Source organism: uncultured Hyphomicrobium sp. (genome assembly GCF_902826555.1).
Taxonomy (GTDB): Bacteria; Pseudomonadota; Alphaproteobacteria; order Rhizobiales; family Hyphomicrobiaceae; genus Hyphomicrobium_C.
Map to the genome: position 1 here is coordinate 1 of NZ_CADEFI010000011.1, position 57,671 is coordinate 57,671.

Here is a 57,671-nt window from a genome sequence, read left to right on the forward strand (position 1 = left end):
ACCGTCGCCAAGGAGATCGAACTCGAGGACAAGCTCGAGAACATGGGCGCACAGATGGTCCGTGAAGCGGCCCAGAAGACCAACGACCTGGCCGGCGACGGGACGACGACCGCATGCGTGCTGACGCAAGCCATCGTGCGCGAAGGCCTCAAGGCCGTCGCCGCCGGCATGAACCCGATGGACCTCAGACGGGGCATCGACCAAGCCGTCGCAGAGGTGGTGGCCGAGATCGGCAAGAAGGCGAAGAAGGTCAAAAACTCGTCGGAGATTGCCCAGGTGGGCACCATCTCCGCCAACGGCGAAAGCGCGATCGGCGCCATGATCGCGGAAGCCATGCAGAAAGTCGGCAACGAGGGCGTCATCTCCGTCGAGGAGGCCAAGAGCCTCGACTCGGAGCTTACCGTCGTCGAGGGCATGCAGTTCGACCGCGGCTATCTCTCGCCCTACTTCATCACCAACGCCGAGAAGATGATCGCCGAGCTCGACGAGCCCTACATCCTCATTCACGAAAAGAAGCTCTCGGGCCTGCAACCCCTGTTGCCGGTGCTGGAAGCCGTCGCTCAGACGGGCAAGCCGCTGCTCATCATCGCCGAGGAGGTCGAGGGTGAGGCTCTGGCTACACTCGTCGTCAACAAGCTGCGCGGCGGACTCAAGATCGCGGCCGTCAAGGCCCCGGGCTTCGGCGATCGCCGCAAGGCCATGCTCGAGGACATCGCGGTGCTCACGCGCGGGCAAACCATCAGCGAAGATCTGGGCATCAAGCTCGAGAACGTGACGGTCGACATGCTCGGGCGCGCCAAGCGCGTCACCATCAGCAAGGAAGACACGGTGATCGTCGACGGCGCCGGCAAGAAGAAGGAAATCGAAGGCCGCGTCAGCCAGATCAAGGCGCAGATCGAGGAGACGACCTCGGACTACGACCGCGAGAAGCTGCAGGAGCGTCTGGCGAAGCTTGCCGGCGGCGTGGCCCTGATCAAAGTCGGCGGCGCCACCGAAGTGGAGGTCAAGGAGCGCAAAGACCGCGTCGACGACGCTCTCAATGCCACCCGCGCGGCCGTCGAGGAGGGCGTGGTGCCGGGCGGCGGCGTGGCGCTGCTCAAAGCCACCAACGCCATAACGTCGAAGGGTGACAACGACGACCAGACGGCCGGCATCGCGATCGTACGCAAGGCGTTGCAGGCGCCGATCCGGCAGATCGCCGAGAACGCCGGCACCGAAGGCTCGATCGTCGTCGGCCGCGTGCTGGAGAGCAAGGGTGCCAACTTCGGCTACGATGCGCAGGCTGGCGAATACGGCGACCTGATCGAGAAGGGCATCATCGATCCGGCCAAGGTCGTACGCACGGCGCTGCAGGATGCCGCGTCCATCGCCGGACTTCTGATCACGACGGAGGCCGCAATTGCGGAGGCGCCGAAGAAGGACGCCGATCACAGCGCCGGCGGCATGGACATGTAGTCAGCAGATCTCGCATTTTCGGACACTTTCGGCGCCCGTGGAGACAGCTCTCCGCGGGCGCTTTACTGCCTGCGCTCCAGGATATCCGGTTGGGCTCGATCCATAAGAGTTTCCTATCGAGTCGATATACCAAATATATTTGCTCTTATGACCTCGGCCCTTTAATTGTCTGGAACCCCTCTAAACAATGGGCGGCCTGCTCCTGTTTCGGATCAGCAGTCACCGCCCGGAGGCGCCGCATACCAATGACCTTTCGCTTCGGGCCGGTACGCGTCGAACGACGCCAGCACGTGCGCAGTCTCATGCTCGCACCCAACGCAAACGACAGACGATAATTCCGGAACACCTCGACAGACGTACAAGACACGATCGGAGAGCACGATGGACGCAAAGACCGACGACAAAGGCCCGGGCAAGTGCCCGGTTTCTCATGGCACCGGCGGAACGCAGAACCGCGATTGGTGGCCGAACCAGCTGCGCGTCGACCTGCTCAACCAACACTCATCCAAATCCGATCCACTGGGACAGACGTTCAACTACCGCGAGGAGTTCAAGAAGCTCGATTACGAGGCGCTGAAGAACGATCTGCGCCAGCTCATGACCGAATCGCAGGATTGGTGGCCCGCCGACTTCGGCCACTATGGTCCGCAGTTCATTCGCATGGCTTGGCATAGCGCCGGCACCTACCGCACGGGAGACGGCCGCGGCGGCGGCGGCCGCGGCCAACAGCGTTTTTCTCCGCTCAACAGCTGGCCGGACAATGTCAATATTGACAAGTCGCGCCGCCTGCTTTGGCCGATCAAGAAGAAGTACGGACAGCAGATTTCCTGGGCGGATCTCTTCATCCTCACCGGCAATGTGGCGCTCGAGACGATGGGCTTCCGCACCTTCGGGTTCGCGGGCGGACGAGAGGACACCTGGGAACCGGATCAGGATGTCTATTGGGGGCGGGAGACCACCTGGCTCGCACTCAGCAACAATCCCCACAGCCGCTATTCGGGCGAGCGCGATCTCGAAAATCCGCTCGCGGCTGTTCAGATGGGCCTGATTTACGTCAATCCGGAAGGCCCGGACGGCAATCCCGATCCGGTGGCGGCCGCGAAGGACATCCGGGAAACGTTCAAGCGCATGGCCATGAACGACGAGGAAACCGTCGCGCTCATCGCCGGCGGGCATACGTTCGGCAAGACGCACGGCGCAGCTGCCGAATCCTATAAGGGCGCGGACCCCGAGGCCGGGGATCTCGAAGCGCAGGGCTTCGGGTGGACCAGCAATTTCGGCACCGGTCACGGCGCCGATGCCATCGGCAGTGGTCTCGAGGTCACCTGGACGCAGACGCCCGCTCAGTGGAGCAACTTCTTTTTCGAGAACCTGTTCAAGTTCGAATGGGAGCTGGAGAAGTCTCCCGCCGGGGCCCATCAGTGGGTGGCCAAGGACGCCGGGGACGTCATCCCCGAGGCGCACGATCCGTCTAAGAAGCGCAGGCCGAAGATGCTGACGACCGATCTGTCGCTGCGCTTCGATCCGGCCTACGAGAAAATCTCGCGGCGTTTTCTGCAAAATCCGCAGGCGTTTGCCGAAGCTTTCGCGCGCGCATGGTTCAAGCTGACACATCGCGATCTCGGACCGCGTTCGCGCTATCTGGGTCCGGAAGTGCCGAAGGAAGAGCTAATCTGGCAGGATCCGGTTCCCGCCGTCGATCATCCGCTGATCGACGCCGCAGACGCCGCCGCGCTCAAGGCCAAGGTGCTGGCTTCGGGCCTCACCGTCTCCGAACTGGTCGGTACCGCCTGGGCCTCGGCCTCCACCTTCCGCGGCGGCGACAAGAGGGGCGGCGCCAACGGTGCGCGCATTCGCCTTGCACCGCAGAAGGAGTGGGCCGCCAACCAGCCCGAGCAGCTCGCGAAGGTGCTCAAGGTCCTGGAACGCATCCAGCTCGAGTTCAATCTCGACCAGAGCGGCGGCAAGAAGATCTCGCTCGCCGACCTGATCGTGCTGGCAGGCAACGCCGGCGTCGAACAGGCTGCGAAGGCGGCCGGCCATAGCGTCTCGGTGCCGTTTACACCGGGCCGTACGGATGCTTCGCAGGCGCAGACCGATACCGAATCCTTTGCGTATCTCGAGCCGGTCGCGGATGGCTTCCGCAATTACCAGAAGGCCCGCTACGCCGTACCGGCCGAGGCGCTTCTCATCGACAAGGCACAGCTATTGACGCTCACCGCGCCCGAGCTGACGGTGCTGATCGGTGGTCTGCGCGCGATCAACATCAACGCTGGCGGTTCGACTCACGGCGTTCTGACCGAGCGGCCCGGCACCCTGACCAACGACTTCTTCGTCAATCTCCTGGATATGGGAACACAGTGGAAGGCGGTTTCCGAGACCAAGGAGGTGTTCGAGGGTGTTGACCGCAAAAGCGGCGCCAGGAAATGGACCGGCACCCGCGTCGATCTGGTGTTCGGCTCGAACTCGGTGCTGCGCGCTTTAGCCGAGGTCTATGCCAGCGCGGACGCACAGGACAAGTTCGTCCGCGACTTCGTCGCGGCCTGGACCAAGGTCATGAACGCCGACCGCTTCGATCTCGCCGCCTGATCGCGGGGCGACCTCTTAAAAACAATCAGGGCGGCGTTCCCGGAACGCCGCCCTTCGCTTTATCGCACCGGAATTTTACCCCGCATGTCAGACAAACATCCCGACATGCTTGGAAACGCGTCCGTATGCTTTGCAGATTGATCCGTGCGCACGCCATTTCTCGATGATTGCAGGCGTTCGTTGCGCTTACGCAACAACAAACATTACTAAATTTGTCGACATTCATCGCCCCTTCGGATTAGTTGATATTAATAGTCATCTTTTCTGGGGGTAGACGTGGGCACCGTTAAACTGACGATTTCTACACTGGCGTTGGCGGTTGCAGCCGGCTGGACACAGCAAGCTATCGCCCAAGAAGCCGCGGCCACACCGCCGGCCGCAGCGGCAACGGAAGAGATCACCGAGCTGCCGGGGCTGGTCGTCGAGGCGCCAGCCAAGCGCAACATCAAGAAAGAGAAGCTGCGCAAGAGCGCGCCGCAGCAGACCGGGCTGGCGGCAGTCCCGGCAGGCGCGGCTCTCGAGCAGCAGGTTGTCGAAGGCGAGAAGATCGTCCGCACGGTTCGCGACACGACGACGAGCGTCGGCGTCGTCACGGGCGAGGAGATCGAAGAACGGCAGATCCGCGATCTCGATGCGGCGATCGAGCAGACCGCCAACGTGATCACTTCGGAGGATCCGAATACCGGATTCGTGATCCGCGGTTTGAATTCGGAAGGTCAGACGGGGCTGCAACATATCTCCGCTGTGCCGCTGATCGGCGTCGTTGTCGATGGCGTGACCCAGAACCCGGACGCGGTGCGCCGCGGTGCGCGCGGTCTCTGGGATGTGGAGCAGGTGGAAGTGCTGCGCGGCCCGCAGTCGACGCTGCAGGGGCGCAACGCGCTCGGCGGAACCGTCATCGTCAAGACCAACGACCCAACTTACAAACTCGGCGGTGTTGTCGAGGGTACGATCGGCACCAATGACCTCTATGGTGCAGGCTTCGTCCTCAACGCTCCGATCGTTTCCGGTCAATCGGCATTTCGCATTTCCGGATACAAGACGGAGCATGACCGGGGCATCAGCTATTCGGATCCCTACAATGAACAGTTGGGCCTCGATGCCTACGACACGCTGCGCGGCAAGCTCCTGATCGAGCCGGACAGCCTGCCGGGGTTCAGCGCACTGTTCACAATTGCACGCACCAATGACGAGCCTGGCAGCGCCCAGGTATCCGGCCCGAACTTCGGTCGCCGGCTTGATGCGAGCTCTGACTTTACCGATTTTCGTGAAGGGTCCGCCGACAACTATGCGGCCGACATCTCCTACGAGTTCATGCCCGGCCTTACAATTCGGAGTGTGACTGCATTTGCAGACACGGAGAACACGATCAAGACTGCGCCCGGCGCGGCCTTCAGCCGTTACGGTGACAATACCGATGCTACGGACTTCACCCAGGATCTCAGGCTCGAGATCGACAACAGCGGCAACGGGATCTCCGGCGTCGTCGGTCTTTCATACGGCCACCTGAAGCGAGACAACTTCGGGCATTCAACTGCCAACCTGGACTATTTCTACACTGGCTATGGGTTTCCCAACCATCCGGTTCTGTTTGGCACCGGAACGTACGGGTCCGAGACGACCAATCTCGCGGCGTACGCCGATCTTCGCTATCGCTGGGATCGATGGTCGTTTAACGCGGGTGGACGCCTGCTGCGCGACACCATCGAGACTTCAGAAGACAGCAACAATTTGAGCACGACCGACGCAGACTTGTTCCAATTCATCGTGACAGGAATTCCGGTCTACGATCCGTACAATGCCAAGACAAAGGCGACGTTCGAAGAATTTCTGCCGAAGGTGGGAGTCACCTACGATCTGACTTCAAATCAGACGGTTGGCGCGACCTATAACAAGGGTTATCGAAGCGGATACGAGCAAGTCATTCGGACATTAAAAACGACCATCGTCTCGACTGTCGATCCAGAATTTGTCGACACCTATGAGCTGTCTTACCGGTCGAATTGGCTAGGAAAGACGCTGGATTTCAACGCCAACGTTTTCTACAACGAGTATGCGGATCAGCAGGTCGCGGTGCTTACTGACACTTACGCCGTTCAGGCGATCTTCAACGCAGCCAGCTCGCATTCTTACGGTGCCGAGTTGGAAGCTCGTTGGAGGCCGATTCCCGCGTTGCAAATCTTCGGCTCGATCGGACTTCTAAAAACAAAGTTCGACGACATCGTGCTCGGTCCGGACCTCGACGACGATTATTCGGGCAACGAGTATCCGGAAGCCCCGGCTTTCACCTTCTCCGCCGGCGCCATGTATCATTCGCCAACCGGCTGGTTCGCCGGCGCCAACGTGCGCCATGTCGACGGCTATTACAGCTCGGGCAATGTCGCCAACTTCGACACGGGTTACGTCGACGCCTACACAGTCGTAGACGCCGAGTTGGGCTGGGAGTGGGAGAGCTACACGCTCACGCTCTTCGCCAAGAACCTGTTCGACGAGCAGTACCTCACAAGCGTGAACGAGGTGGATGGCGGACGTATTTCGCCAGCCTATGGCTTCATCGGTGACGAGCGCCAAGTCGGGTTGACACTGAGAGCGGAGTACTAAGGCGCAAGCACTGCCGAGTTGAAGAAGTCCCGGCTCCCTGATGCGTGATTAAATCCATCGAGCAATCATGCATCAGGAAGCCGGGACTTCTCATTCCGCCGCGTCCTCGGTGAGGAAGCCGCCGGACTGGCGGGCCCAGAGGCTGGCGTAGAGGCCGCCTTTGCGCAGAAGCTCGATGTGCGTGCCCTGCTCAACGATGCGGCCCTGATCCATGATGATCAGGCGATCCATGGCGGCGATGGTCGACAGCCGGTGGGCGATGGCGATGACCGTCTTGCCCGCCATTAGCTCGGACAGGCTTTCCTGGATGGCGGCCTCCACCTCGCTGTCGAGTGCGCTGGTCGCTTCATCGAGCACGAGGATTGGCGCGTTTTTTAACAGAACGCGGGCGATGGCGATGCGCTGGCGCTGGCCGCCGGACAGCTTGACGCCGCGCTCGCCGACGTGGGCCTCGTAGCCGCGCCGGTTGCTCATATCCTCGAGCCCCTGAATGAACTCGTGGGCGTGCGCGCGCTTGGCCGCGGCGATGGCCTGCTGCTCGCCCGCCTCGGGACGGCCATAGAGGATGTTGTCCATGACCGAGCGGTGGAGCAGCGACGTATCCTGCGTCACGAGGCCGATGGAGGCGCGCAGGCTCTCCTGCGTGACGTGCGAGATGTCCTGGCCGTCGATCAGGATGCGTCCGCCTTCCACGTCATAGAAGCGCAGGAGCAGGTTGACGAGCGTCGACTTGCCGGCTCCCGAGCGGCCGACAATGCCCACTTTCTCGCCCGGCTTAATGGTCAGCGAGACCTCATCCAACACGCTTTTCACCTTGCCGTAGTGGAAGCGGACGGTGTCAAAGCGGATCTCGCCCTTCGGCACCTCGAGTGCGCGCGCATCGGGCCGATCGATGACCTCGTAGTCGCGCGAGATGGTCTGCATGCCCTCGTGCACGACGCCGATATTCTCGAAGATGCCGGCGACCGTGAACAGGATCCATCCCGACATGGCGATGATGCGGATGGAAAGCGTCATGGCAACGGTGATGGCGCCCATCGACACCGCGTCGCGGCTCCAGAGCCAGAGTGCGAGCCCGGCGACGGACACCAAGAGAGCGCCGTTCAGCGCGTAGAGCACGAACTCCATGACGGTGAGGTTGCGGTTTGCGGCCTGATGGCGCTCCAAATGGCCTTGCATCGCCTCCTTGGCGTAGGCCTCCTCGCGCTCCGCGTGGGCGAAGAGCTTGACAGTCAGGATGTTGGTGAAGCTGTCGACCACGCGGCCCGTGAGCCAGGAGCGCGCCTCGGAGGCTTCCGTCGAAAGTTTCTGGATGCGCGGCACGAAATGCCAGAGCACAACGGCATAAAGGGCGATCCAGCTCACGAGCGGCAGCACGAGGCGGGCATCGGCCTCCCAGAAGATGACAAGCGCACCGATGACGTGCACGGCCATGTACCAGATGGCATCCACGCCCTGGACGACAGAATCGCGCAGCGACGCGCCGGTCTGCATGATGCGCGTCGAGATGCGGCCCGCGAAATCGTTCTGGAAGAAGGCCAGCGACTGGCGCAGCACATAGGTGTGCGTCTGCCAGCGGATGCGCGTCGTGACCGACGGGGTGATCATCTGGTTCTTGACCAGATCGTGGGCGGCGGAGAATCCGGGCCGCGCGACAAGCGCCACGAACGCCATGACCAACAGCACCGTCGCATTCTCTGCAAAAAAAGTCTGCGGAGAGCTCGCGGCGCGCATCATGTCGACGAGGTTGCCGACGAAGGCCATCAGGATGACCTCGATCAGAGATCCGAAGAATCCGATGACGAGCAGGACGGCAAAGGGACGCCAGACCGGCTTGATGTAATGCCAGTAGAACGCCGCAATGCTCGCTGGCGGACGCTCCTTCGGGGCCGGCGCGAACGGGTCAACTCGGGTTTCAAACCAGCGGAACATCAGGCTCTTTCTAGGTGCGGTAACGTGCGTGGCGAGCCCGCGGCCGACGGGTCAGACAATGATTCACGCTTCGGAGCTTTCCCGCGCCGTCGATGCATCCCTCACCTGTCAGACAGCGCGGCGATCCGAGCGACCAGGGTCCGAAACGATCACGGTCTTTGGCGCAAACCCCTTCTCGTTTCTCCTGGGACAGGCTATGCGCTACCGATCCATCGTGCCCAAACGATGGCCCGGAACCCCACAGATGGGCAACTCGCGAGGAAATGGCAAGCATGGCCGAGACGGCAGCCGACATCGAATCCAGAAAAACTGCTGCCGAGGCGTGGTTTCAGACGTTGCGGGACGAAATCTGCGCCAGCTTCGAAAGGCTCGAGGCGGATCTTCCTGCGACGGCGCAGCTCGGCGGCGAGGCGCCGGGCCGCTTCGTGCAGACGCCCTGGCAGCGCACCGACCATACGGGGGCGCCGGGCGGCGGCGGCAAAATGAGCGTGATGAAGGGGCGCGTGTTCGAGAAAGTCGGCGTGCACACGTCAACCGTGTTCGGCGAGTTTGCCCCGGAGTTTCGCAAGCAAATCCCGGGCACCGAGGAGAACCCGCAGTTCTGGGCTTCCGGCATCTCGCTCATCGCGCATCCCCAGAACCCCAACGTGCCGGCCGTGCATATGAACACGCGCATGGTGGTCACCAGCAAATGGTGGTTCGGGGGTGGGGCGGATCTCACTCCCGTTCTCGACCGGCGGCGCAAGGAGGAGGATACGGACAGCCTCGCCTTTCACGCGTCGATGTACAGCGCGTGTGCGGCCCATGAAAAAATCGCCGACTACGCCAAGCTGCGCAAATGGTGCGACGACTACTTCTACCTGCCGCACCGCAAGGAAGCGCGCGGCGTCGGCGGCATCTTTTACGACTACCTGACGCCGACCGAGGAAGACGGCGGCTGGGATGCGGCCTTGGCATTCACACAGGACGTGGGTCGCGCGTTCCAACGCGTCTATCCGATGCTGGTGCGCGGCAACTATTCGATGCCGTGGACGGAGGCGGACCGCGAGGAGCAGCTGGTGCGGCGCGGTCGATATGTGGAGTACAATCTGCTCTACGACCGCGGCACGGTGTTCGGCCTCAAGACCGGCGGCAACGTGGACAGCATCCTGTCGTCGCTGCCGCCGGTAGTGAAGTGGCCATGAGGCGCGAAGCTCAGGTTCATCTAGCCTCGGCGAGCCCGCGATCGCTCTTGCGCTGAGTTGGGCGGGCGTTGTTCGGAAACAGGAGCGCGAACCGTCTGATCTGCTCCCGTGAGACCTCGATCGGATCCTGGAAGACCGTCCACACGAGGCCCTCGGAACAGGGCGGGGTCGTCAACGACCCGGTGTAACGGAACCCTGTCCGGGACTTTGGCAGAAGCACGGCCGGATCGAACCGCTCGACAGCCAGAACCTCGCCCCCCGCATTCAGCGGCATACAGTTGAAAACGGCATCGAGAGCGCTGTTGTGGCTTCCCTCCTTCATGAAGACGCCCACCACTGCAAGGCCACCCGCGCCTGATTTGTGAACCAGGTGCAGCTCCATGTCGAAGGCGACGCCGTCGAGCGTGTGTTCGCTCGGATGGTGAAAATGAAACTGTGCGAGATCGTATCCGGTGCCATCGATCGATACCGCGCCGCCGTCGGCTGCGGCGGCCTGGATGGTATGACCGTTGTTCGCGAGGCGGAGCGGAAGCGGGCGATAGTCGATCTCGATGCTCACCTCGGCCTTTTGCGCGTTCAAAAGATCGATGGGTGTCTGCTGGCTGCCGATCCGGCAAGCCGTGAAGTCGGGCGACAGATCGGCCCAATGATCGGGCCCCGTGTTGCCCTCGTAGGACCACCCCGGAACCCGGCGTGATCGTCCGCAATCGCCAGTCCCGGCACCGTGCAGCACGCGCAGCCCGCGACCGCATATTTCAGAAACGCGCGCCGCCCGATCGACATAGCATTCTCCTCCAGGCAGACGCGACTGTCCGCCTGCCTGCTGACGTCCCGGGACGTACAGTGTGCGCATGAAAGTAAAGACGCGATGAACCGGCGCCGTGGTGGCTGTGCCGTCAGCGGCCGGAGGCCACGTCGGCGTTGGCCTCGCGGAAGACCTCCGCAAACTCGATGGCGCCGGTGTTCGTGAGGTTGTCGTCCATGCGCTTGTCGAGGGCGACGAGAAGCTCGGCGCTCGACTTTTCGCGGACGATCGTGTTGCGGAAATAGGCGTCGCGGGCGAAGAAATTCGTCGTCGCCGCGTTCTTTGCCGCGGGGCGCATCATCTCGAGACCCGTACCGGGACCAGCGAGGTTCATGAGCTCGATTTCGGCACCGGTCAGCGCCTTCATGCCGGCGTTGTCGGCCATCTCTTTCAGCCCATACAGCTTTATGACCTGCAGCCAGGGCCCGATGTCGCCATCGAGATTGATGGCGTGAATGCCCATGCCACGGCGCGTGCGCGCGAAGGCGACGTGCTGGTCCCAGCGGTGGGGCACGGAGCGGGCCGCCTTGATCATGGCGGCGAGCTTTTCGTGCTTGTCAGCAAGCGCGCGCCGCCGGTCGGGACCGAGGCTGCGATCGGCGGACATCGCCTTCAGACGCGCGAGAAACTTGGCGCCGTGCTTTGCGAGTTCGTCGGTCGTGTTGGCGACGAGGAGCTGGGCGTAGCCAATCGCCGTCGAGATCGGCGTTCCCGTCTTCTTGATCGGGTGAATGCCCGATACCATGTCGGCGGTGCCGAGGCCGCTCGTCTCGAGCGCATAGACGCGTACGACCTGATCGCCGGTCAGTCCCAGAGAAAGGGCCTCGCGCGCATAGCGCAGCTTGAACTCGCGCTCCGGGACGCGCTCCGGCTCGAAGTCGTACTCGGCTTTGGCGTAGGACAGGAACTCGGTGATGCCGGGCTTCGGCTTCGGCGGCTCCTTCGTCTTGTCCTTCTCATCCTCGGCCTGATAGGCGTCCCAGCGCTTGGCCAGGGCCGCGGGAAGCTCGGGGCCTGCATATTTCGGCGGGAACGTGGTGACGTAGTCGGCGGCGATGACGGTCTCGCTACGGCCGCGCTTGCCGCGCCGCAATGCCTTCTTGTCGGAGACCTCACGCCAATAGGCATCGCTCTTGAACTCGTGCGTCGCCTTCGCCGACAAATAGTCCTCGAAGACCTTGCGCTCGGCGGGAGCCAGCGTCTTGGCAAACTTCTCGGAGCTACGAGCCGCGGCCGAGGCGGAACCCGTCAGCCCCGCGAGACAGAGCACCGCGCAGGCAAGTCCGGCCAGGATCGCGCGCATGGTCGGGGCTCCAGTCGGGGCGGCTGTCATGCAGGGTTCCTTCGCTCGATTCGCGCCTTGTCATGGCAGCAGAATAGGGCGTTTCCAGGGGAAACGCCCGTCACCTCCGTCGCGTTCACCAGACGAAGCGTTTGTGGCCATTCCCAACGGCGGCAAGGTGGCTTAGGACTGCCTGATGATCCCGTCATCGCTCTCCGATCAGCACGCTTTCAGCCCCGCCGGGTTCCGGGCGCTGGTGGAACGTTCGCTTTCGCGCCGGCAAGGGGACGGGGTCGAGCCCAGCGATTTCGATCTCAATCCGGAGATGGCGCCGTCGCATCTCGACCCCGATACGCTCGCGGCCGCGCGCCCGGCGGCGGTGCTGATCCCGGCCATCGCGCGCGAAACCGTCACGCTGCTTTTCACGCAGCGTACGGCACATCTTGCGGCGCACGCGGGCCAGATCGCCTTTCCCGGTGGAAAAACCGAGCCGCACGATCCGGATGCGCTTGCGACGGCGCTCAGGGAGGCGCGCGAAGAGATCGGCCTCGATGCCGGACTTGTAACGCCACTCGGAACGCTCGACCGCTATCTTACGGGCACCGGATTTCGCATCACGCCCGTAATAGGGCTCGTGGATCCCGATTTCAAACTCACCCTCGACGCCAATGAGGTTGCAGACGCCTTCGAAGTTCCGCTGCCGTTCCTCATGGATCCGGACAACTACCAACGTCATAGCCGCACCATCGGCGGGCATGAGCGACATTTCTATGCCGTGCCCTTCGGCAACCGCTTCATATGGGGCGCGACGGCGGGTATCCTCCGCAATATGCGCCAGAGGCTTTTCACATCATGATCCGAACGGTTATCGAGAACCTGCTGCTGTTCCTGCTACCAACCCTTCTCTATGTCGCCTGGGTGATGATCCGGCGCTACAGGGAAGCGCCGCAGGACGAGGAAGGCGCCAGCTCGCGCGCCGCCACTCGCGTGCTGGACGACGCGCCCCTCCTCTGGCTCTTCGCAAGCGGAGCCCTGCTCGTCATCATCACGCTCGCAGCGTTCGGAAGCTCGTCCGGGGGCAAGCCGGGGCAGCACTACGCGCCTTCCATCCTGAAAGACGGCAAGATCCAACCGAGCCAAATCGAGTAGGGCCGAGACCAATGCGCGAGGACGGTGATCAGCGGCCGCCCAGCCTCGCCGGCGCACCGTGGCTTACAAGCGCCGCCACGCTCGCCGTGCTCGAGGCTATTGCGAAGGGCGGGTTCGAAGCGCGTATCGTCGGCGGGGCCGTACGCAATGCCCTGCTCGGCGCGCCGGTCAAGGACATCGATATCGCGACCACGGCCGTGCCGCAGGATGTCATCCGGCTTGCGGCTGCGGCGGGTTTGGGTGCGGTCCCAACGGGTGTCGCGCATGGGACCGTGACCGTCATCGCGCACCACCAGCCCATCGAGGTCACGACGCTCAGGCGGGACATCGAGACCTTCGGCCGACAAGCGCGAGTGGCGTTCACCACCGACTGGGCGGAGGATGCCGCCCGGCGCGATTTCACGCTCAATGCGCTCTATTGCGACGCCGACGGAACCGTTCACGATCCGATGCAGGGATACCCGGATCTGCTGGCCCGGCGGGTGCGCTTTATCGGCCGCCCCGAAGAGCGCATTCACGAGGACTACCTCAGGATTCTGCGTTTCTTCCGCTTCACGGCGATCTATGCCGACGGGGCACCCGATGCGGCCGGTCTCGCCGCCTCGATCGCGCTCGCCGACGGTCTCGATCAGCTTTCGGCAGAACGCGTGCGCGCCGAGCTTCTGCGCCTGCTCGGGGCGCGGCGCGCGGTCGAGATCGTCGCCGTCATGGCGGATGCGAAGCTGTTCGAGCGTCTGATCGGGACAAATGCCGACGCCAGCCTGCTTGGCCGCCTCGCCGGCATCGAACACGCGCTTGGACGTGATGCAGATGCGCTGTTGCGGCTCGGCGCCCTGTCAGGCGGCGGACGCCATCTTACGGCTCTCGGCGCGCGTCTGCGCCTCTCGAACGCGGATAGCGAGCGACTGGCCCGGCTCGCTCTGCCGGATCCGGCTTTCCTACCCAACACGGACGAGAGCGAAGCGCAGGCGTTCCTCTATCGCTTTGGCGTCGAGACGTTCCGCGACGGCGTGCTCTTCGCCTGGGCGTTGAGCGGCGCGGCGGCGGACGACACCCGTTGGCGCGACCGGTTGGCGCTACCTGCCCGATGGGCAGTGCCTCAGCTTCCGGTGCGCGGCGCCGATCTTCTCGAGAAAGGCCTTGCCGAAGGTCCAGCCATCGGACGCGTCATGCGCGCATTCGAGGACTGGTGGATCAACGAAGGCTTTCCGGAGGATCAGATCCGGCTCGCGCGCGCGCTGTCCGATATCGTCAAAGCGAACCGGAATTGAAACCGCAGACGCGATCGGGCAGTCGCCGCCTGCTATTTGGCGCGGGGACCCTGGAGGCGGATCATCGCAGCCTCGATCCGGCGCCACGTGGCGGCCTGCTCGGCAGCGCCCTCCTCCTCGAAACCGCGGGCCTTACGGGCCGCCTCGGCGATGGCCTTCGTACCCTGAACTTCCATCAGTTTGCGAGCGTGCTCTTCGATCTCGATGGCGAGCATGGCGTCGTCTCCTTTGCTCGTTTCCGGTTTCGATGCCCCAGTGTTTGGACATTTGGGACCCACGCGCTCGGAGGCAAGAGGGGAGCAGACGCAAAAAAGGCCGGAGCGTCGCCGCTCCGGCCTTCGATTTTGCGTGATCGGAAGCGACGGACTTAGAAGTCCATACCGCCCATGCCGCCCATGCCACCGCCGCCCATCGGCATGGCGGGAGCGTCCTTCTTGGGCTTGTCGGCGACCATGGCTTCGGTCGTGATCAGGAGGCCGGCAACGGAAGCCGCATCCTGAAGCGCGCAACGCACGACCTTGGTCGGGTCGATGACGCCCTCGGCGATGAGGTCGCCGTAGACGCCGGTCTGGGCGTTGAAGCCGTAAGCGTACTTGTTGTTATCGAGGATCTTGCCAGCAACGACCGAGCCGTCCTCACCGGCGTTCTGGAAGATCTGACGCGCCGGCGACTGAAGCGCCTTGCGCACGATCGTGATGCCGACCTTCTGGTCCTCGTTGTCGCTCTTGAGATTTTCCAGAGCCTTGATGGCGCGGAGAAGAGCGACGCCGCCGCCAGGAACAACGCCTTCCTCGACAGCCGCACGCGTGGCGTGCAGCGCGTCGTCAACGCGATCCTTGCGCTCCTTGACTTCAACTTCGGTTGCGCCGCCGACCTTGATCACAGCCACGCCACCAGCAAGCTTTGCCAGACGCTCCTGCAGCTTCTCGCGGTCGTAGTCCGAGGTGGTCTCCTCGATCTGCGCCTTGATCTGCTTCACGCGGGCGTCGATGTCGGCCTTCTTGCCGGAACCGTCGACAACGGTGGTGTTCTCCTTGTCGATGGTCACGCGCTTGGCGCGGCCGAGCATGTCGAGCGTCACGGTCTCGAGCTTGATGCCGACGTCCTCGGAGATCACGGTGCCGCCCGTGAGAACGGCGATGTCCTCGAGCATGGCCTTGCGGCGATCGCCGAAGCCAGGAGCCTTGACGGCTGCAACCTTGAGGCCGCCGCGGAGCTTGTTGACGACCAGCGTGGCGAGAGCTTCGCCTTCGACGTCCTCAGCGATGATGAGGAGCGGCTTGCCGGTCTGAACGACGGCTTCCAGAACCGGAAGCATGGCCTGCAGACCCGAGAGCTTCTTCTCGTGGATGAGAATGTAGGGGCTCTCAAGCTCGGCAATCATCTTGTCGGCGTTGGTGATGAAGTAAGGCGAGAGATAGCCGCGGTCGAACTGCATGCCCTCGACGACGTCAAGCTCGGTCTCGAGGCTCTTCGATTCCTCGACGGTGATGACGCCCTCGTTGCCGACCTTCTTCATGGCTTCGGCGATCTTGGCGCCGATCTCGGTATCGCCGTTGGCGGAGATGGTGCCGACCTGGGCGATCTCGTCGTTGGACGTGACCTTCTTCGACTTGGCCTTGAGCTCCTCGACGACAGCCTGCACGGCGATGTCGATGCCACGCTTAAGGTCCATCGGGTTGGCGCCAGCCGCGACCGACTTGGCGCCTTCCTTGACGATCGCCTGGGCGAGAACGGTGGCAGTGGTGGTGCCGTCGCCGGCCAGGTCAGCGGTCTTGGACGCGACCTCGCGCAGCATCTGGGCGCCCATGTTCTCGAACTTGTCCTCGAGCTCGATCTCCTTAGCGACCGTGACGCCGTCCTTGGTGATGCGGGGGGCGCCGAAGCTCTTCTCGATGACGACGTTGCGGCCCTTGGGGCCGAGGGTCACCTTCACGGCGTTGGCGAGGATATCGACGCCACGCAGCATGCGCTCGCGGGCGTCCTGGGCAAATTTCACGTCTTTAGCGGCCATATCTGGCACTCCGTTCGAATTTAGGGGCTAGTTGAAGAGCGGGAAGGTGCTTAGGCGGCCTTCTTGGCCGACGACTTGCCTTCCAGGATGCCGAGGATGTCGCTCTCCTTCATGATGAGGAGGTCCTCGCCGTCGATCTTCACCTCGGTGCCGGACCACTTGCCGAACAGCACGCGATCGCCGGGCTTCACTTCGAGGGCAACGATCTTGCCCTGCTCGTCGCGGGCGCCAGGGCCGACTGCGACGACTTCGCCCTGCTGGGGCTTCTCCTTGGCGGTGTCCGGAATGATGATGCCGCCAGCGGTCTTGGTGTCCTCTTCGACGCGCTTGACGACGACGCGGTCATGCAAGGGACGGAACTTCATGGGGTTTTCCTCATGATGGAATTGGTTGAACTTCTTGGAATCACCCCGGATGGGCTGTCTTGCGCACATCGGAGTTGCATGCACCATCTGTCCGCGGGGGCGGATCTGTGATGGCGCAGCGCCTATATGTGGAGAGCTGGTAGCACTGTCAAGCACAGAGTGCCAACACGTGGCGCGCCATTGCGGTTTAGATGAATTGGCGACCGCCCTCGGCCTTTGCTTTGCCGGGTTCGCTTTTAGGAACTCAAAACGAGCATTGTCTGGACGGCGCAGCCGCGGGGCGGGCAATCGCGCATTTAGGCCGCGGGCTGATGATAAAATTCGCGTTTGCGCGCAAATCGGTGGAATGGAACGCTAAAAGCTGTGCGCCACTCGAATGAGCGGCGCACAGAACGAGGGCAGTCGAATAACGACTTCAGACTGCAAAATCGGTAATTTTCGCACCCTTGCTCAGCTTTGCGACAAGCCAATTGGGCTTTCTGCCGCGACCGGTCCAGGTCTCAGAACGATTGTCGGGATTCTGGTATTTCACGGCAACGGACTTGCCTCTGCCGCGGCCACCGAACAGCTCACCAACAGAAAATCCTGCATTTTCGGCAAGCGATGCGATTTTGTGCTTCAACTCCGAGCGCTCACGGTCCTTCGCCGCTGCCAAAGCCTTCTGGGCGCGGGCGATATGATCCGTCAGCTCCTTAACGGACATCTTGTCGTAGTTGATGCTAGCCATTCTTCACTCCGTTGGCTCGTCATTCGATTGGTCGGATGCGGCACGGCTTTGTATAAAGCCTTCGAACCGGCTGCGTGGAAAACCTACAAAAAAAGATAAATTCCGCGCACCCCCATGCTTCGTTCACGAACAATCTCAACTTCAGCGGGCGAAATAAGCGGCGAGCCGAGCGAATACAGACTGTCCGGCTGTTCAGTAAGTTCTTTTCGGGTGTTTCGTCAAGACGGAGCAAAGTTGGCGGCGCTATTCGCTTCGCAACGCATCGATGGGATTAAGCAGCGCGGCCCGGCGGGCAGGAAATAATCCGAAACATATTCCTGTCGCGGCAGCTGCCGCGAGAGCCCCGCCCAGAACCGCGGGCGAAACAAGAACCGGCCAATTTGCAACAAAAGCAATCACGGCCGACGCCGATACACCAATCGCGATGCCAATAAGCCCGCCCAGCAGGCAAAGCGAAACCGCCTCGACAAGAAATTGCATCATTATATCGCGACGCCGGCCGCCGACCGCCATTCGAAGCCCAATCTCGCGCGTACGCTCCGTTACGGAGACAAGCATGATGTTCATGATGCCGATGCCGCCGACAATGAGCGAAATAACGGACGTTGCCGCAAGAAGATAGCTCAGCGTGGTCAGGACCTCGCTTCGAGCTTTCATCGTTTCGGCGAGATTTCTTACGGAAAAGCTATCTTCAGTGCCGGCGCGGTTGTTTCGGCGCTGACGCAGGTAAGTCTCTATATCCTCCTGGACTGCCGCCATGTCGGAACTTTCGTCGACCTTGACGTAAATGCGTCCCACACGGTCGTTCTGCACCTGGCTTTTGCCGGAAACCCTCAAGCGCGCGGTCGTGATCGGCATCAGAACGATGTCGTCCTGATCGCGCCCCATGACCGATTGTCCCTTCGGCGCCAGGACACCGACCACCTCGAACGGCACGTTTCGGATGCGTATGGACGCTCCGACGGGCTCCTCTCCCGGAAAGACCTCTTTTGCGACAGTGGCACCAATGACGGCCACCTTGGCTCCGGTGCGGACGTCGTTCGGCTCGATGTCGCGCCCGGACACGACCGGCCAGTCACGCACGGTCGCATATTCCGCATGGACGCCGCTTAGAGAGGACGTCCAGTTGGTGTTGCCGCGTACGACGGGGCCCGAATCTTCGATCTGCCCGGCTACCGCGACCACACCCGGGATCTTGTCGCGGATGCCTGCCACATCAGCCTCACTCAGGGGAATGTCGGTGCCGGCTCCACCCGATCGTCCCATCACGCGCATGGACCCCGGGAAAACAACGAGCATGTTGGTGCCGAGCGCCTTGATCTGCTTGTCCACCTCGCTCGAGGCGCCGGTGCCGACAGCGACGAGGATGATGACCGAGGCGACGCCGATGACGATACCAAGCGTGGTCAGGACCGAGCGCAGGAGGTTCACCCGCAATGCCCGCACAGCGATCAGAATGCTGTCCCAGAAGCTCATGGCGTCACAGGGGGCGGAACTCCACCCTCCAAGGGAGCCGCCCCGGTGTAGGGCGTCTGGCGAATATCATCGACGATGTGTCCGTCGCGGAACGTAACGCGGCGCCCGGCCCAGAGCGCGATCTCGGGCTCATGGGTGACGACGACGATGGTGATCCCCTCGCGGTTGAGGTCGCGGAAGACCTGCATGATCTCCTCGGATGTGCGGGTATCGAGGGCGCCGGTGGGCTCGTCGGCGAGGATCAGTTTCGGGTTGTTGACGAGGGCGCGGGCGATGGCAACGCGCTGCTGCTGGCCGCCTGAAAGCTGGCGCGGGGTATGATCCATGCGGTTGCCGAGCCCAACCTGCTCGAGGCGTCGCCTTGCCATGGCCTCGCTGTCGGCGGGCCGGGGATGGGCGTAGAGCAACGGCAGCATCACCTGCTCCAAAGCAGACGTACGCGCCAGCAGGTTGAACTGCTGGAAGACGAAGCCGATGGAGCGATTCCGGAGCTCGGCGAGCTCGTCCACCGAGAGGGCGCCGATATCGCGCCCGTCGAACAACAATTGCCCCGAGGTCGGCACATCGAGGGCACCGATGAGGTTCATCACCGTCGACTTGCCCGAACCGGACGGGCCCATGATGGCGACGAAATCCCCCGCGGCGATCTCGAGGGTGATGCGGTCGAGCGCGACCAGGTCCTGCTCGCCCACGCGATAGACCTTGCTCAGCTCCCGCGCGGAGATGAGCGGGGGACCGAGTGCGGGCGCTTCCCGCGGCATGTCCGGCTCGGCGGGCCGCTCCATGATCGTCACGACTTTACATCCCTGCCGCGAATGATGACCGGCTCGCCTTCCTCGAGATTTCCACCCACGATCTCGGTGAACTGGTCGTCGGCAAGGCCAATGCGGACGTTGCGGCGTTCGGGAACTCCGGTCTTGCCGAGCACCCATACGGCCGCCGGGCGCACGGTCTCGCGGCCCTCTTTCCAGCGCTGGAACGCGGAGCGCTGGCTGTCCGTCAAAAGCGGAGCCAGGGCCTGCTCGATGCGCGAGATCATCTTCTGACGGTACTCTCCGCGATCCCGCCCAGGTCCGCCGCCGATGAAGCTCGTCTGCTCGTTGCCCGACCGCATCTCGCTGCGGAGCTGCTCCATCACCTTGCGCACCGCTTCGACCTGGGCGTCATCGAGCTGCATCTCGGTCTTGAGGCGCTCCAACATCTGGCCGCTCCGGTCGCGGCGGCCACCTGCCTCGCCGCGGTCGTCTCCGCTCGCGGCAACCTCCACCTTCGGCTTGAAGCGCAGAGCGTCGTTCGAGATGCGCAGCGCGCCTTCCCGCGTTGCGGACACGATGATGACGTTGGCGGTCATGCCCGGAAAGAGCTTGCGGCCTTCGTTGGCGGCCTCGACGATGACGGTGTATGTGACGACGCTGTTGAGCTCGGTCGCGGCAAGGCGGACCTGGGTGACGCGACCCTCGAACTGCTTGTCCGGGTAAGCGTCGACGGTAAACGTCGCAGCGTTGCCTTCAGCGACGGCGCCGACGTCGGCCTCATTCACCTGGGCCTCGATGCGGATGCGCGACAGATCCTGAGCGATCTTGAACAGCTCCGGCGCCTGCAGGCTTGCGGCCACGGTCTGGCCGGGATCGACCGTGCGCGAGATGACGGTGCCATCGATCGGCGAGCGGATATCCGCGCGTTCCAGATCGATCTCGGCTTGATCGAGTGCGGCCTTGCGCTGCTCGATCGTCGCCCGGGCGCTCATCACCTGCGCTTCCGAAACAGCAATGTCCGCCTTGGCAACGTCGCGGTCACGGATTGCGGTCTCGAACGTCAGTTGCGGCGACAGCCGCTTCTCGGCCAGTGCCTGTTGGCGTTCGACGTTGGTTTCCGCAGCCTGCAACACAGCCTTGGCTTTGTTCATCGCCGCTTCCTGATTGGCGAGCGCAGCCTCGGCGGAGGAGAGGTCGGCCTTGGCCTGGGCGACTTTTGCCGCGAAGGTCTTGGCATCGATGGTGGCCAGGATGTCTCCGGGTTTCACCTCGCTGTTAAAGTCGACCTTGACCTGGTCGACCTGACCCGAGAGCTGCGAGCCGACGCTCACCGTCACCAGGGCGCGGACAGGACCTGACGTCGAGACGATCTTGCGGATCAGCCCCTTGGCCGCGGGCTGGGTCTCGTAGACGACACCCCGGCCGGTCGACGCATTTGGCCCCAACAGCCAGATCCCTAGGAGACCGGCCAAGGCCACAGGGATGGCGAGGGTAAACAGGGAACTCAGGCGTCTTGTCATGGATTTCCGACCGGTCAGGCTCGCGAGATCGAGGCTATTACACGTACTAGAGGACGGAATTGCAGCTTACTTCCGTCGCGGTTGCCTGCCGTCGTCCAAGATCCTTTGCCGCGAGCGCAAGATTACCACAACGATGAACGGCAGATGAACGGCGCATTCAGGACGGGTTCAGCGGGCCATCCTAAGGTGTGATAACCCTGAGATCCTATCTTCCCCGGCGTGATCCACGGGGGTGCATCGCTCAGGGTCGGTGCACCCCCACCCCGCCTCCCCGGCACGCCAGCAGCGGCGCTCTTGGTCCGCTTCCTTACAGAGCTTGAATGGAACCTCCCGAGCCGTTAGGCATTGGGCGACATTGGTTTCCGCGCAACGGAGTACGCCCCGTGACCTTCAAGCTCCCTGAACTTCCCTACGCCTACGACGCGCTCGCGCCGTTCATGTCGGCCGAGACGCTGCAATTCCACCACGACAAGCATCACCAGGCTTACGTAGACAACGGCAACAAGCTGATCGTCGGATCCGGTCTCGAGGGTAAATCCATCGAGGAGATCTGCGCGGCCGCCTACGCCGGCAAAAATCAGCCGCTCGTGAACAACGTGGGGCAGCATTACAATCACATCCACTTCTGGCAGTGGATGAAGAAGGGCGGCGGCGGCAACAAGCTGCCGGGTTCCATCCAGAAGCTCGTGGACGGCTACGGTGGGTTCGACAAAGTGCGCGCCGACTTCATCAACGCGGGCGTGACGCAGTTCGGCTCGGGTTGGGCCTGGCTTGCCGTGAAGGACGGCAAGCTCGAGGTGACCAAGACCCCCAACGGCGAGAACCCCCTCATGCACGGGGCGCAGCCGATCCTCGGCGTCGACGTGTGGGAGCACAGCTATTACATCGACTACCGCAACGCGCGGCCGAAATATCTCGAGGCCTGGTTCGACAACCTAGTCAATTGGGAGCACGTCGAGGAGTTGGCGGGCTGAGGCCTGCGACGATCGCCTGAAAATTCGAGCGCGGGATCCAACGGTCCCGCGCTTTTTGTTTCAGCGGCGATACCAGCCGGCGAAGGCAGACCCCAGGGTTTCGTCCTCCGGGATCTGGATGTCGACCGAGAAGCGCCGATCCGGAATGGCAACGGGGGCGGGCACACCCCGCGGGTCGCGCAGCAGCGCGGAGATGCGCACCACCAAGTCGTGAGGGCCTGCCGCCCCAGGCGTCACGAGCCACACCCATCGTCCGAACGTTGCAGGATCGCGCGCCGCTAGCGCATGCTTGATGCTCACGAACTGGGTGCGCTCCGACTGGCGCTCGATCTCGAAGGCCTCCGAGCTGCCATAGAGACTGACCGACAGCGTTTCGATGCTTTGGCCGAGCGTGCCTTGGCCATGGCCCGTCTGTGCGAGCTGGGACAGGATCTCGCGGCCGATCGCGATCTCGACCGTCGTCGGCGCGCCGAGCCACATCGCGGCCGGGATGTGATGCACGAGGAGGCCGGCGTCGACCGCCCGCCCCAGGTCGTCGGCGGTGAGCGGAACTGCGGTTGCGCGCTGCGGCCCGGCATGACGGGGAGCGACGTTCCCCGTCTCGTACGGCGGCCGGACCGGCGCGTGCTCGGTGTGGGGGGCCGGGACGTGCGGAGGCGGATACGCCGGCGGCTGCGCCGTCAGGTCAGGCCCGGCTTCGACCTCGGGCAGATCCGACAGCGGGCGCACGCGAATGCGGGCTGCGGGCTCGCCGACGACCGGGGCCGCCGGGGCGGTGACGGCGGATTGCGCGGACCGCTTCGCCCCGCCGACGGCGGGGCTCGGAGCCCGGCGGCCAGCCGCCGGAGCCGATGGGGGCGCGCGCTGCGGGATCGGTGGCGGGACCGCTGGAGCGCCGGAGGACTGCTCCGCGACCGGTGCACCCGCCGACCGCCGTGCGGCCTCGCGCTCAGTCATGTCGCGGAGGGAGGAGGCGGCGGTGTTCATGCGCGCCACGACGCGGGCAATGCCTTCAGTGTCGCGCGGGGTGAGCATAACGAGCTTGCGGAACATCAGCGGCAGCTTCGTCAACGCCAACTCCTCGGCGCGGACGGGAACGAGCAGATTGAGAGGCATCGTCTCGCGAGCGATGTCGGCGAGGCCGGCGTTCTGTGCCGAAGTCTCGGTCCAGAGCACGATCACGGCCTCGAACTGGCGCAAACGCGAGGCGCGCTCATGGCGCGGCGTATCGGGCTCGCCGTCGAAAGAGACGAAGTGGCCACGCCCCATGAGCGCCGCCCCGAGATCCCGCGCCGGGCTCGCGTCCTTTGGCACATGACAGATGAGTATGCGTGCCATGCTGTTTCCCCAAACAACGCAGCCCCAATGCCGCGCGTCTACGCCAACAACCCGGTACGCAACACATGTCTGCCCTTAAGCGGCGGCAGATGCCCTCACCGACTACGACCCGTAATCGACTTCACGATGATGTTCTTGATGGTGGTGGCAATGGTGCGCGAGATGGAGCGCTGAAGATCCTTGCCGATCATCTCGCCCATGCCCTGACTCGGGCGGCCCTTGGGCTTACTGCCGGCGGGAGCGTTACTGCCGCCACCGCCGCCGAAAATGATGTCGCCCCATCCGCCGCCGGTCGAGCCTGCTTCCTCGGTCGCCGTATTGGTGCGCTTGGTAATGATCTCGTGTGCGCTCTCGCGATCGATGGTCTCTTCGTACTTGCCGTAGACGGGGCTGTACTCGATCACGCTCAGGCGCTCGTCCTCGGAAACCGGACCGACGCGCCCTTCAGGCGGACGGATCAGCGTACGCTGAACCATGGACGGTTCGCCTTTGTTCTCGAGCGTCGATACCAGCGCCTCGCCCACCTTGAGCTCCATGATGACGCGCTCGGTGTCGAGATCGGGATTCTTGCGGAAAGTCTCGGCCGCGACTTTGACGGCCTTCTGCTCCTGGGGCGTGAATGCGCGAAGCGCGTGCTGCACGCGGTTGCCGAGCTGGGCCGAGACCGAGTTCGGTACGTCCATCGGGTTCTGCGTGATGAAGTAGACGCCGACGCCTTTCGAGCGAATGAGGCGCGCGATCTGCTCGATGCGCTCCAGGAGAGCCTTCGGCGCCTCGTTGAACAGCAGATGCGCCTCGTCGAAGAAGAAGACCAGCTTGGGCTTCGGAAGGTCGCCCGCCTCGGGGAGCGTCTGCCAGAGCTTGGTCAGCATCCAGAGCAGGAAGGTGGTGTAGAGGCGCGGCTTCTCCATCAGCTTGTCGGCCGCGAGGACGCTGATCACGCCGCGCCCATCCGGAGCGGTGCGCATGAAATCCTTGATGTCGAGCGACGGCTCGCCGAAGAACTGATCGGCACCCTGCTCCTCGAGCACCAGGAGACGGCGCTGGATGGCGCCAACAGACGTGGTGGCCACGTTGCCGTACTTCTGGATCAGCTCCTTCGAGCGCTCGGCCACGTTGGCGATGATGGCGCGCAGATCCTTGAGGTCGAGAACCGGGATCTTCTCGTCGGCGGCAACACGGAAGGCGATGTTGAGGACGCCCTCCTGTACCTCGTTGAGCTCCAGCATGCGCGACAGCAGGAGCGGGCCCATGTCGAGCACGGTGGCGCGGATCGGATGGCCTTCCTTGCCGAAGACGTCCCAGAAGATGGTCGGATAGGCGCGCTGCTTCCAGTCGTCGCCAAGGCCGACCTCGGCGGCGCGCTTGACGAGGAAATCCTTCGGCTCGCCGACGGCGGCCAGGCCCGAAAGGTCGCCCTTGATGTCGGCCGCGAAGACGGGAACGCCGGCCGCGGAAAACCCTTCGGCCAGCACCTGCAGCGTCACGGTCTTGCCGGTGCCCGTGGCGCCGGTGATCAGGCCGTGCCGGTTGGCGAAGCGCAGCTCCAGGTACTCGGGCTTCGTGCTCTTGCCGATGAAAATCTTGCCGTCCTGAAGCACCGACTGGCTCATTCCGCTCTCCGAATAGAAACCCGACCGGTCAACTCCGCCGGTGGAACGCCGGTCCTTCATGCACCATGACTTGGGCCGACTCGGGTCGCTCGCAACCTCAGGCCCTCATTGCATGGGGCTCGTAGTATTGCAAATTCAGTTGCATGGACCTCTCCGTCAAGCTGGGGAAATGTGGGCGGCCTCCTCGCGAGGCTGTCTCGCAGCGGGATTCCTGGCCGTCGCCGAACTGTCGCATCGCGCGATTTCCGCGTGCGCAAAGCGGCTATTTTCCTTATAGAGCAAAGTATAGCGGGGTGCCCGAGCGTCCCTTCGACAACAACAATCCGATCAACGGGGTCACAAGTCACAATGACGGCCGCTGGCAGCTCCCAAGGCGATACTGCAACACCTCTGGCGTCGGATTTCGAGGCCGCAACGCGCGCCCAATGGCTGGCTCTGGTCGACAAGGCGATCAAGGGCGCCGACTTCGAGAAAAAGCTTGTCACCCGGAATGCCGACGGGATCCGAATCGACCCCATCTACGTGCGCGCGACAAGCATTCCGGCGCTGCAGACGGCCATTCCCGGACATGCCCCCTTCACGCGCGGCACCAACGAGGTCGTGCAGGGCCTCGGCTGGGAGATCCGGCAGCGGGTCAATGCGGCGGATCCGGAAGGCGCCAATCGGGAGATCCTGTCCGAGCTCGAAGGCGGCAGCAACGGCATCCTGCTCGAGATCGAAGCGCCAGGGCAAACGGGTTGCCGCATCCAGAGCGCAGCGGACATGGTCGCGGCTCTCTCCGGCATGCGCATCGACCTCGCGCCGGTCGAACTCAAGGCGGGGCTCGGTGCTGCGGACGCTGCCGCCCAACTCGTCTCCGCACTGCCGGGACTTGGCATTCCTGCCAAGTCGGCGCAGGTCTTTCTCGGCCTCGATCCGATCGGGTCGCTTGCCCGGTGGGGCACGTTGCCGGCGCCCGTACAGCAGGTGCTCGTCGAGAGCATTGCGCTCGCCGGAGAAGTCGGCGCCGAAGTTCCGAATGCACGCACGATCAAGGTCGACGCGACCGTCTATCACGAGGCGGGCGCCACGGACGCGTTCGAGCTCGCCGCGCTCGGCGCGACGCTGATCGCCTATCTCAGGATGTTCGAAGCGGCCGGCATTCCGCCCGCGAACGCGCTCAGCCAGATCTCGTTCGGCGTTTCGTCCGACACGGATCTTTTCGCGACGGTCGCCAAGATCAGGGCCGCGCGCCGTCTCATCTGGCGCATCGCCGATGCGTCGGGCGCGAGCGACGCTGCAGCGGCTCTCCATCTTTCGGCCACCGCCTCGTACCGCATGATGGCCAGGCGCGACCCGTGGACCAATATGCTGCGCTCGACGCTCTCATGTGCGGGCGCGGTGCTCGGCGGGGCGGACGCCATCACGGTGCTGCCGTTTACGGCGGCGCTCGGCGAGGCGGACGACATCTCGCGGCGCATGGCGCGCAACATCCAGATCGTGCTGCAGGAGGAATCCTGGCTCGGCCGCGTACTCGATCCCATGGGCGGGTCCTGGTACATCGAAGCCCTCACCGACGAGATGGCGAAGGCGGCCTGGGCTCTCCTGCAGGAGATCGAAGGGAAAGGCGGCATCATCGCCGCGCTCGACACGGGCTTCGTGCAGGACAAGATCGCGGCCGACGCGGCAACGCGCTCCAAGGCCATCGCCACCGGGCGGCAGGAACTGACCGGCGTGTCGGCCTTCCCACTGCTCGGCGACGACGGCGTCAAGGTCAGCCCCTTGCGCAAAGTGCCGCCCGTCAGAGGCAAGGAAATCGTGCGTCCGTTGACGCCCCATCGGCTGGCCGAGCCGTTCGAGGCGTTGCGCGACGCGGCGGACGCTCACGCTCAGAAAGCCGGCGGGGAGCTCACGGTGTTCCTGGCGAGCCTCGGCGCCATCATCGAGCACACGGCGCGCTCGACTTGGATCAAAAATTATCTGGCGGCGGGCGGCATCGGATCGCTGACCACCGACGGCTATACCTCCGCGGACGAGGCTGCGAAGGCCTTCAAGACGTCGGGCGCAACGGCAGCCTGCATCTGCTCGTCGGATGCCCTCTACGCCGAACACGCCGAGGCAACCGCCAAGGCGCTCAAGGCGGCGGGCGCCAAGCTCGTGCTGATGGCGGGGCGGCCCGGCGACAAGGAGGCGGCACTCAAGGCGGCCGGCGTCGACCAGTTCCTGTTCGCGGGCGCCGACGCGGTGGCGACCCTCAAAGGGTTACAGGAAAAGCTCGGTGTCGCGGCATGGAAGCAAACTTAGGTTTCAAAAAGCCGGCGGTTCTGGATTACATTCGTGCGACGTCGCTGAACGTTGCCAGTTTTGAGGCCGGCGAGAAATGGCTAAAGGCATGACCAGCATTCCGGACTTCACCAAGATCAAGCTCGAGGGTGCGCGCAAGACCAACGGCGTGGCGCACGAGGCTCCGGTGCCGGCCGAGAGCGACCTGTTCACGACACCGGAAGGCATTCCCGTGAAGCCGGTCTACACGGACGCCGACACGGCCGGCCTCGACTTCCTCGACACCTGGCCCGGCATCGCACCCTATGTGCGCGGACCCTACCCGACCATGTACGTCACTCAGCCGTGGACGGTGCGCCAGTACGCGGGCTTCTCGACGGCAGAAGATTCCAACGCCTTCTACCGGCGCAACATCGCGGCCGGGCAGAAGGGGCTCTCGGTCGCTTTCGACCTCGCGACGCACCGCGGCTACGACTCGGATCATCCGCGCGTGCGCGGCGACGTCGGCATGGCGGGCGTGGCCATCGATTCCATCTACGATATGCGCACGCTGTTCGACGGCATCCCGCTCGAGCAGATGACGGTCTCCATGACCATGAACGGCGCCGTGCTGCCGGTGCTGGCGCTCTTCATCGTCGCAGGAGAGGAGCAGGGCGTGCCGGCGGCGAAACTCGCGGGCACCATCCAGAACGACATCCTCAAAGAGTTCATGGTGCGCAACACCTACATCTATCCGCCCGAGCCTTCGATGCGGATCGTGTCGGACATCTTTGCGTACACGTCGGCCAACATGCCGAAGTTCAATTCGATCTCGATCTCCGGCTATCACATGCAGGAGGCGGGCGCGACGGCGGATCTCGAGCTCGGCTACACGATCGCCGACGGCATCGAATATGCGCGCGCGGGCGTGGCCGCAGGTCTCGACATCGACAAGTTCGCGCCGCGTCTGTCGTTCTTCTGGGCGATCGGCATGAATTTCTACATGGAGATCGCCAAGATGCGGGCGGCGCGCCTGCTCTGGGCGCAGCTCATCAAGCGCGAGTTCGCGCCCAAGGACGATCGCTCGCTGTCGCTCAGGACGCACAGCCAGACCTCGGGCTGGAGTCTTACCGCGCAGGACATCTTCAACAACGCGACGCGGACGTGCATCGAGGCCATGGCGGCCACGCAGGGGCATACGCAATCGCTGCACACGAACGGCATCGACGAAGCCATCGCGCTGCCGACCGACTTCTCGGCGCGCATCGCGCGTAATACGCAGCTGCTGCTGCAGCAGGAAAGCGGCACGACGCGCCCGATCGACCCGTGGGGCGGCAGCCACTTCATCGAGCGCCTGACGTACGAGCTCGCGCTCAAGGCGAAGGCGCACATCGACGAGGTGGAAAAGCTCGGCGGCATGGCGAAGGCCATCGCGGCGGGCATTCCGAAGATCCGCATCGAGGAGGCCGCAGCCCGCACGCAGGCACGTATCGACAGCGGCCGGCAAACCATCGTCGGCATCAACAAGTTGCGGGTGAAGGACGACCTGCCGATCAACTTCCTCAAGGTCGACAACGCGTCCGTGCGCGAACAGCAGGTGGCCAAGCTCACGCGGCTCCGCGGCGAGCGCAACGAGGCAGAGGCGCAGGCGGCGCTCAGCGCGCTGACCGAGGGCGCATCTGGCGGTGCCAATCTGCTCGATCTCTGCGTCAAGGCCGCGCGCGCGAAGGCCAGCGTCGGCGAGATGTCGGAGGCGATGGAAAAGGTGTTCACGCGCCACCGGGCCGAGGTGCGCGCCATCTCGGGCGTCTACAGATCGGAGGCGGGAGCCATGAACGACGACGTGGGCAAAGTCATTCAGATGGCGGCCGCATTCGAGAAGGTCGACGGGCGGCGGCCGCGCATCCTGATCGCGAAGATGGGCCAGGACGGCCACGACCGCGGGCAGAAGGTGATCGCGTCGGCGTTCGCCGACCTCGGCTTCGATGTCGACATCGGGCCGCTGTTCGCGACGCCCGAGGAGGCAGCGCGGCAGGCGGTCGAGAACGACGTGCACGTGATCGGCGTGTCGACCATGACGGCTGGGCATCTGACGCTGGTGCCGGACCTCAAAGGGGCACTCGCCAAGGACGGACGCGAGGACATCATGGTGGTGGTGGGCGGCGTTATCCCTCCGCATGACTACGACGCGTTATATGCGGCGGGCGCGGAGGCGATCTTCGGGCCGGGCACCAACATCCCGAAGGCGGCTGCCGACCTCATCACCAAGCTCAACGAGAAGTACGGATACGCGAAGGCGGCGGCGGAGTAGGTCCAATTCGCCCTACCTAACGCCGCCCGGGCTTTTGTCCCGAGCTTTGCGTTTCGGTGTGCAGATCGACCTTGGTCGATGGGTCTTTGGTCCGGGTAGCAATCGCGGAAACCGCGACCTACGTCTAGGCGCAGGAAAATGCGCCAGACGGGGAACGTTTTCATGAAAGCCATCAAGGTTTCGCGGCCGGGGGGCCTCGACCGACTGAAGCTTGCCGAGATCGGCGAGCCGCGTGCGCCGGGGGCCGGCGAGATTCGCGTCCGCCTGCATTCCAACTCACTCAACTACCACGACTACGCGGTGGCGATCGGCGCCATCCCTTCCGACGACGGGCGCATTCCGATGTCGGACGGCGCCGGCGTGGTGGAGGCCATCGGCGAAGGCGCGGGCGAATTCGCCGTCGGCGACCGCGTGGTCTCGTGCTTCTTCCCCTACTGGCAGGACGGCGAGCCACCGCACGGCAACTTCAGCCATGTGCCTGGTGACGGGATCGACGGCTACGCGCGGGAAGCGGTGGTCACGCCCGCGCACTGGTTCACGAAAGCGCCCAAGGGATGGAGCCATCTGGAGACGGCGACGCTGCCGTGCGCGGCGCTGACGGCGTGGCGTGCGCTGGTTGTGGAAGGCGGTCTCAAGGCCGGCGACAGCGTGCTGATCCTCGGCACCGGGGGCGTGGCGATTTTCGCGCTGCAGTTTGCGAAGGCGATGGGGGCGACCGCGATCGTCACCTCATCGTCCGACGCCAAGCTCGAACGGGCGCGGGAGATGGGCGCGGACTTCACCGTCAACTACAAGACTGATACCGACTGGGGCGACACCGTGCGCGCCTGGACCGGCAAGCGCGGCGTCGACCACGTGCTCGAGATCGGCGGGCCGGGGACGCTCGCGCAATCGATCACTGCGGCACGCGTCGGCGGGCACATCTCGATGATCGGCATCCTGACCGGCATCAAGGGCGAGGTGCCGACGCTGGCGCTGATGGCCAAGCAGATCAAGCTCAAGGGTATCATCGTCGGCAGCCGCCAGCATCAGCTCGACATGATCCGCGCGCTCGACGCGACCGGGATCAAGCCCGTGATCGACAAAACGTTCGCGCTTGCGGAGCTCGCCGACGCGTTCCGCCACGAGGAGCGGGCCGGCCACTTCGGAAAAATCTGCGTCGAGATCTGAGGCACGAGCGGGGCGCCCCCTCACCCTAGCCCTCTCCCCAAGGGAAGAGGGGACCCGTTGAACACCCCGCTTCGACCGGGTACGTGCTCGCCCTTCCGTGGGGCGGGCCTTCGTGCCTGCACTGGCTGAGATTGCCGACTGCGCGCGGAAAGGCGAAGGGTCGGCCAAGAAAAAACGCCGCGAAGCCGAAGCTTCGCGGCGTCTTTTGTGCGAGGCGCCGGAGGTGCCGGCTCAATCCTCTTTCTTGCGGGGCACGCTCGGGACGGCGCCGCCGGGCGATGACCGGGACGCCTTCTCCTTCTTGTCCTTCGGGCCGGGCAAGGCCTTGCGCGGCGGGGTCGCCTCGACGAGGGCGGCTTCCGTGCCCTCCTCGTCGGTCTCGTCCTCGTCTTCTTCCTTGCGCGGCTTCTTGGACGGATCGCCCGGGATGATCTCGAACGTCAGGCTGCTATCCTCGCCCTTGCCCTGGACCAGCACCTTCACGGTGCCGCCGTGCTCGAGCTTGCCGAACAAAAGCTCGTCCGCGAGCGGCTTCTTGATGTGCTCCTGGATCACGCGGGCGAGCGGACGGGCGCCGAATTTCTCGTCGTAGCCCTTCTCGGCGATCCACTTCTGAGCGCCTTCCGACAGCTCGATGGTGACACCACGATCCGCAAGCTGCGCCTCGAGCTGGAAGATGAACTTCTCCACCACCTTGGCGATGACGTCCGCCGGCAGACCCGAAAAGGCGATGACGGCGTCGAGGCGGTTGCGGAACTCCGGCGTGAACAGCCGGTTCACCGCTTCCGTATCCTCGCCCTCGCGCTTCTCACGGTTGAAGCCCATGGGCGGACGGGCCATGTCGCTCGCGCCGGCATTCGTCGTCATGATCAGGATGACGTTGCGGAAGTCCACCTGCTTGCCGTTGTGGTCGGTGAGCTTGCCGTGGTCCATCACCTGCAGAAGGATGTTGAACAGATCCGGATGCGCCTTCTCGATCTCGTCGAGGAGAAGCACGCAGTGCGGGTGCTGGTCGATGCCATCCGTCAGAAGGCCGCCCTGATCGAAACCGACATAGCCCGGAGGCGCGCCGATCAGACGCGAGACGGTGTGCTTCTCCATGTACTCCGACATGTCGAAGCGCAGGAGCTCGACGCCCATCAGGGATGCGAGCTGCTTTGCCACCTCGGTCTTGCCGACGCCGGTCGGGCCCGAGAAGAGATAACAGCCGATCGGCTTCTCGGGCTCGCGAAGACCCGCGCGTGCGAGCTTGATCGCGGCGGAGAGGGCCGTGATGGCCTTGTCCTGCCCGAACACGAGCCGCTTCATATCCTTTTCGAGGTTAGAGAGAACCTCGGCGTCGGACTTGGTGACAGTCTTCGGCGGAATGCGGGCCATGGTGGCGACGGTTGCCTCGACCTCCTTCACGGTGATCTTCTTCTTGCGCTTGCCTTCCGGCACCAGCATCTGCGAGGCGCCCGTCTCGTCGATCACGTCGATGGCCTTGTCGGGCAGCTTGCGGTCGTGAATGTACTTGGCCGAAAGCTCGACCGCGGCCTTGATCGCCTCGCCCGTGTACTTGAGCTTGTGGAACTCCTCGAAGTAGGGCTTCAAACCCTTGAGGATGGCGATGCTGTCCTCGATCGTCGGCTCCTTGACGTCGATCTTCTGGAAGCGGCGAACGAGCGCGCGATCCTTCTCGAAGTGCTGGCGGTACTCCTTGTAGGTGGTCGAGCCGATGCAGCGCACCGAGCCAGACTGCAGCGCGGGCTTGAGCAGGTTCGAAGCATCCATAGCGCCGCCGGACGTGGCACCGGCGCCGATGACGGTGTGAATCTCGTCGATGAAGAGGATCGCGCCCGGATAGTTCTCGATCTCCTTCATGACCGCCTTCAAGCGCTCCTCGAAGTCGCCGCGGTAGCGCGTGCCGGCCAGGAGGGCGCCCATGTCGAGCGCGAAGATGGTCGCGCCCTTCAACACCTCGGGCACCTCGCCGCGCAGGATCTTGCGCGCCAGGCCCTCGGCGATGGCGGTCTTGCCGACGCCGGGATCGCCGACGAAAAGCGGATTGTTCTTCTGGCGACGGCACAGAACCTGGATGGTGCGCAGCACCTCCTGCTCGCGGCCGATCAGCGGATCGATGCGGCCTTCGCGCGCCTTCTTGTTGAGATTGACGCAGTAGGTGTTGAGCGCGTCCTGGCCAGGCTTTTTCTCCTCGCCCGCTTCGCTCGACTGCTCGTCGTCCACGCCGCGCACTCCTCTGGGCTCCGACATTCCCGCCCGTTTGGCGATGCCGTGACTGATGTACTGAACCGCGTCGAAGCGCGTCATCTCCTGCTCCTGCAGGAAATAGGCGGCGTGGCTCTCGCGCTCGGCAAAGATGGCCACGAGCACGTTGGCGCCCGTCACCTCCTCGCGGCCCGAAGACTGCACATGCACGACGGCACGGTGGATGACACGCTGGAAGCCGGTGGTGGGCTGCGCTTCGGCGGTGCCCTTGTGCACGAGGTTGCCGAGCTCGGTGTCGAGATATTCGCCGACACGGGCGCGGAGCTGGTCGAGATCGACGTTGCAGGCACGCATGACGGCGGCGGCGTCGCGGTCGTCGATCAGCGCGGCAAGCAGATGCTCGAGGGTCGCAAACTCGTGATTGCGTTCGTTTGCGAACTCAAGCGCGCGGTGCAGTGAGGATTCAAGGCTCTTCGAGAAGGATGGCACGTTCGACCTACTCTTTCTCCATGGTGCATTGTAAAGGATGGCCATGCTGACGCGAGAAGTCCATAACCTGCGTCACCTTCGTCTCGGCGACCTCGTAGGTGAAGACCCCGCACACGCCCACGCCTTTGTGGTGCACGTGCAGCATGATCCGCGTCGCTTCCTCGCGTCCCTTGCTGAAGTACTTCTCCAGCACCAGGACCACGAACTCCATCGGCGTGTAGTCGTCATTCAGAAGCAGCACTTTGTAGAGCGACGGCTTCTTTGTCTTAGGGCGCGTCTTGGTGACGAGGCCGGTCTTGCCCTCCTCGCCGCCCCGGTCATTGCCCCGGTCGTTTCCGGCGCCGTTCTTCCCCGCCATTCTCAGTCCCAGTGTCATCTTGCCCGTCGTCAATTGTACTCACGCTCTCCACAAGGGGACTACACACCCTGCTGCTTCGCATGTTCGCCTAGCTAGCTTGCGCCAGCAATGCCCCTCTGCGGCCCCTCCCGCCATCGGTTCAGAGCACCAGAGCAATCTGGCGAAATGAAAGTGGGAAGTCCCACGAGATAAAAAAGGCCCGGGCTCAGCGCCCAGGCCTCATTCGTTGTCGATCAAGAGCCGTTTATCCGCCGTGGGCGGAGTGCCATGCTCATGGCGGCCTACCTCTGGAAGACCTTCTCGACAGGCTTGTAGGCGTCCTTGGCCAAGCTGGTGTACATGCCGCCGATCTTGGTCATCTGCTGCATGTAATCCTCATACGCCTTCTTGGCGAAGCTGGATTGGATCTCAAAGGCCTGCTCGAGCGATTTGGCGGAGGCGAGCTTTTCGAAGGTGGCGGTACCGTCCTCGAAAGCGCGCTTCGAGTAGTCCGTCATCTCGGCTGCGATCGCCTGCCAGCCCTTGTTCCAATCGCCGAACAACTTCAACGCTGTATCGACGTTGGTCTGGCCGAACTTCTGGAAATCCTGGAAACCGTTGATCATTGGATGCCTGCCTGCTGCTATCGGGTGGGAGACCGTAGTGTCGGCGCCGGGTGCCTTGAACATAATTTAGCCGCACCGCACCATTTTTTCAAGTCGTATACCGCGACGCAGCAATACCGGCGGGTTGCCGGCGGACAATGACCTAGACGTTAAGAAAATTGCAGCACCGCTCGGCTAGCTTTTTGCCCGGCGCTTTGCCGTTGGCGACACGGCGCTCCGGCCCCAAAGTGGCCGCGAAGCATAGGCATTGAGGCCCGGGTCGGATATGGTTGATCGTCCGGCGGACGGGTGGCTGGACACGTTACTCGATGACGCGCGCTTCAAGCGACGGCGCGGAATTGGAACGAGGGGATCTTTGACGATTTCCGTCATGCGACCGATGCTCCTGGCTCTTGCCGTATGTGCGGCGGCGCTTGCGCCCGCCCACAACGCGCGCGCGGAAGCTGCCAAGCAGGCCTCCATCATCGTCGACGCCAACACCGGCAAAGTGTTGCACGCGCAATCTGCCGACGAGCTGCGTTTTCCGGCGTCGCTGACCAAGATGATGACGCTCTACATGCTCTTCGGAGAGATTGAAGCGGGCCGCATCTCCTACGACACCAAGATCAAGTTCAGCGAGCGGGCGACCCAGGTGGCGCCGTCCAAGCTCGGGCTCGACGCCGGCGACGAGATCGAGGCGATCGACGCCATCAAGGCGTTGGTGGTCAAGTCGGCCAACGATGTGGCCGTCGCCGTGGCCGAGCATATCGGCGGCACGGAGTACCAGTTCGCGCGCATGATGACGGACCGGGCCCACGAGATCGGGATGGCCTCCACCACGTTCCGCAATGCCTCGGGCCTGCCGAACCCTTCGCAGAAGACGACGGCGCGGGACATGGTCACGCTGGGGCTCAGGCTGCAGGACGACTTTCCGCAGCACTATCGCCTGTTCTCGACCGCATCGTTCACGTTCCGCGGCAAGACACACAAGTCGCATAACACCCTGATGCGCGGCTTTCCGGGCATGGACGGCATCAAGACCGGTTACACGCGCGCTTCCGGATTCAACCTGGTGTCGTCGGTGCACGCGGAGGGTAAGCACATCGTAGGCGCCGTGTTCGGCGGCAAGACAGCCGCGACGCGCAATGCGCTGATGCGGTCGCTGCTTTACACCGCATTGGAGAAAGCCTCGACGGAGCGGACCCGCCAAGGCGGTCCGCAGCTCGTGGCACGGGCGCGTACCACCAAGACGCCTCAGTTCGCGCAAGCCGACGCCGGATGGACATCCAAAACGAAAAAGGCGGCGGCCGAGAAACCGGCCAAGGCGCCTGCCAAAGTTGCCGCGGCCACTCCCCCACCTCCGACGCCTGCCGTACGGCCTCCGCAGGCACAGGCAAAACGCGATGCGATCGCCGATGTGCTCGCCGAGGGCGATGCGTCGCCGACCGGCGGCGCATCGAACGCTGCCTATCAGGCCGCCGCGGAGCCGGTTGCCGCTCACCCGCGCCTCGACCTTCAGGCCCTGCGCGAGGCCATGACGGATGCTCCGCCTGCGGGCGGGGAGCCGACCGGGACGCTTGGGTCTCCGGCCTCGGGCCCGCAGGACATCGCGGGACTGATCCGGCACTCCATCGTCGAGGGGACCGGCGAAGCGCCCGCACATGCGCGGCCTGTCGCCGACGAAGGACCTTCCGGGCCTGCCATCGCCCGCCCGCCCGGCACGCTCGACTCGCAGGCCGGTGCGCTGGCATTCGTCTCACCGGCGCAAGCGGGCTCTCCCGCGCTCAGCGTACCGCCGTCGCATCTCAAAGGCCCGATACCGCCTTCGCAGCCCCAATTCCGTGCAGCACCGCTCGGCGCCGGCTATGAGATCCAGATCGGGGCCTACGGCACGGCCCAGGAAGCGCAGGCCAAACTCGACGGGGTGCGCGGCCGCGCCGTCGGCCTGCTCGAGGGGCATGGCGCGGTCACGTTGCCGGTACTGAGGGAAAACCGGCAGATTTTCCGCGCCCGTTTCGTCCACTTCGACGAAGCCGCCGCTTCGAACGCCTGCCTCGAGCTGCGCCGTCTTGCCATCGACTGCTTCGTCATGAAGGCGGATTAGCCGCAAACTCATTTCTCAATCGAACGGACGGCCCGCGTATCGGGGGATTCATGCTGCAAAACTGGCTTTCGGTCGCTGGGATCGGGATCGACCTGCTCGGCTTCCTGCTTCTCCTCCGCGAATGGTGGCTCGCCTTCTTCCACGAGTCGGCCACGCTCGATTTCCAGCAACGGCGCGCCTGGGAGCAATCGCTGCGTCATCACCAGCACACCCACGCCTCCGATCAGCTCCGGGCTCATCTCGACGCCTCGCACCGCATTCAGGACGAGATGGTCGAGCGCGCCGCCCGAGGCCGGCACATCGAAACCCTGCGCTCGCGCAAACGCGCCTTCGTGCTGGCAACCGTGCTGATCATCCTCGGCGCGCTGCTGCAGCTCGTGGGGCAGCTTCCGGCCGAGCTCTTCTCGCTGTTCACGGGCGCTGGTTGAGCAGCACGTCCTTGGCCTCGTTGACCTGCGCGGCGAGATAGGTCGAGCCGCCGCGATCGGGGTGCAGCTTCAGCATCAGATCGCGATGGGCGCGGCGAATCTCCTCCTCGGTCGCGCCCGGCTTCAGCCCCAGGATCTCGTAGGCCTCGTCCGGCTGCATGCGTCCGTCGTGATCGCGCATCTCGCGCTCCCCGCGCGAGACATCCTCGCGCCAGCTCGGATGAATGCGATCAAGATAGGCCTCGAGAAGCTGCGCCGACTGCGGATCGATGAAGCGGCAGTCGTGCCACAGCAGCGCCACCTCGGCGGGCTTCAGCGTGTCGAGATCGCGACCGGCGAACATACCCTTCAGGACACGTCCCGACATGGCGCCACTGTCGTGATCGAGCTCCATGGCGAGGTGCTCGGTGGTGACGCTGGACAGCTGGCCTGTGGACTTGTGCGTGGGGCCGCTCGGAGCGCCGCCGCCCCAGCCCAAGAGCCACGCGCCCAGCATGCCGAGCAGGCTCGCAGGCCCAGCGGCGCCGCGCACCAGAAAGATCGCCGCCGCGCCGAGCGCCAGAGCGCCGCCCGCGAGCCGCATCTGACGGGCCATGGCGGCCGGATTGGCGCGCGTAAAGCCCGTGATCAGGAACAGGGCCAGCACCAGCGCGGCGAGGCCGAGTAGGAAGAACTGCATCAGCGCGTCACTCTCGGCAACGGTGTGTCTCCATGCCGATCAACGGCACAGCCAGCGCGAATCCAGCGCCGATCATGGACACAACTTAGGAGCTAGCGACGCATCTGTCCAAGCAGGCGGCGAGCCCCCTCGCCACCGGGCCTGGCGAGCAGCGCCTGCAGGGCCTTTTGCCCGCCTGCCGCGTAAACGGCGACGGCTGTCAACAGCTCGCGCAGCTCAGCGGCGGAGCCGGGCCCAAAGTGGCAGTGCGCACCCTTGGTCAGGCGCGCGATCTCCTTGAAGGCGCGCGTGGCGTTGGCGTCGCCGCCCTCCTGGAACAGGAAGGCGGGCACGCCCAGCAGGGCCAGCTCGCCGGCACGGCCGGCCAGTTCATCGATCGGCTCCTCGACGGCGTCGCCGACGTAGACCAGCGCGCTGATCTTGGCTTTTTCCGACTCGCGACGGGCCTGAGACAGCACCTTGCCGATCTGCGTGAAGCCGCCGTGGCAGGCGACCTGGCGCATGAGAGCCGCAAGCGCGTCGGCGTTCGTCACCCAGCGCGAGGCGCGCGCTTCTCCGGCGCCGCGGAAGTACATGAGCTGCACCTCGAGCGAACCGATCTCCTTCACGGCGCGGAACATCTCCGATTGCAGCGCGAGCGCCATGTCCCAAGTGGGGGCGCGGCTCATGGTGGCGTCCATGGCGAACAGCAGCCGGCCGCGGGTGCCGGTCGCGGCAGGGCCCAGCGCCTTCACCTTGGCGACGAAGTCCGCCACCTCGGCGCTGGAGGCCGCGGAAGACGCCGGCGCGCCGGCACGCTGGCCGGCCGGGGTGGGCGTCGGGGTCGTTCCCGTCGTGGTATTGGGCGGCTTCGTCTCGCGCGTCATCGGGGGTCCCTGCGGGGCGATATTCCATCCTAACATGGCGAGCGCCGGGCGCGGCGGCAATGCCACCCAGGCGGGAGCCGCTTCCGGAAACCGCCGACCTGGGATACATCCAGGCGCCCGAACTCAATCATTCCGCGGACACCCATGCCAAACGAGCCCAAGACCTCCGGAAAACGCACCGGTAAACCCGCAGATGGCGAGATCGAGCTCACGGTGCGGCGCATGCATCGGCGCGACATCAATCGCGTGTGGGAGTTCTTGAAGCTCGTCTTCAGAGGCGTCAACCGCGAAACGGTCGAGTTCCAGCGGCCGCGCAGCAAGAAGCGCTTCATGGAGATCTACGAGGACGAGGGCGTCGAGCAGCTCGTGTTCGAGAAGAAGCAGGACGGGAAGCTCGCGCTGGTCGGCTACGCCGAGTACGCCTACGAGGTTGCCGGTGCCGACAGCTGGATCAATCACCGCTATTTCGAAACGCGCGGCATGCGGCCCCTGTTTGTCGAAGAGATCGCCGTGCATCCGGAATATCACGGCCTCGGCATCGGCTCGTTCATGTTCGAGCAGATCGATCATGCGGCACGCCTCCGAGGCTGCACGCACATCGTGCTCGACGTCGCGGAGAACAACGAAGAGGCGCTTCGCTACTACCGCAAGCGCAACTTTCACAAGATCGACGCGGCCATTTTCCTGTCGAAGAAAGTCGAGACGGCCGACGACCTGCTGGGACCACGCAAGTTCAAGGTTCGCGCGAAGAAGACGGGCGATTGAGGCGTCACCGTCTAACAGGCCTCCTTGCCAACAAACGCCCACGCTTCATACGGGTCAATCCTTAGGGGACGTGGACGGCGTGCCTCAAAGGCACCTTCCAAAAGAACATCGGCAATTCACTAAAGCCCTTTCTGGATGATCGGTATACGGTTCCAGGCGGAATTATGCGCAGGCCGTCGCCGGTTGGCATCTCTCCGCTCGAACTGAGGAGGAAGCTATGGATCAATCCACGCGAGATGACGGGCCAACTTCACTCAATCGCCGCGACGTCATGCGCGCTGCCGGCGCGATGGCAATCGCCGGCGCGGGAAGTGTCGCGGGCGGCACCGTTCCCACTTATGCGCAAAGCAACGGAGCTGCCAATAAAGGCGCGCTCGGTCTCAGGCTACAGGGCGTCCAGCACTTCGGCCTCACGGTGCAGAATATGGATCGCGCGTTCGAATTCTATACCGAGGTACTCGGCGGCACCGAGATCATGCGGGACGGTGACTTTCATGGGGAACGCATCCACAACACGCTGCTGACCGATCAGGAGATCGAGGCACGCGAGCGCGATGTCAATCCGCGCACGATGGGAATTCCAGACCTCCGGGGTGGTGCGCAGCGCCTGGATGTTCGCTTTATCCAGTTCGACAATGTTGTAATCGAGCTGCTGCAGTACCGCGACGCCGAGCAGCCGGCCGGCAGCGGTAGCGCATTTGCCGAGCCGCTCGACCATATGAGTCCTGCGTTTCCGCGCATGATGCACATCTGCTTTCACATCCGCGACGATGTCGATTTCAACCAATTCATCGCCGATCTCGAAGCGGAAGCGGCGAAACGCGGAATGCCCCAGGTCAGGGCCAACCGCGTGGTCACTGTGACCACCGAGCAGGACCGTTTGGCCGCGCCCCTCGAAGCGAACAGCAACGGCATCACCGAAGGCAAATCGAACGGATGGAGGCTGATCTATTGCAAGGGATCTGAAGGCGAACAGCTCGAATTCGTGCAAGCACTCGGGCCCGTGAAGGAGGTCTTCGCCAAGGGTATGGAAGCCCACAAACGCTCGCGTGGCAATCGCTAGAGGAGGGTTCATGCTGAAGCATTTTGCGCGTCTGTCGTTCGCCCTCTTCGCGGTGCTGACGACGGCTACGTCTTCCGTAGCCGAGGAACGGGTCATCCGGCTCGGCCAGGTCGGGCTGTCATTCTACGCCGTGGTCGGCGGCATCGTGCAGGAGGTGCTGGAGCACGACGGATACAAGGTCGAGGTCACGACCGGCAGTCATGGCGACATCTTTCCGAAGCTCGGCGCGGGCGAGGTCGATATCCTGGCGGCGGCTTGGCTTCCCGACGGCCACGCACCTCTTTATGCAAAGGTGAAGGACGTCACATACATTGTCGGAGAGCTGTACGGCGATGCGCGGCTCTACTGGGCAGTGCCTGACTACGTCCCTGCCGATCTGGTGCGTTCGATCGACGACCTGAAGAAGCCTGACGTCGCGGCGCGGATGGACAAGAGAATTCGCGGCATCGGCGCCACGTCCGGGCTCATGGTCGGTGCCTCGAAGATTCGTGAGGCCTACGGCTTGGACGCAGCCGGGTACGAGGTCATCCCCGGCGAAGCGACGGATTGGATCGCGAATTTCAAGCAAGCGGTTGCCGAGCAACGCTGGCTCGTCATGCCGCTTTGGCAGCCGCAGTGGATCAACGCGGCTTACAAGGTCCGCGTGCTCGATGAGCCGAAGGGCATCTACGGAAAAGGCGATACCGCCGTCCTCCTCGGACATGAAAGCTTGAAAGGCAAACTGTCGCCCGAGACCCTCGACCGCCTCAAGGGCATTACGCTCAGCATCGATGCCGTCACGCAAATGGACCTGTGGGTCAATGTCGATGGGCTTGCACCACGCGACGCTGCGAAAAGGTGGGTTTCTGCCAATCCCTTGCGGAAGGATTAGAGGCAGCGCTTAGATCTGCTGATATCCGGTTGTCCGCGCGGCCTAGCCGACGCCGGGCCCGCCAGAAGGCCGACGTTGCCGATGTGCCGATGGCCCACTAGATTGGCGGCTCCAGATCGTCAGGAGTTGTTCCGATGCAGTTGCGGTTGCGCCGTTGTTCAAGGCAGTTTGCATTCGTAGCCATTGCGTTTCTCAGCACGATCACTCCGGCGAGCGCCGCGTCATCTGAACTCATCTGCCTGAAGTCCAGTGATCCAGCATCCCTCGATGACTTGGCAATCGCCTGCTATTCCGATCAGGCCTGCACGTACGTCGAACAGCACAACGGCGAAGCGCTGCGCGACTACGATGAAACAAGCGTCGCGGCCGCGCTCGGTCGCGAAAAAATCGAGGGCATCGTGACGTCGTCAGCGCCGATCATCAAACAGATCAAAGGCTACGGCTACACCTGCGTGCCACTACCGGAATTCATCGACCAAACGACATCGGCGCATCGCGATCCGAGGAGACAATAGTGCAAAGATTGCTTTCGATTGCGACGGCCGTTGTCGCGTTACTGATCGCTGGGGCCTCGAACGCCGCCGAGCCGGAACCACCGATATTGACCATCGCGGGCGAAGTTTCGCATCCAAATCGCGGCGCGCTCGATCCCTTCCACGACGCCTTTCTCAGTCACAAGGACAAGACCTTTGCGAAGGCCTTTGTCTTTACGCGCTCGGTGCTCGCGGCCCTGCCGCAAACCAAGATTTCAACCAACGTCAAAGGCTGGCCAGGAAAAGTTGAACTCGAAGGTCCGCGGTTGCTCGATGCATTGACTGCGGCCGGCGTCGCAACGGATGCCACGATCGTTGCGACAGCGCTCGACAGTTACAACGTCGAGCTGACGCCGGAGGAGAGAGCCGCCCACGATTGGATTTTGGCGATCAACGCCAACGGCGCGCCCTTGTCGATCGGCGGTCGGGGCCCTGTCTGGCTGATCCACGGCACAGACGGCAAAGCCGTCTCGCAAGAGGAGGAAGCGACGTGGGTCTGGGCGCTGTATCTGATAGAAGTTAAGTAGCTGCGACGGGCGCGCACGTCTGACCCTAGTCGTCGCTGGGAGTGCCTTCGGTGAGCAGGCCGACGTTGCCGCCGGTGGCTGTGACGTCGGTGGTGCGCACGCGCTCTGTCGCAAAGCGCACGAGGTAGTTCGGGCCGCCCGCCTTGGGGCCGGTGCCCGACAGGCCTTCGCCGCCGAACGGCTGCACGCCCGGCACGGCGCCGATCTGGTTGCGGTTGACATAGAGATTGCCGACGCGGGCATGCTCGGCGACGTAGTCGGCGACGTAGCCGATGCGGCTGTGCACGCCGAGCGTCAGGCCGTAGCCGGTGGCGTTGATCTCATCCACCACCTTGGGCAGATGGCCGCCGGCAAAGCGGACGATATGCAGGATGGGGCCGAAGACCTCGCGCTCCAGCACGCCGATGCTGTCCATCTCATAGCAGGCCGGCGTGACGTAGGTGCCGGCGCGGCAGCCGGTCGGCAGGCGGAGGTCGATCAGCTCGCGCGCGTCGCGCTGCATGCGGACCTTGTGGGCCTCGAGCGCGTCCTGAGCCGCCTCGTCGATCACGGGGCCGATGTCGGTCGCGTAGTCGAACGGGTCGCCGACCTCGAGGGCCTCGATGGCGCCGGTCAACATGCGGATGGTGCGCGTGGCGATCTCCTCCTGCACGAAGAGCACGCGCAGCGCCGAGCAGCGCTGACCGGCACTGTCGAAGGCCGAGCGCACGGCATCGCGCACGACCTGCTCCGGCAGCGCACTGCTGTCGGCGATCATCGCATTGAGACCGCCGGTCTCGGCAATGAGCGGCACCATGTCGGCCTTGCGGTCGGCAAGCGCCTTCTGAATGGCCCAGGCCGCGTCGTTGCCGCCCGTGAAGGCGATGCCCTTGACCTTCGGCGACTTGACGAGCGCGGCACCGACGGCGCCGGAGCCGGTGAGAAGATGCAGGACGTCGGTCGGAACGCCGGCCTGGTGCAGGATGCGGATGGCGAGCATCGCCGTGACGGGGGTCTGCTCGGCGGGCTTGGCGAGCACCGGATTGCCGGCAGCGAGCGCGGCCGCGATCTGGCCGACGAATATGGCGAGCGGGAAGTTCCAGGGTGCGATGCAGGCGAAGGGGCCGCGCCCTCTCAAGTCGAGGGTATTGGTCTCGCCGGTCGGACCCTTCAGGGCGACCGGCGCGCTCATCAGGCGGCGGGCCTCGACGGCGTAATAGCGCAGCAGGTCTGCCGTCTCGCGCACCTCCGCGAGCGCCGCGGGCAACATCTTGCCGGCCTCGCGCACGAGAACTGCCATGAGCCGGGCGCGGTCGCGCTCGATCATGTCGGCGGCCAGATCCAGGATCTTGGCGCGGGCGGGGCCGCCGAGCTTGTCCCAAGCGTGAGCTGCGCGCTCGGCGCTCTGGATGGCGGCGTCGACCTCGCGCGGGGTGGCGATGCGCACGCTGCCGAGGCGTTCCCGGCGATCGTGCGGGCAGGTCAGAAGTGCCGCCTGCGGGCCGCCGATGGTCTCGATGCCGTCGACGATGGGACCGGCGTCGAACTCGTGCCCGAGGGCGGCTTCCATCTGCGCGATCAGCTCGCCGCGCGCGGTGCGTTCCGTCAGTGCGACGCCGAACGAGTTCTTACGCTCAGGCCAGAAGATGTCGCGAGGGCGCGGCAGCGGCTTGGTGGCCGTGTCGGCCCGCTCGCGCTCGGCGGTCTCGACCGGATCGCGGATGATCTGGCCGACAGGGGCCTCGTCGTCGGCGAGACGATTGACGAACGACGTATTGGCCCCGTTTTCCAGCAGGCGACGGACGAGATAGGAAAGCAGATCCTCGTGCTCGCCGACCGGCGCGTAGATGCGGCACGGGTGGCGCAGCTTGCCGGGGGCGGAGACCTCCTCGTAAAGCGCCTCGCCCATGCCGTGCAGGCGCTGGAACTCAAAGGCCGTCTGGCCCGCCGCGACGATGGCGGAGGCGACGGTGTGGGCGTTGTGGGTGGCAAACTGCGGATAGAAGGCCTTGGCGTCCGAGAGGATGAGACGCATGCAGGCAAGATAGGAAACGTCGGTGTGAAGCTTGCGCGTCAGCACCGGATAGTCTGCGAGGCCGCGTTCTTGCGCCCACTTGATCTCGCTATCCCAGTAGGCGCCCTTGACGAGGCGGACGGGAATGCGCTTGCCGCCCTGCTCGGCGAGGCGGCGCAGCCAGCGGATGGTCGGGATGGCACGCTTGCCGTAAGCCTGCACCGCGAGGCCGAGGCCGGTCCAGCGTTCGAGCTCCGGATCCCTGTAGGCGCGCGAGAACATGTCGAGCAACAGCTCGTGGCGATCCTGCTCCTCGGCATCGAGCGTCACGGCGAGGCCGCGGGCTTCCGCCGCGCGCAGGAGTGCGATGAGGCGCGGATAGAGCTCCTCCGCAAGGCGTGCTTCCTTGCCCGGCTCGTAGCGGGGATGCAGCGCGGACAGTTTTACCGACAGGCTCGGGCGGGCGAGCAGGGAATCGGGATGCGACAGCGGATTGGGCCCTGCGGCGTGACCGACCGCGTCGATGGCGGTCATGTAGCGGTCGAAGTAGCGCTCGGCGTCTTTCGCCGTCTTCGCCGCCTCGCCCAGCATGTCGTAGGAGAAACGAAAGCCGCGGGCCTCGTAAGGGGCGGAGCGCGCGATGGCCTCGCGGATGGAGCGGCCGAGCACGAACTGATCGCCTAGCAGCTTGACCGCCTGGCGGACGGCCTGGCGGATAAAGGGCTCGCCCGAGCGCGCGGCAAGGCGCTTCAGGGCCTCCCAGGGGTTGGCGCCGCGCGCCTCCCGCAGCTTGACGATACGGCCGGTCAGCATCAACGCCCAGGTGGACGCATTGACCAGCGTACTGTCGGAGTGGCCGCGGTGGCGCTCCCACTGGCCGCCGGCGATCTTCTCGGCGATGAAGCGATCGGCGGTCTCGGCGTCGGGGATGCGCAGCAACGCCTCGGCGAGGCACATCAGAATGATGCCCTCCTCGCTCGAGAGGCCGTACTCGCGCATGAAGGCGTCGACGCCGCCGTGCTTGGCAGCATCGGCGCGAGCTGACTCCACCAGGTTGCGTGCCATCTCGCCGGTGCGGCGGCGCTCGTCCTCGGTGAAGACGGCGCGCTCGATCAAGCCGCCGACCAGGCGCGTTTCGTCGGAGAGATAGTGTGCGGCAATCTCGTCGCGCGCCGGCTCCTCGCCTTCGCCGGCCCGGCGGGCAGCGAACTCGGATTTTCTCAGCGCAACCATCCCGTGTCCCGATTTCGAAGTCCGGCTCAACGCGCGGCTATGTCCCGAAGGGAGCACACCTGATTCTTCCGGCGTTTGCACTTTACCATGTGGCGCTTTGCTGTGGGTTGTACAACGGGCTCCGCAACGGTGGCCGGAAGGGCTCAGGGCCTCACACCCCCTTGACGCAGTGATCCGCTCAGCCTCACTTCACGCGCAATCGGCGGGCCCAATCGGCGGCCGGATGGCGAATCGGAGAGGCGGGTAGCGCACGTGGAGATCGTACGCACAATCAGTCATTTAAGGCATGCGGTGGGGCAATGGCGGGCGGCCGGCGATCGCGTTGCGCTGGTGCCGACCATGGGCGCGCTGCATGCCGGCCACATCGGGCTCGTCGGCGCGGCGCTTTCCATGGCGGACAAGGTGGTGGTGTCGATCTTCGTCAACCCGACGCAGTTTGCGCCGCACGAGGACCTCGACCGCTACCCGCGCGATGAAGCGGGAGACGTGGGCAAGCTCGCCGGCGCGGGCGCGCATCTCGTATGGGCGCCCGCCGTTTCCGAGATCTATCCCGACGGCTTCGCGACGCGCATCGTTCCGGAAGGGGCGGCGCTGCCGCTCGAAGGCGCGTTCCGGCCGCACCACTTCGGCGGCGTGGCAACGGTGGTGTGCAAGCTCATCCTGTCGGCGCTGCCGGACGTGGCGCTGTTCGGCGAGAAGGATTTCCAGCAGCTCGCCGTGATCCGGCAGATGGTGCGGGATCTGGCGCTGCCGGTCGCCATCCAGGGCGTGCCGACGGTGCGGGAGGACGACGGGCTCGCGCTCTCCTCGCGCAACGCCTACCTCAGCGAGAACGACCGCTACATCGCGCCCATGCTCTACAAAGCCATTTCGGAGGTGGCGCGCGGGCGCGATCCGCGGGAGGCGGCGGAGGCGCTGATCGCCGCCGGCTTCGCTCGGGTGGACTACATCGACGTGCGAGATGCGGAAACTCTGGCGCCGTTCGTGCCGGGCTCGGGACGTCCGGGGCGCGTGCTCGCTGCCGCCTGGCTCGGCAAGACGCGGCTGATCGACAACGTCGGGTTCTGATCAACTCGCCCGCTCGCGGGTGGCGAGCCAAAGGCCGCAGCCAATGAGCGCGATGCCGACGAGATTGTAGGCGTGGAGTTCTTCGCCGAGCAAAAGCACGGCCAGGATGGTGCCGAAGACGGGCACCAGATGCACGGTGAGCCCGGCCGTGTTGGCGCCGAGCAATTCCACGGTGCGGTTGAAGGCCAAGTAGGCCAGGATCGAAGCGAAGATCGACACGTAGCCGACAGCGAGCGCGGATTCGACCGAGACCGGCATGGGGCGCACCCACACGGTCTCGGCGATGTAGAACGGCAGTAGGAGCGTGGCGCCGAGGGCGAACGTGACAAAGGCAAAGCTCAGCCCTTGCACGGGCGGGCGCAAGCGGAGCAGTGCCGTATAGACGGCATAGCTCACGACCGCGGCCAGCATCCAGAGATCGCCACGCTTGAAGTCGAGGGTCATGAGCACGGCCGGATCGCCGTGCGAGATCAGCGTCAGCGCGCCCGCCAAGGATGCGGCGATGCCGGCGGCCTGCCAGCCGGTGAGCGTCTCGCGAAAAATCAGGAACGTGGCGATGACGACGACGATCGGCATCGCCGTTTGCAGCATGACGATGTTGATGGCCGTGGTGGTGTGCGCGCTGACATAGAGAAACGTGTTGAAGATGCTGATGCCGAGCGCGGTCAGCACGAGCATGACCGGCCAGTTGCGCGCCATCTGGGGCACGTCGCGGCGCAAGTGGGGCCAGGCGAGCGGGGCGATCAGGACTGCGGCCACGGTCCAGCGCCAGAACGCCAGCCCGATGGGGGGAATATGTTCGGCGATGGAGCGCGCCACAATGGCGTTGCCGGCCCAGAAGAGACCGGGCAACAGCATCAGGAACCGCGGCTCATCGGCGAGTGCGGCGAGCCATGTGCGGCGAGGCGCGGGCGTGTTTTGTTGTTGGTCTTGCATCGCTCGGTCTCTTTGGCCTCAAGCGGATCAAACTGCTTGGCACCGCAGATACCAGAGACGGGCGACGCGTAGATCACAAATCGTGTGCCAGGGCGACGTTTCGGCGCACGTGGAAGCGGGATCGCGCGTCGTGGCGCGCGATCCCGCTCCTCTTTCGCGTTTATTTCTTCAACAGGTTCATATGCAGCAATTCGCCGCCTTTCATGCGGGAGGCGAAGGCTTCGGTCTTCTCGCCTTCCGAGACCTCGAGATTGAGGGCGTCGTTGAGGGCCTGCTCGTGTTTCTTGCCGGCGTCGGCATCCTTGAGGAAGGCGTCGACGTCCGACTTGGTGGGCTGTGCGGCCTTGGTGTCCTCGCGCCGCGAGATGGCTTCGGTCGCCGCGGCGTTCAGGTGCTTCGTCCAGTATTTGCGGAACAGCGCGTTCGACGGGTAAATGTCGGCGCTCTTCAGCTCGCCATTGATCGCAATTACGAGGCCCACCACGTCGGCCTCGCTCTCTCCCTTGGGCTTCAGCTCGTCGATGTAGGCCGCCTGCGCCTTGGCCAGCTTCTCGTTTTCAAGCGCGAGCTGCAGGCTGGTCGGAGATGCCTCGGCGGCTACGTTCGAGCTCAAGCTCATGCCGAGCGCGCTCTGCATCCTGTCGACGTTGCGCCAAACCTCGCCCTGCGCGTCGGGGGCAGCGGGAGCAGCGGTAGAAAGTTGCTGTCCGACCACCGGCAGGGAATCGAGCGCCCTGTTGAGATTATCGACATCAGGTGGCGTCCGATCCGGGCTCCCGGCGTCAAGCGATTCGGAGGCAGCCGGAGCGCTCGCGGCTACCGAGGCGGTCTCGTATTTCTGGCCGAGACGCATGGCGCGCTTGCCCTCCAGCGAGGGCATGAAGCTCTTGGAGCTGGTGAAGGTGGCGACCTCCTCGTTGCCGCGCGCCGACCAACGCCCACGCTCGACGCAGTAGGACGCAATCGGCACGCGACCGGATTTCGGCGGAACGAGGATCGTGACCGTCAGCACGCGATCCTGCTGGCCGCCTTTGACGATGTCGCCGGCATGGACGAGCACGGGCTCTTCGCCGGCATTCTCGATTTCGAGCTCGCTCACCTGCTGCGTCTCGTGAACCTTGACGCGGCCTTTCTCAAGCGCCTCGTCCAGGGTCAAAGGGACAGGCCCCGCAGCAGATGGGCCCTTGATGAAGTAGATGGCAAGGTTTTCGTGCGTGATCGGCTCGGCGATCTCGCGCGCCTCGCCGGCCAGTGCGCCCGGCGCGGGCAACGCGAAGAGGAGTGTAAATGCGGGTGTAAAAAGGAACGGAATCAGAGATCGAGCGGTCATTCGTCAAATCTCCATCGATATGAAACTTTTGAAAACAACGTCGACGGATATTCCCCGTCTGCGGCGCCCGTGCGGGCGAGCGGTGACGGAACCCCGGCATTGTGGTGACCGGAACCGATTGAAAACGTGGCAAGTCGTGGATATCGCCGAGAACGCTTCCGGCGCAGCGAAGCGACTTCCGATGGGCGCCGGACGCAGCCGAAATCGTTCTCCGCCTGTGGCCGGTACGCACGCCCGGCTTGCCAAGCGTCGGCGGGCCGTGCCACCTCTCACCCGATACGACAACCCATAGATTCGGGCCCCGCGCTCGCGTCTGTATTGCGTTGCGCCGCCGGGCCACGCCTTTGCAAGGGCGAGAGGTGACGGCGCATGGCCCAATCGATCCGCGATCTCTTCTCGAGCCTGACACAAAGCATGACCGACAAGACCAGCCGCGCCCGCAAGACCAGCGACGCGTCCGAAACCTACACCGCCGCAGATATCGAGGTGCTGGAAGGGCTGGAGCCCGTCCGGCGGCGCCCGGGCATGTACATCGGCGGCACGGACGAGAAGGCGCTGCACCACCTGTTCGCGGAAGTCATCGACAACTCCATGGACGAGGCCGTCGCCGGCCATGCCGACTGGATCGAAGTGCGGCTCGACGCGGACGGGTTCCTCTCGGTGACGGACAATGGGCGCGGTATTCCCGTCGACCCGCATCCCAAGTTCAAGAACAAGAGCGCGCTCGAAGTGATCATGTGCACGCTGCACTCGGGCGGCAAGTTCGATGGCAAGGCGTACAATACGTCCGGCGGACTGCACGGCGTCGGCGTGTCGGTGGTCAACGCCTTGTCGGACACGTGCGAGGTGGAGGTGGCGCGCGGCCAGCAGCTCTACCGCATGGTGTTCTCGCGCGGCGTCGCGCAGACCAAGCTCGAGAAGCTCGGCTCGGTGATGAACCGGCGCGGCACAAAGGTGCGCTTTCATCCGGACGAGACGATTTTCGGCAAGGGCGCGCACTTCAAGCCGGCGCGTCTCTTCAAGATGGCCCGCTCGAAGGCCTATCTTTTCGGCGGCGTCGAGATCCGCTGGAGCTGCGATCCGTCGCTGATCAAGGACGATACCGCTGCGGAGGCCGTGTTCCATTTTCCGGGCGGGCTCAAGGATTATCTGGCGTCCGAGATCGCGGGCCAGACGCTCGTCTCCAAAGACATCTTCGCCGGCAACGTCGAGCGCGAAGGCAAGCACGGCTCGGTCGAGTGGGCCGTGGCGTGGGTCGCCGACGAGGACGGCTTCTGCCGCTCCTACTGCAATACCATCCCGACGGGCGAAGGCGGCACGCACGAGAACGGCTTCCGCTCGGCGCTCTCCAAAAGCTTGCGCGAGTTCGGCGAGCGCGTCGGCAACCGCAAGGCGGCGCAGATCACGGCCGAGGACGTGATGGGCACGGCGGCTGCAATGCTCTCCGTTTTCATCCGCGAGCCAGAATTCCAGGGCCAGACCAAGGACAAGCTGGCGACGCAGGAAGCGCAGCGCATCGTCGAATCGGCGGTCAAGGACGCTTTCGATCATTGGCTGACGGATAGCCCGCAGCAGGCGACGCGCCTCCTTGAGTGGACCGTCGACCAGGCCGAGGAGCGCTTGAAGCGCCGGCGGGAAAAAGAGATCGGGCGCCAGACGGCGACGCGCAAGCTTCGTCTTCCGGGCAAGCTCGCGGACTGCTCGATCCAGCAGGCAGCCGGCACGGAGATCTTCATCGTCGAGGGCGACAGCGCTGGCGGCTCGGCCAAGAGCGCGCGCGACCGCGAGACCCAGGCCATTCTTCCCTTGCGCGGCAAGATCCTGAACGTGGCCAACGCCTCGTCGGCCAAACTCTCGCAGAACCAGCTGCTCGCAGACCTCATTCAGGCGCTCGGCGTCGGGACCGGGGCCAAGTACCGCGACGACGACCTGCGTTACGAACGCGTGATCGTGATGACGGACGCGGACGTGGACGGCGCGCACATCGCCTCGCTACTCATCACGTTCTTCTACCAGGAGATGCCGGAGCTGATCGAGAACGGGCATCTTTTTCTGGCAGTGCCGCCGCTTTTCAAGCTCGCGCACGGAGCGAAGTCGTTCTACGCGACGACCGTGGAGCAGCGCGACGAGATCCTGAAGCGCGAGTTCGCGGCCAATGCCAAGGTGGAGATCAGCCGCTTCAAGGGCCTCGGCGAGATGAACGCCCAGCAGCTCAAAGAAACGACGATGGACCCGAGGAAGAGATTGCTGCTCCGTGTGGAGATCGGCGACGGAGACCGCACCGCGATCGGCGAAGCCGTCAATGCACTGATGGGCTCGAAGCCGGAAGCGCGCTTCCGCTTCATCCAGGATCGCGCCGCGTTCGCGAAGGATCTCGACATCTAGACAGGGCGGCCCTGAGCGATGACGCACATTATCGCGATCGATCAGGGCACCACTTCCACACGAGCAATCATTTTCGACGCGGCGCTGCACGTGATTGCCGTCGCGCAGCAGGAGCTGCGACAGATCTATCCGGCAGCAGGATGGGTCGAGCATGACCCCGAAGAGATCTGGGCGGCCGTCGTCGCGACGGTGCGCGAGGCGATGGAGACGGCCGGCATCGCCGCCGCGGATGTCGCCAGCATCGGCATCACCAACCAGCGCGAGACGACGATCGTTTGGGACCGCGAGACGGGAAAACCCATTCACAACGCCATCGTCTGGCAGGACCGCCGCACGGCGGACGCCTGCGCCGCGTTGCGCGCACAAGGGCACGAGGCCGTCGTCACCGAGAAGACCGGGCTGGTGCTCGATCCCTACTTTTCGGCGAGCAAGATCGCGTGGCTGCTCGACACCATCGAGGGGGCGCGGGTGGCTGCTGATGCAGGCTGCCTCGCGTTCGGAACGGTCGACACGTTTTTGCTGTGGCGGCTTACGGGCGGAGCAACGCACGCGACCGATGCGACGAACGCATCGCGCACCGCTCTCTTCAACATCGCGTCGGGCGCATGGGACTCGGAGCTGACCGGGCTGTTTGGAGTTCCTACCCGGCTTCTGCCGGACGTCCGCGATTGCGCGGGTGAGTTCGGCGAGACGCTGCCCGAGCTGTTCGGCGGCGCTATTCGCATTCTCGGCATCGCGGGCGACCAGCAGGCGGCGACGATCGGACAGGGCTGCTTTACGCCGGGGATGATGAAGTGCACGTACGGCACCGGCTGCTTCGCGCTGCTCAACACGGGCGCCGAGCCGGTACGCTCGCGCCATCGGCTCCTCAGCACGATCGCGTATCAGCTCGATGGGCAGCGCACCTATGCGCTCGAAGGCGCGATCTTCATTGCCGGCGCGGCGGTGCAATGGCTGCGCGACGGGTTGCATCTCATCGAGAAGGCGTCAGAGGTCAATGGGCTCGCGCAGAAGGCGGATCCGGCCGAGCAGGTGTACCTCGTGCCGGCGTTCGTGGGCCTCGGGGCGCCGTACTGGGATGCGGACGCACGCGGCGCACTGCTGGGCCTTACGCGCAATTCCGGCCCATCGGAAATCGCGCAGGCAGCGCTCGAGGCGGTCGGCTATCAAACCCGCGACATGCTGGATGCCATGCGCGCCGACTCGCCGGCGGCAGGCGACACGGTGCTGCGCGTGGACGGCGGCATGACGGCCAGCGACGTCACGATGCAGTTCCTGTCCGACATCCTGGGGGCGCCCGTGGATCGGCCCGTGGTGATGGAGACCACCGCGCTCGGGGCTGCTTTTCTCGCTGGATATCGCGCCGGTGTCTGTCCGGATCCGGCAGGGCTCGCAGCAACCTGGCGGCTCGACCGCCGCTTCACGCCTCAGATGGATGAGGCAAAGCGTGCGCGCAAATGGGCGGGTTGGCAGGCAGCCGTCGCCCGTGTGCGGACATCGCCAGGTGCGTAAGTGCGCTCGTAGTTTGCGCGGCGATTCGACTATGAATGCAGGAGCGTGTCCTGGATCGGGATGTTCGTGACCTCGGCGTTGCGGGCGTCGATGACCCGCAATGACCAACCCTGCCACCGGTCCGTCGCGGCTAGCTTGCGTGCAACGGATGCCGCGTGAACCTTCGCACTTTCGACATACTCGAAATCCTTGCCGAGATGGTCGATGTGAATGCTCTCATCATTTTCCAAATGGAAATAGTAGCGCATGGTCAGGCCGCTCTCAGTCCGATCGATTGATTGTGGTCCCCGGGCGAGCGCGCCGAAATCGTGTGCGCGCCGTTGAGCAACGTTCAGTACTTTGCTTGGGGAAGCTTGATCGCGCGGTCGCAAAATGGGCCCGGGGACACGTGCTGTCCCCAAGCCCTTACAAGCGCGATACGATGTAGCGAGAACCTAGGCGACAGCTCCGAAGGCCGGTAGTATGTCACCGCTACTTACCGTTACACCCGCGGGCGGGCGGACCGACCAACACCTTTTCCGACAAACGTTTTTCCCGGATTTTCAACTTTGGTCTGCGGCTCGTCGTGCCGCCTGCCCGCGCGGCCGGAATTTTGATCGGATGAAGGGACATGATTCCCGAGCGCGCCCTCATCGAACGCCAGCTCGACACGATTTTCGCGTCGGAGGACTTTGTGTCGGCGCCGAAGATGCGGTCCCTTCTGCGCTATCTCGTCGATGCGACGCTCGCAGGCGATGCCGAGCGGCTCAAGGGGTACACGATCGGCGTTGACGTGTTCGAGCGAAGCGCGGAGTTCGATCCCGGAACGGACCCAATCGTGAGGGTGCAGGCCGGACGTCTGCGCAAGCTCCTCGAAACCTACTACCGCACGAGCGGCCGGGACGATCCGGTGCGAATCGAGATCCCCAGGGGCGGCTACACCGTCTCGCTGCTCACCGGCCACGCCCAGCCGGAGGCGGATCAGGCCGGAACGGGTAATGAGACGGACCCCGTAGAGGCGGTTCTCGAAATGTCCCGACCCTGGGCACGTGCGGGTCATTTTCCGCTGCTCCTGCTGGCTGCCGGATCGGTGCTGGCGTTGCTCCTGTTCTTTGGGATTCGATCTTTCGACCGCGCCGGTGCTCCAGCCGAGATCGGCACGCAGGCGGCAGATCCCGCACCCGTAAGCGACGCCATCACGCTCGCTATTCTTCCATTCACGGACATGTCGCGCGACACATCGAATGCCTCTTTCGCCGACGGTCTGACGGACGCACTCACGACTGCGCTTGCGCGGGCAAAATCCATTTCGCTCGCTTCGCGCACGTCTGCCTTCCAGTATCGGGAGGCGACCGACCTTCGCCGCGTCGGCCGCGAGCTGGGCGTGCGCTTCATCGTGGAAGGCGCCATGCAGCGCCACGGCGAGCAGATCCGTATCAACGTGCAGCTCATCGATGCCGAGACGGATGCCCACATCTGGGCGCAGGAATTCAATCGAGTGCTCGGAAACGAGTTTGCCGTGCAGAGCGAGTTGGTCACCACGCTTGCGGCCGAGCTTCGCCCCCAACTCTACAATGCCTTCAAGCGGACCATGCGAGGCCGGCCCGCTCGACCGGAGACGGCCTGGCAGCTCTACATGCGTTCCACCTGGGTGCCGGGCGAGGCGCGAAACAGCCTCGCCTGGGAGAAGGAACGCGTGGCGTTTGCGACCAGGGCCGTCAATCTGGATCCGAACCTCGGTCAGGCCCATTCCGTGCTCGCCGACAAGCTCGCCTATCTCGCGACCGTGGACCCGCCTTCCGACACGGACGAAGCACGCACATCGGCCCAACTTCACGCACGGCGCGCGCTGGATCTCGCGGCGAGTGACGCCGACGTGCTCTTCAACCTGTCTATTCACTATTGGCATTCGGGGCGGATCGCCGAGTCGCTCGAGGCGACACGGCGGACGCTCGAGCTCGATCCCAATCACGTGCTCGCGCGATTTCTCGTGATGGCAGTCCCCTATACCTGCTCGCAAGCGCCCCAGGGGGTCATCGACAGTCTTTTGGCCTTCGATGCGAACCTCTCGCCCGACAATCCCGTGCGCTGGCTGACATGGCACTGGATCAGTCTGCTCTATCTCAACACCGGCGATTTTACGCGTGCGCTCGAGGCTTCACGGCGGTCGGATCAGGTTTTTCGCACCCCGAATACGACCTACCTCCTGGCCGCGCTTCTCGTGCAGAACGGAGAGACACAAGAGGCCATCGAGAAGATTGCAAACCAAGGCGAGAACTGGCCGAACCTCGACGCGCGCCACTATGCCGACGTCACCATTCGACGGCGCTGCAAGGACGCGCCTCGGGCCGAGTTCATCCACCGCATTTTCAGCGCTCTCGCCGATGCCATCGATGCGAACCGGCGCGGCGGCTAGGAGCGACTGCCGGCGTCAGCTTCCGGACCTGGTGCCACTCGACGCCCGACCGGCGAGAACAATCCGGGTGCGCGAGGTGATGGCCACCCTCACCTCGTCCGGTTGCTCCGATACCGCCGTCGCAATGGCGCGCAACGAATGGCGCGTCTGGTGCAATTGATCGACAAGAGACAGAACGATCGGCAAGCTCTCGTGCCCGAGGCCCATGCCGTAGTGCAGATCGCAGACCAGCCCGATGCGGGCCTCGTCGACATCGTCGAACAGGTAGCCGCCGGCATTCTTCGTCTGCGGTTGGATCAGGCCAAGCTCGATCCAACGGTGGAGCACACCGACTTCGAGCTGCTTCACGCGTGCACAAAGCTCATGTTCCGTAATCATGTCCGACCTCCACGTTCTTGCCGGGGATGCTGCGGATGGCGCGCCTCCCAGTCCGCCATGAAGGCCGCGAGCTCGTCGTCTGGGTTCTCCGGCGGCACGATGGCGAGCTCGATCAGGTGATCGCCGCGGGCGCCGGCCTTGTCGCGCGGCACACCCTTGTTGCGCAAGCGCAGCGCCGTCTTGCTCTTGGCGCCCTTGGGAACCTTGACGTCAACCGGACCGTCGACCGTGTCGACCCGAACCTTGGCGCCGTTCAGGGCCTCTCCGAGCGTGACCGGCAGGACGGAATGGACGTCGAAGCCGTCGCGGCGGAATTCATCGTGCGGCAGGACCTGGACTTCGACATAGGCGTCGCCCGGCGGTTCGCCACCTGATCCCGGGCGGCCCTGCCCTTTGAGACGCAGGAGCTGGCCTTCGCGAAAGCCGGCGGGGATCTCGATGTCGAGTGTCTTGCCGTCGGGCATCGCTACCGTTTTTCGCGCGCCGTTGATGGCGTCGAGGAATTCGACCGGGAGCGTGTAATGCACGTCGGCTCCTTGCGCGCGAACCTGTTCGCCACCGCGGCCACGGTTGCGAAACAGGTCGGCGAACATATCCTCCGCATCGAACGCGTCGTCGGCGGCGCCGGCGCCGAAGGGTGCGCGGCGGTGGTAGCGCATGTTGGGATCGGCCTCGGCGTACTCGCGATAGTAGCGCCGCTGTGGCATCTCCGCTCCGCTGTCATCGATCTCGCCGGCATCAAACCGCTTGCGCTTCTCGACATCGCCCAGGATGTCGTTTGCGGCCGCGATCTCTTTGAAGCGGCGCTCGGCCTCGGCGTTGCCCGGATTGAGGTCGGGGTGGGTTTCCTTGGCGAGCTTGCGGTAGGCCTTGCGGATGTCGTCCTGCGAGGCGCTCCGATCAACTCCCAGTATTTTGTAGGGATCCGCCATCACTTGCCACGAATTGAACGATGAACGCCATCGAACTTACAGCCTCAAGCTTCCGTTGGAGATTATTTTTTGCTTCCGCTGAAAAATACAGCTCGACGCCCTTTTCTGTCATTTGCAGGATAATAGTAAGCCTATGCTTTTCCGTGTTCGATAATCCACAGCGATCCTCATTCGACTGATGACTAGTAGTCATCGTCAGCAACACACCTTATATCCCTACCTAAGTCGTTTGCTTGCGTCGCTGGGCTAGCAATATCACGGGGGATAGCATGCCAAGTGTCGAAGCGAGGTTATTGGCGCGGCCGCTTTATATGCAGGTCCGCGATGTTCTTGTTCATCGTATCGCCGAAGGAAACTGGAAGCCTGGTGCATCGTTGCCAAACGAAACACTTTTGGCTCAGGAACTTGGAATCAGCATCGGGACAGTCCGCAAAGCCCTTGATATTATGGAGGATGAGCGGATTGTAACGCGTCGACAGGGGCGCGGAACATTTGTCAGCGATTTTTCGACTCAACCGCATTTGTTTTCTAGTTTTTTCAAACGGGACGGGGCGCCCGTGATTCCTGAAAAGCGCAGAAAGTCAGTATCCAGAATTTGCGCGAACGAAGAAGTCGCTTCGCGGCTCGGGCTCAAGATCAACGACGAAGTCATCGAGATGGAGCGCGTACATTTTCACGGCCAAAAGCCTTTCTTGACAGAAATAGCTAGGTTTCCAGCGCACCTGTTCAAGACTTTGCCCGAGGACATAACGCGGTATCGTATTTCCGTTCTGGCTCAACACAATGGCATCATTGTCGGCTACGCCGAGGAGGTTGTCACCGCCGCGCCCGCATCGGCGACGGATGCGATAGACCTAGAAGTTCCGGAGAAGACTCCACTGATCTGCCTGGACCGCATTGTCTACTCCGACCGTGGAGAACCGCTCGAATGGAGATTGGCTCGATCTTTCACGCGTCATGAGCGCTTCGTCGTCAGATATCAATAGGCGCGACATGCGCCTTCACCAGGACGAGATCTCAATGAAAAATCATTATGACTGCGACGGCGCTGCCGAATCCCAGGATTCCGTAACCCGAGATTCGGTAACTCGAGCCAGGGGGCTTGCACGCCTTCTCATCTATGCACTTTTGGACGCCACCGATCTGGGCTCGGGCCGAACAGCGAAGTCCGTTCGCACGGCGATCGACCAGTTGAAGGCGGAATATGGGCTCAAGGATCATGAGATCCTCCAGCACCCCGGCTGACCAAGCGCGATTATCCA

General features: G+C 64.1%; 47 protein-coding genes. 24 read left to right on the plus strand and 23 right to left on the minus strand.

Annotation, left to right across the window (positions count from 1 at the left end; all coding sequences use genetic code 11):
* From groL (QZV93_RS06940) to QZV93_RS06950, 3 genes are all read left to right on the plus strand, one after another.
* On the plus strand, nucleotides 1-1,455 hold a 1,455-nt coding region (groL, locus tag QZV93_RS06940), incomplete at its 5' end, for a chaperonin GroEL (RefSeq protein WP_295557100.1).
* A gap of 381 nt (nucleotides 1,456-1,836) precedes the next feature.
* The gene (katG, locus tag QZV93_RS06945; RefSeq protein ID WP_295557102.1) at nucleotides 1,837-4,044 is read left to right on the plus strand and encodes a catalase/peroxidase HPI; all 2,208 of its coding nucleotides are present in this window, start codon (nucleotides 1,837-1,839) and stop codon (nucleotides 4,042-4,044) included.
* A gap of 276 nt (nucleotides 4,045-4,320) precedes the next feature.
* Entirely contained in the window at nucleotides 4,321-6,645 is a 2,325-nt protein-coding gene (locus QZV93_RS06950; protein ID WP_295557104.1) for a TonB-dependent receptor, read from the plus strand.
* A 90-nt stretch (nucleotides 6,646-6,735) separates the two neighbouring features.
* On the opposite strand, the gene QZV93_RS06955 is transcribed toward QZV93_RS06950, so the two are convergent.
* On the minus strand, nucleotides 6,736-8,577 hold the full coding sequence (locus QZV93_RS06955) for an ABC transporter ATP-binding protein (protein ID WP_295557106.1): 1,842 nt from the start codon (nucleotides 8,575-8,577) through the stop codon (nucleotides 6,736-6,738).
* A gap of 272 nt (nucleotides 8,578-8,849) precedes the next feature.
* On the opposite strand from QZV93_RS06955, the gene hemF reads away from it, so the two are divergent.
* Nucleotides 8,850-9,761, plus strand: coding sequence for an oxygen-dependent coproporphyrinogen oxidase (hemF, locus tag QZV93_RS06960; RefSeq protein WP_295557107.1), 912 nt, complete (start codon nucleotides 8,850-8,852; stop codon nucleotides 9,759-9,761).
* Between the two features lie 16 nt (nucleotides 9,762-9,777).
* Here the strand turns inward: hemF and QZV93_RS06965 are convergent, their stop codons facing one another.
* Complete coding sequence (locus QZV93_RS06965; protein ID WP_295557109.1) at nucleotides 9,778-10,494, minus strand: carbonic anhydrase family protein; 717 nt, start codon at nucleotides 10,492-10,494, stop codon at nucleotides 9,778-9,780.
* 163 nt (nucleotides 10,495-10,657) lie between these two features.
* Nucleotides 10,658-11,899, minus strand: coding sequence for a hypothetical protein (locus QZV93_RS06970; protein ID WP_295557111.1), 1,242 nt, complete (start codon nucleotides 11,897-11,899; stop codon nucleotides 10,658-10,660).
* A gap of 145 nt (nucleotides 11,900-12,044) precedes the next feature.
* Between QZV93_RS06970 and QZV93_RS06975 the strand changes: the two genes are divergently transcribed.
* From QZV93_RS06975 to QZV93_RS06985, 3 genes are read left to right on the plus strand one after another with little or no spacing between them, the layout of a single operon-like run.
* Nucleotides 12,045-12,704, plus strand: coding sequence for a CoA pyrophosphatase (locus QZV93_RS06975; protein WP_295557113.1), 660 nt, complete (start codon nucleotides 12,045-12,047; stop codon nucleotides 12,702-12,704).
* Complete coding sequence (locus QZV93_RS06980) at nucleotides 12,701-12,997, plus strand: DUF6111 family protein (protein WP_295557114.1); 297 nt, start codon at nucleotides 12,701-12,703, stop codon at nucleotides 12,995-12,997. Before QZV93_RS06975 ends, QZV93_RS06980 begins: the two co-directional genes overlap by 4 nt.
* An 11-nt stretch (nucleotides 12,998-13,008) precedes the next feature.
* Nucleotides 13,009-14,268 carry a CCA tRNA nucleotidyltransferase gene (locus tag QZV93_RS06985; RefSeq protein WP_295557116.1) on the plus strand — a complete coding sequence of 420 codons (1,260 nt, stop codon included), beginning with the start codon at nucleotides 13,009-13,011 and terminating at the stop codon, nucleotides 14,266-14,268.
* Between the two features lie 32 nt (nucleotides 14,269-14,300).
* Here QZV93_RS06985 and QZV93_RS06990 read toward each other — a convergent pair whose 3' ends face one another.
* From QZV93_RS06990 to QZV93_RS07020, 7 genes are all read right to left on the minus strand, one after another.
* Nucleotides 14,301-14,483, minus strand: coding sequence for a hypothetical protein (locus QZV93_RS06990; protein ID WP_295557117.1), 183 nt, complete (start codon nucleotides 14,481-14,483; stop codon nucleotides 14,301-14,303).
* A 152-nt stretch (nucleotides 14,484-14,635) separates the two neighbouring features.
* Nucleotides 14,636-16,282, minus strand: coding sequence for a chaperonin GroEL (gene groL, locus QZV93_RS06995; protein WP_295557119.1), 1,647 nt, complete (start codon nucleotides 16,280-16,282; stop codon nucleotides 14,636-14,638).
* A 50-nt stretch (nucleotides 16,283-16,332) separates the two neighbouring features.
* The gene (gene groES, locus QZV93_RS07000) at nucleotides 16,333-16,647 is read right to left on the minus strand and encodes a co-chaperone GroES (RefSeq protein ID WP_295557121.1); all 315 of its coding nucleotides are present in this window, start codon (nucleotides 16,645-16,647) and stop codon (nucleotides 16,333-16,335) included.
* 415 nt (nucleotides 16,648-17,062) lie between these two features.
* The gene (locus QZV93_RS07005) at nucleotides 17,063-17,374 is read right to left on the minus strand and encodes an H-NS histone family protein (RefSeq protein ID WP_295557123.1); all 312 of its coding nucleotides are present in this window, start codon (nucleotides 17,372-17,374) and stop codon (nucleotides 17,063-17,065) included.
* A gap of 243 nt (nucleotides 17,375-17,617) precedes the next feature.
* On the minus strand, nucleotides 17,618-18,850 hold the full coding sequence (locus QZV93_RS07010) for an ABC transporter permease (protein WP_295557125.1): 1,233 nt from the start codon (nucleotides 18,848-18,850) through the stop codon (nucleotides 17,618-17,620).
* A complete protein-coding gene (locus QZV93_RS07015; RefSeq protein WP_295557211.1) occupies nucleotides 18,847-19,635 on the minus strand; it encodes an ABC transporter ATP-binding protein in 789 nt (262 codons plus the stop codon). The genes QZV93_RS07010 and QZV93_RS07015 overlap by 4 nt, the downstream gene beginning before the upstream one ends.
* 5 nt (nucleotides 19,636-19,640) lie before the next feature.
* On the minus strand, nucleotides 19,641-21,125 hold the full coding sequence (locus QZV93_RS07020; protein WP_295557127.1) for an efflux RND transporter periplasmic adaptor subunit: 1,485 nt from the start codon (nucleotides 21,123-21,125) through the stop codon (nucleotides 19,641-19,643).
* 383 nt (nucleotides 21,126-21,508) lie between these two features.
* On the opposite strand from QZV93_RS07020, the gene QZV93_RS07025 reads away from it, so the two are divergent.
* Entirely contained in the window at nucleotides 21,509-22,099 is a 591-nt protein-coding gene (locus QZV93_RS07025; protein WP_295557129.1) for a superoxide dismutase, read from the plus strand.
* A gap of 60 nt (nucleotides 22,100-22,159) precedes the next feature.
* Here QZV93_RS07025 and QZV93_RS07030 read toward each other — a convergent pair whose 3' ends face one another.
* Both QZV93_RS07030 and QZV93_RS07035 read right to left on the minus strand, forming a co-directional pair.
* A complete protein-coding gene (locus QZV93_RS07030; protein ID WP_295557131.1) occupies nucleotides 22,160-23,437 on the minus strand; it encodes a hypothetical protein in 1,278 nt (425 codons plus the stop codon).
* A gap of 95 nt (nucleotides 23,438-23,532) precedes the next feature.
* Complete coding sequence (locus QZV93_RS07035; protein WP_295557132.1) at nucleotides 23,533-25,050, minus strand: helicase HerA-like domain-containing protein; 1,518 nt, start codon at nucleotides 25,048-25,050, stop codon at nucleotides 23,533-23,535.
* A gap of 348 nt (nucleotides 25,051-25,398) precedes the next feature.
* On the opposite strand from QZV93_RS07035, the gene QZV93_RS07040 reads away from it, so the two are divergent.
* The 3 genes from QZV93_RS07040 (at nucleotide 25,399) to QZV93_RS07050 (ending at nucleotide 30,772) form a co-directional block, all read left to right on the plus strand.
* Complete coding sequence (locus QZV93_RS07040) at nucleotides 25,399-27,333, plus strand: methylmalonyl-CoA mutase family protein (protein ID WP_295557133.1); 1,935 nt, start codon at nucleotides 25,399-25,401, stop codon at nucleotides 27,331-27,333.
* Between the two features lie 88 nt (nucleotides 27,334-27,421).
* Nucleotides 27,422-29,602 (plus strand): methylmalonyl-CoA mutase, encoded by a 2,181-nt coding sequence (scpA, locus tag QZV93_RS07045; protein ID WP_295557135.1) that lies wholly within the window; start codon nucleotides 27,422-27,424, stop codon nucleotides 29,600-29,602.
* Between the two features lie 162 nt (nucleotides 29,603-29,764).
* Nucleotides 29,765-30,772 (plus strand): NAD(P)-dependent alcohol dehydrogenase, encoded by a 1,008-nt coding sequence (locus tag QZV93_RS07050; RefSeq protein WP_295557136.1) that lies wholly within the window; start codon nucleotides 29,765-29,767, stop codon nucleotides 30,770-30,772.
* Nucleotides 30,773-31,003: 231 nt separating this feature from the next.
* Here the strand turns inward: QZV93_RS07050 and clpA are convergent, their stop codons facing one another.
* The 3 genes from clpA to QZV93_RS07065 all read right to left on the minus strand — a co-directional run bounded on the left by clpA (nucleotide 31,004) and on the right by QZV93_RS07065 (nucleotide 34,432).
* Nucleotides 31,004-33,469, minus strand: a complete 2,466-nt coding sequence (clpA, locus tag QZV93_RS07055) for an ATP-dependent Clp protease ATP-binding subunit ClpA (protein WP_295557137.1) — start codon at nucleotides 33,467-33,469, stop codon at nucleotides 31,004-31,006.
* A 7-nt stretch (nucleotides 33,470-33,476) separates the two neighbouring features.
* Nucleotides 33,477-33,827: an ATP-dependent Clp protease adapter ClpS gene (gene clpS, locus QZV93_RS07060; protein ID WP_295557212.1), complete on the minus strand. Its 351-nt coding sequence runs from the start codon at nucleotides 33,825-33,827 to the stop codon at nucleotides 33,477-33,479.
* 281 nt (nucleotides 33,828-34,108) lie between these two features.
* Entirely contained in the window at nucleotides 34,109-34,432 is a 324-nt protein-coding gene (locus QZV93_RS07065; RefSeq protein ID WP_295557138.1) for a phasin family protein, read from the minus strand.
* Between the two features lie 370 nt (nucleotides 34,433-34,802).
* On the opposite strand from QZV93_RS07065, the gene QZV93_RS07070 reads away from it, so the two are divergent.
* On the plus strand, nucleotides 34,803-36,515 hold the full coding sequence (locus QZV93_RS07070) for a serine hydrolase (RefSeq protein WP_295557140.1): 1,713 nt from the start codon (nucleotides 34,803-34,805) through the stop codon (nucleotides 36,513-36,515).
* 50 nt (nucleotides 36,516-36,565) lie between these two features.
* Nucleotides 36,566-36,943, plus strand: coding sequence for a hypothetical protein (locus QZV93_RS07075; protein WP_295557141.1), 378 nt, complete (start codon nucleotides 36,566-36,568; stop codon nucleotides 36,941-36,943).
* Here QZV93_RS07075 and QZV93_RS07080 read toward each other — a convergent pair.
* Nucleotides 36,927-37,622 carry a DnaJ domain-containing protein gene (locus tag QZV93_RS07080; RefSeq protein ID WP_295557143.1) on the minus strand — a complete coding sequence of 232 codons (696 nt, stop codon included), beginning with the start codon at nucleotides 37,620-37,622 and terminating at the stop codon, nucleotides 36,927-36,929. The two genes, QZV93_RS07075 and QZV93_RS07080, sit on opposite strands and share 17 nt — an antisense overlap.
* A gap of 92 nt (nucleotides 37,623-37,714) precedes the next feature.
* Nucleotides 37,715-38,488 (minus strand): VWA domain-containing protein, encoded by a 774-nt coding sequence (locus QZV93_RS07085; protein WP_295557145.1) that lies wholly within the window; start codon nucleotides 38,486-38,488, stop codon nucleotides 37,715-37,717.
* 144 nt (nucleotides 38,489-38,632) lie between these two features.
* Here QZV93_RS07085 and QZV93_RS07090 point away from each other — a divergent pair, with 144 nt between their 5' ends.
* From QZV93_RS07090 to QZV93_RS07110, 5 genes are all read left to right on the plus strand, one after another.
* Nucleotides 38,633-39,253, plus strand: a complete 621-nt coding sequence (locus tag QZV93_RS07090; protein WP_295557146.1) for an N-acetyltransferase — start codon at nucleotides 38,633-38,635, stop codon at nucleotides 39,251-39,253.
* 271 nt (nucleotides 39,254-39,524) lie between these two features.
* Nucleotides 39,525-40,316: a VOC family protein gene (locus QZV93_RS07095; RefSeq protein WP_295557148.1), complete on the plus strand. Its 792-nt coding sequence runs from the start codon at nucleotides 39,525-39,527 to the stop codon at nucleotides 40,314-40,316.
* 10 nt (nucleotides 40,317-40,326) lie between these two features.
* Nucleotides 40,327-41,187 carry a glycine betaine ABC transporter substrate-binding protein gene (locus QZV93_RS07100; protein WP_295557150.1) on the plus strand — a complete coding sequence of 287 codons (861 nt, stop codon included), beginning with the start codon at nucleotides 40,327-40,329 and terminating at the stop codon, nucleotides 41,185-41,187.
* A gap of 134 nt (nucleotides 41,188-41,321) precedes the next feature.
* Nucleotides 41,322-41,702 carry a hypothetical protein gene (locus QZV93_RS07105; protein ID WP_295557152.1) on the plus strand — a complete coding sequence of 127 codons (381 nt, stop codon included), beginning with the start codon at nucleotides 41,322-41,324 and terminating at the stop codon, nucleotides 41,700-41,702.
* Between the two features lie 8 nt (nucleotides 41,703-41,710).
* A complete protein-coding gene (locus QZV93_RS07110) occupies nucleotides 41,711-42,247 on the plus strand; it encodes a hypothetical protein (protein ID WP_295557153.1) in 537 nt (178 codons plus the stop codon).
* 25 nt (nucleotides 42,248-42,272) lie between these two features.
* Here the strand turns inward: QZV93_RS07110 and putA are convergent, their stop codons facing one another.
* Nucleotides 42,273-45,473 (minus strand): bifunctional proline dehydrogenase/L-glutamate gamma-semialdehyde dehydrogenase PutA, encoded by a 3,201-nt coding sequence (gene putA / locus QZV93_RS07115; RefSeq protein ID WP_295557155.1) that lies wholly within the window; start codon nucleotides 45,471-45,473, stop codon nucleotides 42,273-42,275.
* A gap of 252 nt (nucleotides 45,474-45,725) precedes the next feature.
* Here putA and panC point away from each other — a divergent pair, with 252 nt between their 5' ends.
* Nucleotides 45,726-46,541: a pantoate--beta-alanine ligase gene (panC, locus tag QZV93_RS07120; RefSeq protein ID WP_295557157.1), complete on the plus strand. Its 816-nt coding sequence runs from the start codon at nucleotides 45,726-45,728 to the stop codon at nucleotides 46,539-46,541.
* Here panC and QZV93_RS07125 read toward each other — a convergent pair whose 3' ends face one another.
* Both QZV93_RS07125 and QZV93_RS07130 read right to left on the minus strand, forming a co-directional pair.
* Entirely contained in the window at nucleotides 46,542-47,477 is a 936-nt protein-coding gene (locus tag QZV93_RS07125) for a DMT family transporter (protein ID WP_295557159.1), read from the minus strand.
* A 160-nt stretch (nucleotides 47,478-47,637) separates the two neighbouring features.
* Nucleotides 47,638-48,807 carry a DUF6569 family protein gene (locus QZV93_RS07130; RefSeq protein ID WP_295557160.1) on the minus strand — a complete coding sequence of 390 codons (1,170 nt, stop codon included), beginning with the start codon at nucleotides 48,805-48,807 and terminating at the stop codon, nucleotides 47,638-47,640.
* Nucleotides 48,808-49,221: 414 nt separating this feature from the next.
* On the opposite strand from QZV93_RS07130, the gene parE reads away from it, so the two are divergent.
* Nucleotides 49,222-51,192: a DNA topoisomerase IV subunit B gene (parE, locus tag QZV93_RS07135; RefSeq protein ID WP_295557214.1), complete on the plus strand. Its 1,971-nt coding sequence runs from the start codon at nucleotides 49,222-49,224 to the stop codon at nucleotides 51,190-51,192.
* 18 nt (nucleotides 51,193-51,210) lie between these two features.
* Nucleotides 51,211-52,704 carry a glycerol kinase GlpK gene (glpK, locus tag QZV93_RS07140; protein ID WP_295557162.1) on the plus strand — a complete coding sequence of 498 codons (1,494 nt, stop codon included), beginning with the start codon at nucleotides 51,211-51,213 and terminating at the stop codon, nucleotides 52,702-52,704.
* Nucleotides 52,705-52,733: 29 nt separating this feature from the next.
* On the opposite strand, the gene QZV93_RS07145 is transcribed toward glpK, so the two are convergent.
* Entirely contained in the window at nucleotides 52,734-52,952 is a 219-nt protein-coding gene (locus QZV93_RS07145; protein WP_295557163.1) for a hypothetical protein, read from the minus strand.
* Nucleotides 52,953-53,314: 362 nt separating this feature from the next.
* Here QZV93_RS07145 and QZV93_RS07150 point away from each other — a divergent pair, with 362 nt between their 5' ends.
* Nucleotides 53,315-55,099 carry a hypothetical protein gene (locus QZV93_RS07150; RefSeq protein WP_295557165.1) on the plus strand — a complete coding sequence of 595 codons (1,785 nt, stop codon included), beginning with the start codon at nucleotides 53,315-53,317 and terminating at the stop codon, nucleotides 55,097-55,099.
* A 15-nt stretch (nucleotides 55,100-55,114) separates the two neighbouring features.
* Here the strand turns inward: QZV93_RS07150 and QZV93_RS07155 are convergent, their stop codons facing one another.
* A complete protein-coding gene (locus QZV93_RS07155) occupies nucleotides 55,115-55,477 on the minus strand; it encodes a chaperone modulator CbpM (RefSeq protein ID WP_295557167.1) in 363 nt (120 codons plus the stop codon).
* A complete protein-coding gene (locus QZV93_RS07160; RefSeq protein WP_295557168.1) occupies nucleotides 55,474-56,409 on the minus strand; it encodes a J domain-containing protein in 936 nt (311 codons plus the stop codon). Before QZV93_RS07160 ends, QZV93_RS07155 begins: the two co-directional genes overlap by 4 nt.
* 269 nt (nucleotides 56,410-56,678) lie before the next feature.
* Between QZV93_RS07160 and QZV93_RS07165 the strand changes: the two genes are divergently transcribed.
* Together QZV93_RS07165 and QZV93_RS07170 are read left to right on the plus strand one after the other, a co-directional pair.
* Nucleotides 56,679-57,395, plus strand: a complete 717-nt coding sequence (locus QZV93_RS07165; RefSeq protein ID WP_295557169.1) for a GntR family transcriptional regulator — start codon at nucleotides 56,679-56,681, stop codon at nucleotides 57,393-57,395.
* A gap of 34 nt (nucleotides 57,396-57,429) precedes the next feature.
* Nucleotides 57,430-57,654, plus strand: a complete 225-nt coding sequence (locus tag QZV93_RS07170) for a hypothetical protein (RefSeq protein WP_295557170.1) — start codon at nucleotides 57,430-57,432, stop codon at nucleotides 57,652-57,654.
* The last annotated feature ends 17 nt before the right edge of the window (nucleotides 57,655-57,671 follow it).

Bases quoted from the DNA above. Each gene is read 5' to 3' on its own strand.
- QZV93_RS06975 (WP_295557113.1), top strand. From the start codon at position 12,045: ATGATCCCGTCATCGCTCTCCGATCAGCACGCTTTCAGCCCCGCCGGG.
- QZV93_RS06980 (WP_295557114.1), top strand. From the start codon at position 12,701: ATGATCCGAACGGTTATCGAGAACCTGCTGCTGTTCCTGCTACCAACC.
- QZV93_RS07085 (WP_295557145.1), bottom strand. From the start codon at position 38,488: ATGACGCGCGAGACGAAGCCGCCCAATACCACGACGGGAACGACCCCG.
- QZV93_RS07035 (WP_295557132.1), bottom strand. From the start codon at position 25,050: ATGAGCCAGTCGGTGCTTCAGGACGGCAAGATTTTCATCGGCAAGAGC.
- QZV93_RS07145 (WP_295557163.1), bottom strand. From the start codon at position 52,952: ATGCGCTACTATTTCCATTTGGAAAATGATGAGAGCATTCACATCGAC.
- QZV93_RS06970 (WP_295557111.1), bottom strand. From the start codon at position 11,899: ATGACAGCCGCCCCGACTGGAGCCCCGACCATGCGCGCGATCCTGGCC.
- QZV93_RS07155 (WP_295557167.1), bottom strand. From the start codon at position 55,477: ATGATTACGGAACATGAGCTTTGTGCACGCGTGAAGCAGCTCGAAGTC.
- QZV93_RS07160 (WP_295557168.1), bottom strand. From the start codon at position 56,409: ATGGCGGATCCCTACAAAATACTGGGAGTTGATCGGAGCGCCTCGCAG.
- groES (WP_295557121.1), bottom strand. From the start codon at position 16,647: ATGAAGTTCCGTCCCTTGCATGACCGCGTCGTCGTCAAGCGCGTCGAA.
- QZV93_RS07125 (WP_295557159.1), bottom strand. From the start codon at position 47,477: ATGCAAGACCAACAACAAAACACGCCCGCGCCTCGCCGCACATGGCTC.
- QZV93_RS07095 (WP_295557148.1), top strand. From the start codon at position 39,525: ATGCGCGCTGCCGGCGCGATGGCAATCGCCGGCGCGGGAAGTGTCGCG.
- QZV93_RS07150 (WP_295557165.1), top strand. From the start codon at position 53,315: ATGATTCCCGAGCGCGCCCTCATCGAACGCCAGCTCGACACGATTTTC.
- QZV93_RS07040 (WP_295557133.1), top strand. From the start codon at position 25,399: ATGACGGCCGCTGGCAGCTCCCAAGGCGATACTGCAACACCTCTGGCG.
- scpA (WP_295557135.1), top strand. From the start codon at position 27,422: ATGACCAGCATTCCGGACTTCACCAAGATCAAGCTCGAGGGTGCGCGC.
- QZV93_RS07010 (WP_295557125.1), bottom strand. From the start codon at position 18,850: ATGAGCTTCTGGGACAGCATTCTGATCGCTGTGCGGGCATTGCGGGTG.
- QZV93_RS07165 (WP_295557169.1), top strand. From the start codon at position 56,679: ATGCCAAGTGTCGAAGCGAGGTTATTGGCGCGGCCGCTTTATATGCAG.
- QZV93_RS07105 (WP_295557152.1), top strand. From the start codon at position 41,322: ATGCAGTTGCGGTTGCGCCGTTGTTCAAGGCAGTTTGCATTCGTAGCC.
- QZV93_RS07030 (WP_295557131.1), bottom strand. From the start codon at position 23,437: ATGGCACGCATACTCATCTGTCATGTGCCAAAGGACGCGAGCCCGGCG.
- QZV93_RS07050 (WP_295557136.1), top strand. From the start codon at position 29,765: ATGAAAGCCATCAAGGTTTCGCGGCCGGGGGGCCTCGACCGACTGAAG.
- QZV93_RS07090 (WP_295557146.1), top strand. From the start codon at position 38,633: ATGCCAAACGAGCCCAAGACCTCCGGAAAACGCACCGGTAAACCCGCA.
- QZV93_RS07130 (WP_295557160.1), bottom strand. From the start codon at position 48,807: ATGACCGCTCGATCTCTGATTCCGTTCCTTTTTACACCCGCATTTACA.
- parE (WP_295557214.1), top strand. From the start codon at position 49,222: ATGACCGACAAGACCAGCCGCGCCCGCAAGACCAGCGACGCGTCCGAA.
- QZV93_RS07070 (WP_295557140.1), top strand. From the start codon at position 34,803: ATGCGACCGATGCTCCTGGCTCTTGCCGTATGTGCGGCGGCGCTTGCG.
- glpK (WP_295557162.1), top strand. From the start codon at position 51,211: ATGACGCACATTATCGCGATCGATCAGGGCACCACTTCCACACGAGCA.
- QZV93_RS07080 (WP_295557143.1), bottom strand. From the start codon at position 37,622: ATGCAGTTCTTCCTACTCGGCCTCGCCGCGCTGGTGCTGGCCCTGTTC.
- QZV93_RS07170 (WP_295557170.1), top strand. From the start codon at position 57,430: ATGAAAAATCATTATGACTGCGACGGCGCTGCCGAATCCCAGGATTCC.
- clpS (WP_295557212.1), bottom strand. From the start codon at position 33,827: ATGGCGGGGAAGAACGGCGCCGGAAACGACCGGGGCAATGACCGGGGC.
- katG (WP_295557102.1), top strand. From the start codon at position 1,837: ATGGACGCAAAGACCGACGACAAAGGCCCGGGCAAGTGCCCGGTTTCT.
- QZV93_RS06985 (WP_295557116.1), top strand. From the start codon at position 13,009: ATGCGCGAGGACGGTGATCAGCGGCCGCCCAGCCTCGCCGGCGCACCG.
- groL (WP_295557119.1), bottom strand. From the start codon at position 16,282: ATGGCCGCTAAAGACGTGAAATTTGCCCAGGACGCCCGCGAGCGCATG.
- QZV93_RS07065 (WP_295557138.1), bottom strand. From the start codon at position 34,432: ATGATCAACGGTTTCCAGGATTTCCAGAAGTTCGGCCAGACCAACGTC.
- QZV93_RS07005 (WP_295557123.1), bottom strand. From the start codon at position 17,374: ATGGCTAGCATCAACTACGACAAGATGTCCGTTAAGGAGCTGACGGAT.
- putA (WP_295557155.1), bottom strand. From the start codon at position 45,473: ATGGTTGCGCTGAGAAAATCCGAGTTCGCTGCCCGCCGGGCCGGCGAA.
- QZV93_RS07020 (WP_295557127.1), bottom strand. From the start codon at position 21,125: ATGACAAGACGCCTGAGTTCCCTGTTTACCCTCGCCATCCCTGTGGCC.
- QZV93_RS07075 (WP_295557141.1), top strand. From the start codon at position 36,566: ATGCTGCAAAACTGGCTTTCGGTCGCTGGGATCGGGATCGACCTGCTC.
- QZV93_RS07100 (WP_295557150.1), top strand. From the start codon at position 40,327: ATGCTGAAGCATTTTGCGCGTCTGTCGTTCGCCCTCTTCGCGGTGCTG.
- QZV93_RS06990 (WP_295557117.1), bottom strand. From the start codon at position 14,483: ATGCTCGCCATCGAGATCGAAGAGCACGCTCGCAAACTGATGGAAGTT.
- QZV93_RS06955 (WP_295557106.1), bottom strand. From the start codon at position 8,577: ATGTTCCGCTGGTTTGAAACCCGAGTTGACCCGTTCGCGCCGGCCCCG.
- hemF (WP_295557107.1), top strand. From the start codon at position 8,850: ATGGCCGAGACGGCAGCCGACATCGAATCCAGAAAAACTGCTGCCGAG.
- QZV93_RS07015 (WP_295557211.1), bottom strand. From the start codon at position 19,635: ATGGAGCGGCCCGCCGAGCCGGACATGCCGCGGGAAGCGCCCGCACTC.